A 55,922-nucleotide genomic window follows, 5' to 3' on the forward strand; every position below is an offset into this window, starting at 1 on the left:
TCGAAGCCGAGTCGGTGGAGGATCTCGGCCTGTCGTTCGGCCGGGACGTCGACGCCTGCCAGCTCGCGGCAACGTTCCGGCCGGTAGGCGATCGTCCGGTCGAGCTTCGGCGGCGCGCCGGCATGGATAGGCTCGGACGGCTCGCCGCCGGCCAGCTCGATCGCCATCGCGGTGGCGATGGCCAGACCGGGCTCGACGAAATCCGGATCGACGCCGCGCTCGAACCGGCTGCGGGCATCGGAGACCAAAGCGAGCTTCTGCCCGGTGCGGGCGATATGCTCGGGATCGAAGAAAGCGCACTCGATGACGATGTCGCTCGTGGTCTCGGTGACCCCGCTATGCTCCCCGCCCATGATCCCGCCGATGTCGTGGACGGCCTCCTCGTCGGCGATCACGGTCATCGTCGGATCGAGCCGGTAGGTCCGGCCGTTGAGCGCGAGCATCTCCTCGCCGTCGCGGGCGCGGCGGGCGACGAGCGCGCCTTTCAGCTTGGCAAGATCGTAGACGTGCAGCGGTCGGCCGTAGGTCAGCATGACATAATTCGTCATGTCGACGAGCGCGCTGATCGGCCGCTGGCCGACCGCCTTGAGCCTGCGCTGCAGCCATTCCGGCGACGGCCCGTTGCGGACGCCGCGGACGACTCGGCCGAAGAAGGCCGGGCAGGCCTCTGGATCGTCCGTGCGGATCTCTATCGGGCAGGGGAACGCTCCCTCGATCCGGGGCAGTGCGACCGGCCGCAGCGTTCCCAGTCCGGCTGCGGCGAGGTCACGGGCGATGCCGTGGACCCCCATGGCGTCCTGGCGGTTGGGCGTGACCGCCACGTCGATCACCGGATCGTCGAGACCGGCATGTTCGGCGAAGGCCGCGCCGACCGGCGCGTCGGCGGGAAGTTCGATGATTCCCTCATGGGCCTCGCCGAGCTCGAGCTCGCGGATCGAGCACATCATGCCGCGGCTCTCGACGCCGCGGATCGCCGCTACCTTCAAGGTGAGGTCGCTGCCCGGCACATAGGCGCCGGGCGGGCCGAACACGCCCTTGAGGCCGGCCCGCGCATTGGGCGCGCCGCATACCACCTGGATCGGCTCGCCGGTGCCGGCGTCGACGGTGAGCACCTGCAGCTTGTCGGCCTGCGGATGGGGCTCGGCGGTAAGGACCTGGGCGACGACGAACGGCTTCAATCTGTCGGCGGGGTTCTCGACGCTTTCCACTTCGAGCCCGATCGCGGTGAGCGTCTCGGCCACCTGATCGACATTTGCATCCGTCTCGAGATGCTCCTTCAGCCAGGAAAGGGTGAACTTCATGCTCCGACTCCTCCGGAGAGAGTCGGCACGTCGAGCGCGGCGAAGCCATAATGCCTGAGCCAGCGCATGTCGCCGTCGAAGAAGGCCCGCAGGTCGTCCATGCCATATTTGAGCATGGCCAGCCGGTCGATTCCGCAACCGAACGCGAAGCCCTGATATTCGTCCGGGTCGAGCCCGCAATTGGAGATGACCTTCGGGTGCACCATGCCCGAGCCGAGCAACTCCATCCATTTCTCGGTGCCACCGAGCACCCGCCGGCCATTCTCCATATGGTAGCCCACGTCGACTTCGGCGGAAGGTTCGGTGAACGGGAAGTAGCTCGGACGCATCCTGAGGACGATATCATCGCGCTCGAAGAAGGCGGTGAGAAAGGTTTCGAGCGTCCATTTCAGGTGGCCGAGCGTGATGCCCTTGTCGATCACCAGCCCCTCCACCTGATGGAACATCGGCGTGTGGGTGGCGTCGCTGTCGGACCGGTAGGTCCGGCCCGGCATGATCGCATAGATGGGAAGCTTGTGTTGCTGCATGATCCGGATCTGTACCGGTGAGGTATGAGTGCGCAGCAGCATCCGGTTCCCGCCGGCATCCGTCTGCTCGAAATAGAAGGTGTCGTGCATCGCCCGTGCCGGGTGGCTTTCGGGGATGTTGAGGGCGGTGAAATTGTGCCAGTCGTCCTCGATTTCGGGGCCGGTGGCGACCGCGAAGCCGAGGTCCGAGAAAATCTCGGCGAGTTCGTCCATCACCTGGCTGACCGGGTGGATGCTGCCCTGCGGTCCGAGTTCGACCGGCAGCGTCATGTCGAGCGTCTCGGTGGCCAGGCGCCGGTCGAGCTCGGCCGCTTCGAGCGCTGCCTTGCGCGCGGCGACCGCCTCCGTAACGGCTTCGCGCAACGCATGGATGCGCGGCCCCTCGGACTGTCTTTGCTCCGCAGACATGGCGCCGAGCGTCTTGAGAAGCTGGGTGACGGCACCCTGCTTGCCCAAGGCGGCGACGCGCTCCGCCTCGAGCGCCGCCAGATCGCGCGCACCGTCGATGCGGGCGATCCATTCACGCTTGATCAGTTCCAGGTCGGACATGGGGAGGCGCTCTAACCGATTCGCGGCGGTTTGAAAGCCTCTCGCCGGTGCGCAGCGCGCGTCCCGCCGGTCGCCAATTCGGGTGAGTCGGGCTTTCTGCGGCGGCGCGGCCGGTATAGGTCACGGGCATGACCGTCGCCGAATCGACCTGGCCCGATCTGTCCGCCGAACGCGACGGGCAGACCATCGCGGCACTTCATCTGTTCAGCCAGGTGGTCGGCAAGGTGCCGACCGCGCTGCTGCCTTGGCGCAACCATGGATGGCACCTGACGCTGCATCCGACGTCGCGCGGGCTGACGACCGAGCCGGTTCATGCGCCGGGCGGGACATTCTCGCTCGCCTTCGACCTGGTCGATCACGTGCTCGCGCTCGACGACGCCCACGGCCGGCTTACGCTGCAGCTGCGGTCCATGGCGGTCGCCGATTTCCATGCGGGCGTGATGGCGATGCTCGCCGATGCCGGCCACGAGGTCCGCACCCACGGCGCGCCGAACGAGCTGGATCCGGCGATCCCGTTCGCCGAGGACCATGCGGCGCGTACCTATGATCCGGACAGCGCCTCCCGACTGCTCGGCGCGCTGCTCGCCGCCGATCGCGTTTTCCGGCTGTTCCGCTCCGGCTTCCTCGGCAAGGTGAGCCCCGTCCACTTCTTCTGGGGTAGCTTCGATCTCGCCGTTACCCGCTTCTCCGGCCGACCCGCGCCGATCCATCCCGGCGGAATTCCCAACCTGCCGGACCCTGTCACCCGCGAAGCCTATAGCCACGAAGTATCGAGCGCGGGCTTCTGGCCGGGCGGCGCCGGCGCGCCTGGAGGCCCCTTCTTCTATTCATACGCCTATCCAGCGCCGCCGGGATTCGGCGAGGCGAAGGTGGAGCCGGCGGCGGCGCGGTATGACGCCGCACTTGGCGAGTTCATCCTCGATTATGGCGACGTCCGCCGCGCCGCCGATCCCGACCGGGCTTTGCTCGCTTTCCTTGAGACCAGCTATGGCGCCGCCGCCGATCTCGGCGGCTGGGATCGCGCGTCGCTCGAATGCGCACTCGGCGTGCCGCGCATCCCCCGCCGCGTCTAGCCGCCCAGAAAAGGAAATGGCGAGACCGTCTTGCGGGACTCGTGCACGGTCAGCGTCCGCCCGGCGGGGGCGGCAGCTCGCTGTGGGCAGCGCACGCGCGGGCAGATGGCGCAGGCCGGGCCGATCGGAGTCACCAAGGGGTCAACAAGGTCGAAGCCGTCGGCATAGGCCAGCCGGCCCGCATGGCGTACGTCGCAGCCCAGGCCGATCGCGAGTGCGCTGTCTTCGCGCGGGTCGAGTCTGACCGATCGCTCGACCGTGCGCGCAACGGTAAAGAATCGTTGGCCGTCGGGCGTCTCGACGATCTGGGTCACCACCCGTCCGGGCGTCTGAAAGGTGGCGTGCAGATTCCAGCGAGGACAAGTGCCGCCGAAGCGTGAAAACGGAAAGCTCTCCCCGGCGAAACGCTTCGAGATGTTGCCGGCCGAATCCACCCGGAGCATGAAGAAGGGAACGCCCCGCGCGCCAGTCCGGCCTAGGGTCGTCAGCCGGTGGGCGACCTGCTCGACGCTGGCGCCGAACTCGGCGCAAAGGCGGTCGATCTCGTAACGGTGTCGCTCAGCCGAGGCGAGGAAGGGCGCGTACGGCATCAGGATCGCCGCGGCCGCATAATTGGCGAGGCTCATGTGCAGGAGGTGCCTGGTCGGGGCGTCGGGCGGCGCGGCCGCCTCGATCATCCTCAGCAGGAGCGGTCGGAATTCCATCAAGGCGAGCTGGTAGGCGAGCGCGAACGTGCGGCTCTCCGGGCGAAGCAGCGCCGAAAGCATCAGCCGCTTGCGGTGCAGGTCGTAATGCTGGCTTGCCCCATCGAGCACGTCCGGTGGCACGAGGCGCGCCTCAACGCCGAATCCTTCCTTCAGGCGCCGCCGCAACGGCTCGGCGACGGTGAGCGGATCGCCCAGTGCGCCGGCCAGGGTTTCGGCCGCTTCCTCGAGGTAGGGGAAATGATTGCGCTGTGCCTGGATATGGTCCCGCACCCAGGCTTCCGGAGTCAGCGGCGATCGGGCCGAACCTTCGTCGCCGCTCGCCTCGTCACCTGGCGGGCGCCGCCGCATCTCGGTCAAAGCGGCATAGAGTCGCGCGACCGCATCGGCCACGGCGGGCGCATTGTCGGCAACTTCGAGCAGCTCGTAGCGTGGCACGCCCAAATCGGCGAACATCGGGTCGGCGAAGATTTCGGCAAGCTGCTCGGGACCGGTGCCATCGATGCCTTCGGCGGCGAAGCTTTTGAGGTCGACCTCATAGGCGTCCGCGAGGCGGAGCAGCACCTGCGCCGTCAGCGGTCGCTGGTTTCGCTCGATATGGTTCAGGTAGGAGGGTGAAACGCCAAGCTCGGCAGCCATCGCGCTCTGGTTGAGTCCGAGTTCCCGGCGCAGCCGCCGAAGCCGCGCGCCGAGATAGAGCTTGCGTTCCGCCACGCGTGTAACTCTGTCAAAGATTCACAATAGTCGCAAGACGCATCGTGACAAGGCGACCCTTTTCGCTGCTGCCTTCTGACCCGCTTCGCGGTTCAAGGCCCCGCGAAAGCGAGGTGCAGCATGAACGGATTCGATACCATCGTCCCCGCGCCGACGGGCCGCTTCGACGGCATTGCCCGTCCATACGGCCCGCCCGACGTCGAGCGTCTGCGCGGCTCGATCAGCGTGGAATATAGTCTGGCGCGGCGCGGCGCCGAGCGGCTCTGGACACTGCTTCAGGCCGAGGATCATGTCCATGCGCTTGGCGCCGTCACTGGCAACCAGGCGATGCAGATGGTGCGCGCCGGCCTGGAGGCCATCTATTTGTCGGGCTGGCAGGTCGCTGCCGACGCCAACACCGCCGGAGCCATGTATCCAGACCAGTCGCTCTATCCCGCCAATGCGGGACCGGAGCTGTGCCGCCGGATCAACCGCACGCTGCAGCGCGCGGACCAGATCGAGCATAGCGAAGGCGGTGCGAAGCGCGACTGGCTCGTCCCGATCGTCGCCGATGCGGAAGCCGGATTCGGCGGGCCGCTGAACTGCTTCGAGATCATGAAGGCCTATATCGAGGCCGGGGCGGCCGGAGTTCATTTCGAAGACCAGCTCGCCGCGGAGAAGAAATGCGGCCACTTGGGCGGCAAGGTGCTGATCCCGACCCAGGCCCATATCCGCAACCTCGATGCGGCGCGCCTCGCCGCCGACGTCTGCGGCGTTCCGACCTTGCTCATCGCCCGCACCGACGCCGAGAGCGCCCGGCTGATTACGTCGGACGTGGATGAGCGGGACCATGAATTCCTCACCGGCGAACGCACCTCCGAAGGCTTCTTCCGCCTGAAGGAAGGGACCGGCCTCGATCATTGCATCAAGCGCGGCCTTGCCTTCGCGCCCCACTCCGACTTGCTCTGGTGGGAGACCAGCCATCCCGATCTGGGCGAGGCGCGGGCGTTCGCAGAAGCCATCCAGCGAGAATATCCGGGAAAGCTCCTGGCCTATAATTGCTCGCCGAGCTTCAACTGGGCGGCGAAGCTCGACGCAGCGACGATAGCCCGATTCCAGCGCGAACTGGGTGCGATGGGGTACAAGTTCCAGTTCGTCACTCTGGCAGGCTTCCACAGCCTGAACCTGGGGATGTTCGAGCTGGCGAGCGGCTACCGCGATCACGGCATGGCGGCATATTCCAGGCTGCAGCAGGCCGAATTTTCCGCTGAAGCGAACGGCTATACCGCCACGCGGCATCAGCGCGAGGTCGGCACAGGCTATTTCGACCTGGTGGCACAGGCCGTCGCCGGAGGCGAAGCCTCGACGGTCGCGCTCGCCGAATCCACCGAAACGGCGCAATTCGCCGGCAAGCAGGCGGCGTGAGCAGAAGGAGAAGAGCCATGACGAAGCGCTACTGGGTCGTCGGCGGGGAATATGAGGATCCCGACTTCCGTTCGCTGATCCCCGGCACCGAGACCATGGCCGGACCGTTCGAGGACGAGCGCAAGGCCCGCAACGAATGGATCCGCCTGACCTACGGCCCGCGCGCCGGAGCTGCGACCATTCGCTACAGCATCGCCGCCGAGGCATCGCGATGAACCTCGCGCCCGACGCGCCGCTTGCTCGCCTGTGACGAACGCGCGCCAGGCCGAGACGCGAACGAGAAAAGGCGCCGATCGCTCGGCGCCTTTCTTCGATTCCTCTTTCGAGCGAGCTCAACCCTGCGCCGGCAGCGCTCCGCGGGCCTGGGCGATGATCGCCTTGAAGGCCTCGCCCTCGTGCATCGCGATGTCGGCCAGGACCTTGCGGTCGAGATCGACTCCGGCGAGCTTCAGGCCATGCATGAACTGGCCGTAAGTCAGCCCCTCGGCGCGGACCGCGGCGTTGATGCGCTGGATCCACAAGGCGCGAAAGCTCCGCTTCTTTACCTTGCGGTCGCGGTAGGCGTACTGGCCGGCCTTCTCGACCGCCTGACGGGCGATGCGGATCGTGTTCTTGCGGCGGCCGTAATAGCCCTTCGCCTGATCGAGGATCCTCTTGTGCTTGGCGCGCGTGGTCGTGCCGCGCTTGATGCGTGCCATGGTCTATATCCTCCTATTTCAGGCCGTAAGGCGCCCAGAGCTTCACCCGCGCCGTGTCGGCGTCGGCGAGCACTTCGGTGCCGCGGTTCTGGCGGATATATTTGGCGTTGTGGCTGATCAGCCGGTGGCGCTTGCCGGCGACTCCATGCTTCACCTTGCCGGTGGCGGTGAGCTTGAAGCGCTTCTTGACGCCGCTCTTCGTCTTGAGCTTGGGCATTTCGTCTCCTTTGCGGACATTCTGAACAGCCACGGCAGCCCTTGTGAGCCGGACCGTTCGGATTCTTCCAAAGCCTTGGAAAGCAGGCGCCTATATGGGGAGGAAGGCGAAAAGGCAAGGCGCTCTGGCGGATGTCCCTCCCGACAGATAGGCTCGATCGGTGGAGACTCACCCTCGCTTGTCCGTGCGCGCGCATGACGATGGCGTCGATCGCTGGGAAATCGTCGAGGCACTCCCGGCCCTGGCGCTGCGCAAGCACGTAGCCCGTTATTCGATTTATTGGGAACAGACCGGATCCTTTGCCGCCCGGCGCGAGCTCGCCTCCACTTCGGGCGTGCTCATCTACGCTCTGGGTGAGCCGCTCGAAATCACCGGCGCCAACGGCACCAGGGTGACCGTTGCGGCCGGCGAAGCCTTCGCGGGCGCCATTGCCGACGGCAGTTCAGTCTCGCGCGCGCTCGGGCCACAGGAGGGAATCCACGTCTTCCTGCCGCTCGCCAGCCTCACCGCGATCACCGGCGCCCCGCTGTCCGAGATCGCCAACCAGGTCGCGCCGCTTCGCGATCTGATCGGCCCTGCCGCCGACGATCTGGGCGGCAGGCTGTGCGAGGCCGCCGATGCGGAGGCGCGCTTCGGTCATCTCGATCATTTCCTCGCTCGGCGCCTCGCCGACGACCACGATCATGATCGCGCCGTCGCCTGGGCGATGCATCATCTCGCTGCCGCCGAGGGTCCCGTCACCAGCCGGCTGGCGGACGAGATCGGCTGGAGCCGGAGGCATTTCGTCCGCCGCTTCCGAGCCGCAACCGGCTTCTCGCCGGACCGATTCCGCCGCCTCACGCGGTTCGAACGCTTCGCCGAAGCCATCATGCGCTCGCCCGAGGACAGCCTCGCCGGCCTGGCTGCCAACTGTGGCTATGTCGATCAAGCTCACCTTACCCGCGACGTGCGCGCCTTTTCCGACATGACACCCGGCGAGTTGCGTGCCCGATTGCTCCCCAGCGGGGGCGGCGTTCGTGATGGTTAGGTGGACCTCAAGGTCCCAATCATACAATCCGGAGGAGGCGAGCAGGGCTATTCGGAAGCGTCAGCCAATGGAGGAACAGCCATGTCCGTAAAGCCCGCCATCATACCCGCCCTGCGCTACGCCAACGCGCCCGCAGCGATCGAATTCCTCTGCAACGCCTTCGGTTTCGCGAAGCATGCGGTCTACGCCGACGCCAAGGATCCCGAGATCGTCTCCCATGCGCAGCTCGTGCTCGATGGCAACATGATCATGCTTAGCAGCGTCCGGGACGGCGAATATGACCGCAAGGCCGGCTTGAGGAGCGTCGCCGAAGCCGGCGGCAACACCTTGGGCCTCTATGTCGTCATCGACGATGTCGATGGCCATGCGGCCCGCGCTCGCGCGGGCGGCGCCGACGTCTTCATGGCGCCCGAAGACCAGGATTATGGCGGTCGCTGCTACTCGGTTCGCGATTGCGAAGGCCACGTCTGGAGCTTCGGGAGCTACGATCCCTGGGCAAGGCCAGAGTGAGGGCGGCCCGGGCTCGAAGCGATCCCGCCTACCAGGGAATCGGCGTCCCGTCATGGTCGAAGAAGCCGCCGCTCTGGCGCGGCGACAGGTCGGCAATCAGGCGGCGCATTCCGGCTACGCTGTCGGCCGGCGGGAGCGGGGCGGCGGTCCCGCCCATTCGCGTCTTCACCCATCCGGGATGAAGCACCGCGGCGACGACCTGCCGCCGGGCCGAATCGATTGCCAGCGACTTCCAGGCCGCGTTCAGCGCCGCCTTCGATGATCGGTAGGGGATCGAACCCCCTGATCCGTTGTCGGCGATGCTGCCCATCCTGCTGGTGAGCGCGATCAGCCGCCCGCGTGCCGCTGCGACATTGTCGAGCAGGGCCGTCGCGAGCAGCACGGGCGCGATTGAATTGACCCGGAAAGCTTCGATCCACGCCTCGCCTTCATCCGGACTTTCGATCCGTTCGGGACCCCAGGTCCCGGCATTGGCAATGAGGACGTTCACCGCACGTTCGCCGATCGTCTGGGAGAATGCCGCAATCGCTCCGAAATCCGCGACATCGAGGGTGCGGATCTCGATGGCGCCGGACAGAGCTTCCAGCTCATCGGCGTTGCCCAGGTCGCGAACGGTCGCGACGACGTTCCAGCCGTCGGCAGCATATTGGCGCGCAATTCGAGCCCGATACCGCGATTGGCTCCGGTGACGATTACGGTGGGCATGGCGGCTCCTCGATCGGACGGGTCGGTAACGGAACCGCCCGGCGTTCGGATCCCGCTCGATCTAGTCGAACAGGCTGGAGACCGAAGCTTCCTCGGCGATCCGCTTCATCGCTTCGGCGAGCAGCGGCGCGATGGTGAGGATGCGGATTTTCTCGCCCGCCTCGGCGGCTTCGTAGGCCGCGATCGAATCGGTGATGACCAACTCGGAGAGTACCGATTTCTCGACGCGCGCGACCGCGCCCCCCGAGAGCACTCCGTGGGTGCAATAGGCGACCACGTCTTCGGCGCCGCCTTCGCGCAGCGCGGCGGCGGCGTTGCACAGCGTGCCGGCCGAATCGACGATGTCGTCGATCAGGATGCAGAACCGGCCCGTAACGTCGCCGATGATGTTCATCACCTCCGATTCACCCGGCCGCTCGCGGCGCTTGTCGACAATGGCGAGCGGCGCGTTGTCCAGCCGCTTGGCGAGCGCGCGGGCGCGGACCACTCCGCCGACGTCGGGAGAGACGACGGTGATGGCGCGGCCGGAGAAGCGCGCCTGTATGTCGGCGGACATGACCGGCGCGGCGTAGAGATTGTCCGTCGGAATGTCGAAGAAGCCCTGGATCTGCCCGGCATGGAGATCGACCGAAAGGACGCGGTTGGCCCCGGCGACGGTGATCAGATTGGCGACCAGCTTGGCCGAGATGGGCGTACGGGGCCCGGGTTTTCGATCCTGGCGGGCATAGCCGAAATAAGGGAGTACCGCCGTGATCCGCTTGGCCGATGCGCGCCGCAGCGCGTCGACGCAGATCAGGAGCTCCATCAGATGGTCGTTGGCCGGATAGGAGGTCGACTGGACGATGAACACGTCCTCGCCGCGAACATTCTCGTGGATCTCGACGAAGATCTCCTCGTCGGCGAAGCGCCGCACGCTTGCCTCGGTCACCGGTATCTCGAGATACTCGGCAATCGCCTTGACCAGCGTCTGGTTCGAGTTCCCCGTCATCAACTTCATGCGCACGAATTCCCCGCAGCCTCAGGCTCGCCCCTCTTAGGACGACGACGCGCGAAGGCAAGGGCGTTGCCGGCCGACGCGTGCGGGCATAAGGGTCCAGCGCCATCATGTCCGTCATCACCCGCTTCGCCCCTTCGCCGACCGGCCGCCTCCATGTCGGAAACATCCGCATGGCGTTGCACAACTGGCTGTGGGCCCGCCGGCACGGCGGCCGCTTCGTCCTGCGCATCGACGACACCGACCGCGAGCGGTCGCGCGAGGACTATGTCGGCTCGATCCGCGCGGACCTCGCCTGGCTCGGCATCGAGCCTGACGAGGTCCATCGCCAGTCCGACCGTTTCGGGCGCTACGAGGCCGCGCTGGAGCGACTCGCCGCGCAGGGCCGGGCCTATCCGGCCTACGAAACGGCGCAGGAGCTGGAGCTCAAGCGCAAGGTACTGCTCGGTCGCGGCAGGCCGCCGGTCTACGACCGCGCAGCGCTCGCCTTGACCGCGGAGGAGCGGGCGCGGCTCGAGGCGGAAGGGCGTCGGCCGCACTGGCGCTTCAGGCTGGACCATGGCCGGCCGATCGAGTGGAACGACCTCGTCCGGGGACCGCAGCATTTCGACCCGGCCCTGCTCAGCGACCCCGTGATCCGGCGCGAGGACGGCAGCTGGCTCTACATGCTGCCGAGCGTGGTCGACGACATCGACATGGGGGTTACCCACATCGTCCGGGGGGAGGATCATGTCACCAATGCCGGGCTGCAGCTCCAGATGTTCGAGGCGCTGGACGCGACGGCGCCGGCTTTCGCGCACGAGGCCCTGCTGGTCGGCTCCGAGGGCAAGCTCTCCAAGCGGCTAGGATCGCTCGGTGTCGACGCGATGCGCGAGGCGGGGATCGAGCCGATCGCCTTGCTCGCCAAGCTTGCCCGGATCGGAACAAGCCTGCCCGTCGAGCCGGTCATTGACGTGGCGCCACTGGTCGAGTCGTTCGATATCGTCACCTTCGGCCGAGCCCCGGCGCGCTTCGACATGGAGGAGCTGGCGGCATTGAACGCGCGGATCCTTCATGCGCTGCCCTGGGAGAAGGTGAAGGACCGGCTGCCCGCCGGAATGACCGAGGCAGACTGGGCGGCGATTCGACCGAACCTCAGACAGCTGGACGAAGCCGGTGGCTGGTGGGAGATCCTCCACGGCCATGTCGAGGGCGCGGCGCCGGAGGAGGATCGACTGCTCCTTGCCGCCGCCGCCGAGGCCGCGGCGGCGATCGACTGGACCGAGCCGCCGTGGCCGCAGCTGGTCGCCCGGGTCAAGGAGATGAGCGGGCGTTCGGGCAAGGCGCTGTTCCTGCCGCTTCGGCGGGCGCTTACGGGCCGCGACAGCGGTCCCGAAATGGCGGCTCTTCTGCCCCTGATCGGTCGCGAAGAGACCATCGCCCGCCTGCGCGCCGCTGCAGGCTGATCCTTCCTCCGATCAACGGCCCATCACGGTTACTGTCACAGATAGGGTATAGTATATCATCACGATATGTTGTATCATTGTCGGTGCCGGCAACGGCCGGCGCCCCGCCTGCGGGGGAGGTTGTCGAGGAGAGGAGCCATGACCGGAACAGGGTTTTACGAACCAAAAGGCTTCAGCCCCGCTGGGCTGGGCATCGTGATTGCCCTCCATGCCGCGGCGCTCGCCGCTGCTGTCGCGATGAAGGGGACGCAGTTCGTCCGCGAAACGCCAGGGCGGATGGAGTTGATCGACATCGCGATTCCTCCCGATCCGCCGGAGATGCCTCCGCCGCCCACGCCGCGCGTGGAGCAGCCGCAGGCCCAAATCTCGCGGCTGGACGACACCGTCCCGATCATCAAGCTGCCGCCTCGGGGTCCGGAAACCGTCGGCCCGCCGGCTCCACCGCCACCTCTTCCCGGCCCGATCGGCACCGCGCTCTCCGGCAGCGCCGGCGCCGGGACGCCGGCGCTGCCGCCGATGCGGATCGAGGCCGAGTTCGACCCGCGCTTCGCCGACGCGATGCAGCCGGCTTACCCGACCTCCGAGGAACGCGCCCAGCGCAACGGCTCGGTCCGGCTGCGGGTCACGATCGGCGCCGATGGAAGGGTGAAGACGGTCGAGCGGCTGAACGCGACCAGCGACGCCTTCTGGCGAGCCACCGAGCGTCATGCCTTGTCCCGCTGGCGCTTCAGGCCCGCTACCCTGGACGGGCGCCCGGTCGAAAGCTCCAAGATCCTCAACATCCACTTCCGCATCGAAGCCTGAGCCCGGCGGCGCGGGATGGGCCCTACGGGGGTAGCGGGTCGGGGAGGGGCGCATTATCTTCGGATCATGCCCTTGCCCCGCCCAGCCGCCCCGCGCGCCCTCTGGAACGACATGCGCGCCTTTTGGCGCCAGCGTCCGCGCCATCAGTGGTTGGCGGGAACGCTCGCCGTCCTGATCCCTCTGGGTATCCTGGTCGCCTTCTATTTCGACGCCCAGACCAACGTCAGGCCGGTCCGGACGATTACCTATATCGACAGCTGGCCGTCGGATCGGACCGACGCGCAGATACAGGCCAAGCAGAAGGCCGACTTCGAGGCAATGAAGGCACGCCAGGCCGAGCGCCAGCGCCAGTTCCAGCGCATCGACGACAAGCTGGAGCGGCTGGGGATTTGACCGACGAAGCTTGGATGGCGCAGGTCGTGGCGCTCGGGGAGCGCGCCCGCGGCCGCACCGCACCCAATCCCAATGTGGGCTGCGTCATCGTCGGCCCGGGCGGGCGGCTTGTCGGCTCGGGCTGTACCCAGCCGGGCGGGCGACCCCATGCCGAGGCGGTCGCGCTCGAGGAAGCCGGGGAGGCGGCTCGCGGATCGACCGTCTATGTGACGCTCGAGCCTTGCGCCCATGAAAGCAGGCGCGGACCGGCCTGCGCCGACCTTCTCGTCCGGGCCAAGCCGGCAAGGGTCGTCATCGCGCTCGGCGACCCCGATCCGCGCACCGACGGCCGCGGCGCCGACCGACTTCGCGCCGCGGGGATCGAGGTAGAGGTCGGTCCCGGCGCCGAAAGCGCCGCCCGGTCGGTGGCGGGATTCCTCAGCCGTTTCAGGCGCGGACGGCCCTGGATCACCCTGAAGCTCGCCATGTCGATCGACGGCAAGATCGCGCTCCCATCCGGAGAGAGCCGCTGGATCACCGGGGAGGACGCGCGGGCCGACGTCCATCGCGAGCGCGCCCGCGCCGACATGATTCTGGTCGGCCGCGGCACCTATCTCGCCGACAAGCCCCGCCTCGACGTGAGACTGCCCGGGCTGGAGGATTGCTCTCCGCGCCGCGCCTTGCTCACGCGCGGCGAAGCGGTCGATGGTTGGGTCCGGCTCGGCAGCCCCGAAGAGGTCCACGGCCTTCATGACGTCAACGACCTCCTCGTCGAAGGCGGCTCGGCGACCGCCACCGCCTTCCTCATCGCCGATCTCGTCGACCGAATGCTCATCTACCGCGCGCCGATCCTAATCGGCGAAGGCAAGTCCTCGGTCGGCTATATCGGTCTCGACCGCATCGCCGACGCCCATCGTCGCTGGCAGCTCGTCGAGACTCGCGCGCTTGGCATCGACCGGCTCGAAGTCTACGAGCGCGTGCGGGAAGACGCTCCGAAAAGCGCGCGAGAGTCAGGATAATTTCGCAAGCATGTTCACGGGAATCATCACGGATGTCGGAACGATCGAGGCCATCGAGGCCCGCGGCGACCTGCGCGTTCGCGTCGGCTGCGGCTATGACATGGCCACGGTCGATCTTGGCGCATCGATCGCCTGCTCCGGCGTCTGTCTCACCGTCGTCGACAAGAGCGACGGCTGGTTCGCGGTTGACGTCTCGGCCGAAACCCGGGCCCGCGCTGCACCTTCCATGTGGTCGCAAGGCCGGCGGCTGAATCTCGAGCGTGCGCTCAAGGTGGGCGACGAGCTGGGCGGCCATATCGTGACCGGCCATGTCGATGGCGTCGGCGAAGTGGAGGCCGCTACGCCGGAGGGCGATTCCCTCCGTCTCGCGATCGTCGCCGGAGCTGCCGTCGCGCCCTACGTCGCCGCCAAAGGCTCGATCGCGCTCGACGGTGTTTCGCTCACCGTCAACGAGGTCGAGAGCCTCGCCGGCGGCGCGGTACGCTTCGGGATCAATGTCATTCCCCACACTGCGGCGCAAACCACGTTTGGCGGCGTTCGAGCCGGCGACCGGCTCAACATCGAGATCGATATCCTTGCTCGTTACCTCGGTCGAATGCTCGAGGCTCGCAGCGTGGTGTGATTCTGAGTTGCGAGTTCACATTCTGGTGTGATATGCGGCTTGAATGAGCACCCTCCTGATCGACCGCCTCTGCGAGATGGTCGCCGCCGGCGAAATGAGCCGGGCCGGCCTCGCCCGAGCCGCCGGCCTTCATCCCAACTCGCTGCGCAAGCTCGGTGATTCGGATTGGAACCCGACCGCCGACACCCTGCTGAAACTGGAGAAGTTCCTTTCCGGGGGAAGCCGGGGCGTGATGGCCACGGCCGAGCAGATCATCGACGAAGCGCGCAACGGTCGGATGTTCATCCTCGTCGACGACGAGGATCGCGAAAATGAGGGCGATCTCGTCATTCCTGCCCAGATGGCGACCCCCGATGCGATCAACTTCATGGCGAAGCACGGCCGCGGCCTTATCTGCCTGGCGATGACCCGGGAGCGCGTAGAGCAGCTCGGCCTGCCGCTGATGCCACGCCACAATGACAGCCGCCTCGAAACCGCCTTCACCACATCGATCGAGGCGAAAGAGGGAGTTACGACCGGCATCTCCGCCGCCGACCGGGCGCGCACCATCTCGGTGGCGATCGACGCCTCGAAGGGGCGCGAACATCTCGTCACGCCCGGCCACGTCTTTCCGCTCGTCGCCCGCGACGGCGGGGTGCTCGTCCGTGCCGGCCATACCGAGGCGGCGGTCGACGTCTCGCGACTCGCCGGGCTCAATCCGTCCGGCGTGATCTGCGAGATCATGTCGGAAGACGGGACGATGGCGCGCATGGACGACCTGTTCGCCTTCGCCCAGCTCCACAATCTCAGGATCGGCACGATCCGCGACCTTATCGCCTACCGCCTGAAGAAGGATAGGCAGGTGATCGAGACCGCCGAGGCGCGGATCGAAAGCCGTTGGGGCGGCACATGGACCGCCAAGACCTTCCTCAACAGGGCGACCGGCGTCGAGCAGATTGCCCTGGTCAAGGGCCACGTCGATCCGGATCGGCCCACCTTGGTGCGGATGCACGCGCTCAGCCTGTTTGCCGACGCTTTTGCCGAAGTGGGCGAGCGCGCCGGCCTGCTGGAGGGAGCGATGAAGGCCATTGCGGCCGAGGGCTCGGGTGTCATCGTCGGGATCAACCGGCCTATTCCGGACGGCCTCAGCCGAGCGCTCAAGTCGCGGGCGGGCGAAATCGAGCAGCGAGACACAGACCAGCTGCGCGATTATGGCGTTGGAGCCCAGATCCTCGCCGCACTCGGAGTCCACGACATGATCCTCCTGACCAACAGCCACCATACGCCCGTGGCGCTCGCCGGCTACGGCCTGGCCATCGTCGGCGAGCGCCCCATTCCATCTGCCGACGACCTCAAGGCCGGCCGTTAGAGTGGCCAGGGTCCTGATCGTCGAAGCGCGTTTCTACGCGCATCTCAACGACCTGCTGCTCGACGGCGCACGCGCCGCGATCGAAGCGGCGGGCCACAGCCACGAGACCGTCACCGTCCCGGGCGCGCTCGAAATACCCGGGGCGATCGCCCTGGCGGCGGATAGCGGCCGCTACGACGCGTTCGTCGCTCTCGGCGTGGTGATCCGCGGCGAAACCTTTCATTTCGAGATCGTCGCGGGGGAAAGCGCGCGCGGACTGATGGCCCTCGGTCTCGACGGTCTCGCCATCGGCAACGGCATCCTCACCGTCGAGAACGAAGCTCAGGCGCTTACCCGCGCGCGGCCTGCCGAGAAGGACAAGGGCGGAGAGGCGGCGAAGGCCGCGCTGGCGATGCTGGACCTGAAGGAACGGTTCGGCCGCTAGGGTCGCACAGCGTGAGACGGCCCGTCCCGGCCTGACGAGATTCCGCGCACATCTGGCGCCGGAGCAGAGTTCGCGTTGACGCGGATCACGCTCCGTACCAAGCGCGAGCGGCCATGCCCCTCCCCGCCCCGCCGCCGCGACTCGCCTTTCCTGCCTTGCTCGTCGCCAATCTGTTCCTGGCGCTTGGCCCCTGGCTGGTCCGTCTCGCCGACGTGGGGCCGACCGCGGCCGCCTTCTGGCGGCTTTCGCTGGCCGTGCCGTTCCTCGCCTTCTTCGCTCTCCGGGGGAGGCGCGGGCGCCCGTCGCCGGGCTGGGTGATGATCGGCGCGGTCGCCGTCGGCGGCCTGTTCTTCGCCGCCGACCTCGCCTCCTGGCACGAGAGCATTCTTCGCACCCGCCTCGCCAATGCAACCTTGTTCGGAAACTTCGCCAGCTTCCTGTTCGCCATCTACGGATTCCTGCTGATCCGACAGCTCCCGGGCCGGATCCAGAGCCTGGCCCTTCTGCTCGCCGCCATCGGCGCCGCCCTGCTGCTCGGCGGTAGTCTGCGTTTGTCGCCCGAGCGATTCACGGGCGACCTGCTCGCGATCCTCGCCGCCTTCTTCTACACCCTGTATCTCGTCGCCGTGGACCGGGCGCGGCGGACAATGGCGCACTGGCCGGTACTCGCCGTCGCCAGCGCCGCGGGCGCGGTGCCGTTGCTGCTGCTCGCGCTGGCCCTCGGCGAGACGGTCATGCCGACCGACTGGACTCCGATCATCTTGCTGTCGATCAGCGGCCAGCTGATCGGACAGGGCCTGCTCGTCTATGCGATGGGTCATCTTTCACCGGTCGTCGTCGGCCTTTGCTTCCTCACTCAGCCAGTGGCCACGGCTGCCATCGGCTGGATGGTCTATGACGAGCGGCTGAGTGCCGGCGATGGCCTGGGCGCATTGCTGATCTGCGCCGCCCTGGTGCTGATCCGGCTGCCGAGCCGCAGGGTTGCAACCGAAGCGGCTCCGGCTCATTGAACGGCCGATGGTCGCGCCGCCCGACATGAACCTGGACGAACTTCGCGTCGCCCTCGCGCCGTTGCTGCCCGAGCATGCTGCCTTCGATGGCTGGTCGGACGAAGCTCTGGCGATGGCGGCCGATTCGCTCGGCGTACCGCCGGCGCGCGCGCGCCTCGCCTTCCCGGGTGGGCAGACGGACATGATCGACGCCTGGTTCGATTGGGTCGATCGGGCGATGCTCGCCGCTTTCTCACCCGAGCGTATCGCAGCGATGAAGGTCCGCGAGCGGATTCGTGAGCTGGTCATGTTCCGACTAGAGGCGATGCGCCCGCACCGCGAGGCGTTACGCCGGGCGCTGGCGATCCTCGCGATGCCGCAGAATCTCGCGACCGCGTCGAAACTCGCCTGGCGCGCTGCCGACCGGATGTGGCGGGTCGCGGGCGACACTGCGACCGATTTCAATCATTACAGCAAGCGAGCGATCCTCGTCGGCGTCTACGGCTCGACCAGTCTCGTCTTCCTGGACGACGCGGCCGACGACCTGATCGACACGCGCGCCTTTCTGGACCGGCGAATCGACGACGTGATGCGGTTCGAGAAGTTCAAGGCAAGCTGGCGCGGCACGCCTATGCCGTCGCTGAGCCGATTTCTGGGCCGGCTGCGCTACCCCGCAGTCTGAGTGCTGGCAAACCCTCGCGCTATTGATAATCAGTCGCACCAAAGCTAATCACGGCTGATCGAAAGCGGTGGGGAAGCCCTTTGATCTCGGTTCTTAGAAGGTTCGGCCTTGCTCTGATGCTGATTGTCGCCGCCGCCTTGCCGGCGGCCGCGCAAGCCGATGACGCAGCAGTCCAGACGACTTGGCGACTTCTCGATTATGTCGCCGTGGACTATCGCGAAGCCGTCGCGGACGGGCGCATCGTCAACCAGCTCGAGTATGACGAGATGCGCGAGTTCACCGCTGCCGTTACCCATCGGCTGGCGGTCCTTCCCGAGCATCCGGATCGCGCCGGCCTGGTCGAGGCGGCGCGGGCGATCGAGGCCGCTGTGGTGCGCCGTGCGCCCCCGGCCGAGGTGGAGCGCAGTGCACGCGCTCTGGCGGAGCGCCTGCTCGCCGCATATCCGGTGCCGCTCGGACCTCCCGCTTTGCCGGACCTGGCGCGCGGCGCCGCACTCTACGCCGAGCAATGCGCGGCATGCCACGGGCCCGATGGTGCCGCGAAGGTTCCGGTCGCAGCGGAGCTCGATCCGCCGCCGATCGACTTCACCGATCGCGCCCGGGCACGCGAGCGCAGCGTCTTCGCCCTCTATCAGGTGACGAGCCAGGGTCTCGAGGAAACGGCGATGCAGAGCTTCGCCCATCTCAGCCCGGAGGACCGCTGGGCGGTCGCATTCCACGCCGGCCGCTTCGCGTTTCCGCAGGCGCTCGCAGCGGAAGGGGAGCGGATCTGGCGTAGCGACGCGTCGGTCCGGGCGTCGGTTCCGGACCTCGAGACGCTCGTCGGATTGACCCCGGCAGCGCTTGCCGCGCAAATCGGAGACGAACGGGCTACCGCGGTAACGGCTTTCCTGCGCGCCAATCCCGAGGTGGTGGCGCAGGCAGCCGGCGCCGGCACGCTGGCCACGGCACGCGCTCGGCTGAACGAGAGTCTCGCCGCCTATCGGGGGGGAGACCACGACCAGGCCGCCGAACTCGCGCTCGCCGCCTATCTGGACGGTTTCGAACCCGTCGAGGCCTTGCTCGGCGCGCGCGATTCGAGCCTGGTCGCTGAAGTTGAACGGGAGATGGGAGGGCTTCGCGCCGCGATCGGCCGCGGCGTCCCGGTGGACGAGGTTTCCGAACGAGTCGGGCGGCTGCAAGCCTTGTTCGACCAGGCCGAGACGCAGCTCGCTCCCGAAGCGGGCAGTGGCGCCACCACCTTCGCCGGTGCGTTCGCCATCCTGCTCCGGGAGGGGCTGGAGGCGTTGCTCATCGTCGTCGCGATGATCACCTTTCTGATCCGCGCCGAGCGCCGCGACCTGCTGGTGTGGGTCCATGCAGGCTGGATCGCCGCCTTGGCCGGCGGGGTCGCCACCTGGTGGATCGCCAGCCATTTCATCGCGATCAGCGGTGCCGATCGCGAGCTCACCGAGGGATTTGGCGCGCTGCTCGCGGCGGTGGTCCTCCTGTTCGTCGGCATCTGGATGCACGACAAGGCCCAGGCCGGCGCCTGGCAGGCCTATGTCCAGGCGAAGCTGGACCGGGCGCTCGGCCTCGGCTCGGCCTGGCTCCTCTTCGGGCTCGCCTTCGTCGCCGTCTATCGCGAAGTGTTCGAAACGATCATCTTCTTCGCCGCCTTGGGAGCGCAGGGCCAAGGGACGGCGATGCTCGGCGGCGCCGCGGCCGCGACCGTCTTGCTCGCCCTGATCGCTTGGGCGATGCTGCGACTTGGGCGGAGGCTGCCGATCGCCAAATTCTTCCAGTATAGCGCTGCCCTGATCGCGGTATTGGCCGTTGTGCTCGCCGGCAAGGGCGTCGCCGCCCTCCAGGAAGCGGGCTTGTTCGGCGTCACCCCGCTCGAAGGCTTCCCGCGCAGCGAGATTCTCGGCATCTATCCGACCCTGGAGACGATCGCGGCGCAGTTGGCCATGGCGCTGCTGCTCGCCGCCGGATTCCTTCGGGCACGCCGCCGCGCCGCGGTGGCTTGACCAGGGGCTCGCACCGGAAGGTCGCGTTGCGCCGGGTCGATGGAGAACGTAGAGAGAACGGCCTTGGCGGGCGCGGCGGGCTGGCCTATGCGCGAGTCGCGCAATGAGGAGAAGAAGATGGCGGGCGTGAACAAGGTGATACTGGTCGGCAATCTCGGGGACGATCCCGAGGCGCGCTCGCTCAACAATGGCGGCGAGGTGGTCAACCTGCGCGTCGCTACTTCGGAGACGTGGAAGGACCGCGACGGCAATCGCCAGGAGCGGACCGAATGGCACCGCGTCGTCATCTTCAACGAGAATCTCGGCCGCGTCGCGAAGCAGTATCTGCGCAAGGGTTCCAAGGTCTATCTCGAAGGCCAGCTCCAGACCCGCAAATGGACCGACCAGAGCGGCCAGGATCGCTATTCGACCGAAATCGTCCTGCAGCGCTTCCGCGGCGAGTTGGTGCTGCTCGACCGGCGTGAGGGCGGCGGTGGCGGGGAGGATTTCGGCGGAAGCTATGGCGGCTCGAGCGACTTTGGCGGCGGATCGCGCCCTGCCTCGAAACCTCAGCCGGCTTTTGACAGCGACCTGGACGACGACGTGCCGTTCTGACGGACCCGACCGGCCGTCGGCGGGCGAGGGCCGGCTCCATCCGCCTTCGGATCAGCTAATCCTGCTTTCTCATCTTGTCCCTGAGTGCCGCCAGGGCACCGAAGGGACCGGCTTCCTCCTCGCTCTTCACGCCCGCCGCCTTCAGCGCCTCGGCGGCATTGGGCGCGCGCGGGAACGGGTCGAGGCTCAGTGACAGTGTCTCGGCGACCGCCTCGCCGACATCGACGGCGCCGCCCTCGTAGAAGACGACATCGAGTTCGGCCTCGCTGAGCTCGACCTCCTCGTCCGGCCGTCCGTCGGAGGGCAGCGGACGGAAGGAGATTTCGAACGGCTCGTCGACGCTCGCCCTCACGGGGTCCCCGCTGGCGACGCAGCTCTGCATGACCGAGGCGGTGACCCGGCCGCGGGCGACGACCTCCTCATCCCTCCGCGACAGCGCCGCCGTGGCCGCCAGTCGGCCGATCTCGACCAGGCCGAACCGGCGGGCCAATGCGGCACGCTCCTCCGGGTCGGCCTCGATCTCGACCGTGCGCGGCTCGGCGCCGAGCGCGTCGACGCGGAAAGGCCGGCTGAACTCTGCCCTGGTCATCACGCCGCCACCTCGCCCGCAAGCAGGGTATCGAGCGGCTGCGCGTCGATCGCTCGGCTCAGCCGCTCCAGCCGCCCGGCCACCCAGGCCAGGGCTTCTTCCGACGGAGGCGAATCATGATAGATGTTGCGCCTTGCCGCCGCAGCGAACCCGGCTTCCCCGGCGCGGGCGGCTCGCAGCGCCGTCAGCCGGCCGCCGAGCGCGCCCATCATTCGCCCGACATGCTTGCCGACCACGTAATCGCCGATCCCGATCTGCCTGAGACTGGAATCCATGTCGTCGACGAACAGTTCGGTAAGCAGCACCGACGGCTCACGCCCGGCATCACCCTCCGACTCCAGCCGCAGCAGCACCAAGGCGGTGATCGCGGCGACCATGTCGAATCGGCCGCCGACCGTGTCGGGAACCCCGCCTTCGCGATACCAGCCCGGCTCGCGCGCGGCGGCGACGATCGCGCGGTAGAGCGGATCATAGGCTCGGCGGGGGTCCGTCCGGCCGAAGATGCGCTGCAGGAAAGACAAAGGCTTCCTATCCAAAGGATTGAAAATTGCGGCGCTTGCGCCGGTTAGGCGATGTTCATATTGGAGAGGCTAGTCAAGACCGGGTGCACGGGCGCCGCGACCATCCAGGAGAGTTTAGCCAGATGAGCCTGCCGACCGCATCGCGTGCCGTCACGATCGCCCTGCTCGGCGCGACCGTGCTGGCGGCCGGCTGCGCGCCGATCCGCACCCATCAGGGCTACGTGATGGACGAGACTCTCGTCGCCGCCATCCAGCCTGGGGTCGATAATCGCGATTCGGTGGTCGGCACGTTGGGCCGCCCCACCTTTGTGGGGCAGTTCGATCAGCGCGACTGGTATTATGTGTCGCGCGACACCCGTCAGCTCGCCTTCAACATGCCTCGGCCCACCGATCATGACGTTCTCCACATAAGGTTCGACGAGGCCGGCAATGTCGAGCGGGTCGAGCGGACCGGCATGGACCTGGTGGTCAACATCGATCCGATGAGCGAGGAGACGCCGACTCTCGGCCGCGAACGCAGCCTGTTCCGCGAGCTGTTCGGCAATATCGGCGCCGTCGGCCAGGCCGGCCGGGGCGGCCAGACCGCCGACAACCCGCAATAGGCCCCGGCGCAATCCGGGGGTCTATCGCACGATCCGCCCTGCCGCGAGCACGGCGAGCGTCATCAGGTCGGACGCGCTTGCGGTCATCGAGGCGATCTGGACCTGCTGCTTCATGCCGACCAGGATCGGCCCGATCTGGGCGTCCCCGCCAAGCTCCTTGAGCAGCTTGGCGGCGATGTTCGCGGTTTGCAGGCCCGGCATGACCAGCACGTTTGCCGGCCCGGTCAGCCGGCTGAACGGATAGACGCGCTGGAGCACTGGATTGAGCGCGACATCCGCGGCCATCTCCCCCTCATATTCGAAATCGACATGGTCGCGGCTGTCGAGCAGCCGCACGGCATTGCGGATCCGCTCGAGATAATTGCCCTCGGGGTTGCCGAAGTTGGAGTAGGACAGGAAGGCGACGCGCGGCTCGTGGCCCATCCGGCGGGCGACCGAAGCGGTCTGCTCCGCGATCTGAGCCAGCTGCTCGGCGGTCGGGCGCTCGGTGACCGTCGTGTCCGCAATGAAGACGGTATGGCTCTGGCCGACCAGGACATGTACCCCGAAGGGGGTGATACCGTCCTGGGGATCCAGCACCCGGCGGATCTGCCGCAAATTCTGGGCATAAGTGCGGGTGATTCCGGTGATCATCGCATCCGCCTCGCCAACCGCGAGCAGGCAAGCCGCGAAGATGTTTCGGTCCTGATTCACCATCCGCTCCACCTCCCGGTGAAGGTAGCCGCGGCGCTGGAGCCGGGCGTAGAGATAGTCGGCAAGCTCGGACACGCGAGGATAATTGCGGCTGTTATAAACCTCGAAGGATTCCGGATATTCCACGCCGAGCGCACGCAACCGGTCATGCACGTCGTCGCGGCCGACGAGCACCGGAATTCCGTAGCCGCCGTCGCGGAAGGCGATCGCCGCGCGAAGCACGACATCCTCCTCCCCTTCCGCGAACAGCACCCGCCGCGGATCCGCTCTCGCCGCGTCGTAAGCGAGGCTCAGCACCGAGGTGGTCGGGTTGAGGCGCGCGCGTAGGATCGTGCGATAGCCGTCGAGATCCTCGATGGGCTTTTGCGCGACTCCGCTGTCCATCGCCGCCTTGGCCACCGCCGCGGGCACGACCTCCATCAGCCGCGGGTCGAACGGCGCCGGGATGATATAATCGGCGCCAAAGGTATGGGCCTTGCCGCCATAAGCGGCGGCGACCTCTTCGGGCACCTGCTGGCGGGCCAGGTCTGCCAGCGCCTGCGCGGCAGCGATCTTCATCTCGTCGTTGATCGTCGTGGCCCGCACGTCGAGCGCGCCGCGGAAGATGAAGGGAAAGCCGAGGACGTTGTTGACCTGGTTCGGATAGTCGGAACGGCCCGTCGCAACGATCGCATCGGGCCGTGCCGCCTTGGCCTCGGGCGGCAATATTTCCGGATCGGGATTGGCCATTGCGAAGATGATCGGGCTCTTCGCCATGTCCTTGACCATTTCGGGCTTGAGCGCACCCGCCGCGGAGAGGCCGAGAAAGACGTCCGCGCCCTTCAGGGCTTCGGTCAGCGTCCGGGCTTCGGTATCGGCGGCATGGGCAGACTTCCACTGGTCCATACCCTCCTCGCGCCCCTGGTAGATGACGCCCTTGCGGTCGCACATGATGACATGGTCGTGGCGAACGCCCATCGCCTTGATGAGCTCGGTGCAGGCGATCGCCGCCGCACCGGCGCCATTGACGACCACCCTCACGTCCTTGAGGTCGCGCCGGGTGAGGTAGCAGGCGTTGATCAGCCCGGCCGCAGTGATGATCGCGGTGCCGTGCTGGTCGTCGTGGAAGACCGGGATGTTCATGCGTTCGCGAAGAGTCTGCTCGATGATGAAGCAGGCCGGTGCGGCGATGTCCTCCAGGTTGATGCCGCCGAAGCTGGGCTCGAGCAGCTCGACGGCGTCGATGAAGCGATCGACATCCTCGGTCGCCAGCTCCAGGTCGATGGAATCCACGTCGGCGAAGCGCTTGAACAGCACCGCCTTGCCTTCCATCACGGGCTTGGAGGCCAGAGCGCCGAGATTGCCGAGGCCCAATATGGCCGTACCGTTCGAGATGACGGCGACGAGATTGCCCTTTGCGGTATAATCGTAGGCAAGGCTCGGATTTTCGGCAATCGCCCGGACCGGTACGGCGACGCCGGGCGAGTAAGCCAGGCTGAGGTCGCGTTGCGTCGCCATCGGCTTGGAGGCGACGATTTCGATCTTGCCGGGGCGCCCGGACGCGTGAAATTCCAGCGCCTCGGCTTCCGAAAATTTGACGTTGCTGCCCTCGCTCATCCCGCGCGCTCCTCACCAGTTGAGAAGCTCTTGGCTGCGTTCAGCCGGCTTCGCAAGGGCGTGGCGCGGTTGGGCTCTAGAAGGCGATTCCCGGGCGCAGGACGAACTGGAAGACCAGCAGCAGGATCATGAGCGAGACGAGCGGCCCCACGAGCGAGCCGGCGAGCGACCGCGCGCCTGCCGCGATTCCCGCGGTGCGCCACGCATTGGCCTGGATCCAGCCAATTCCGGCGACGGTCACGATGAGCGGTGGGAGGACGACCTCGATCGCCTCGCGGGGCATCCGGAACGGGACGATGAGGAGGATAGCCGCCAAAGCCGGCAGGGTCGCGATCCGCAACATGAAGCCGCTGCGCGCGCCGGGCGCGGCGATTCGGCCCGCATCGTCGGCCAGGGCGAGAAGCGGCCGCGTCAGCGCCAAGCCTGCCGCGATCATGGCGACGAGGGCGACGAGGGCGGCGGCCGCCTTGGCGGCAGGGCTCATCTGCAGATAATCCATCGCCATGCCGACGTCATTGGCGGGCAGGATGGCGCCGATGACGACTTGCGTCAGCGCCATGAACAGCCCGTGATAGGCCATCCAGACGATGAACAGCCGCGTATTCGACGACTGGCCGGCTCCCGCGCGCGCGAGCACCGCGAACAGAAGGCCGGTGAGCAGGGTCGCCACCGCACCGGTACCCTGGAACAGGGAAGCGAGCGGATGATCGCCCTCCCAGGCGTGATTGTTGTGGTAGAGGACCGGATGGATGCCCGGCGCGAGCGCCTTGGGCACGACCAGGAACAGCTCCTGAATGAAGAAGACGATGTTGAAGGTGAGGGCATAAAGGAGCGACGAGCGCAGGCTCACCTGCCAGTCCCAGGGCCACCTGCGCGGCGGCGCGGCGGCGGCGCCGCGTCCGAACAGCCCGGCCAGGCCGAACGTCAACGGGCCGCCGATCGCGACGGCGACAAACAGGATGGCGATTGCTTCCTCGTGCCCCATCGGCTGTCGCCGTGCTAACGCCCTCGCCCGTCGCGTTCAATCGCCTGGGCGGTTTCGCATCCGCGGCAAAGCCACTATCGATCGGCTAATGGCCACAGCTCGTCCCCGTTCCGAGGCCGGACCGACTCCGATGATGGCGCAATATCTCGCGCTCAAGGCGGAAGCGCCCGATTGCCTGCTCTTCTACCGAATGGGCGACTTCTTCGAACTGTTCTTCGAGGACGCCAAGGCCGCCGCCCAATGCCTCGACATCGCGCTGACCGCCCGCGGCGAGCATGAGGGCGCACCCATCCCGATGTGCGGCGTGCCGATTCACGCGGCCGAATCCTATCTCGCCAGATTGATCAGGGCGGGACACCGGGTCGCCATTGCCGAGCAGACCGAAAGTCCCGCCGAGGCGAAGAAGAGAGGCCACAAGTCGGTGGTCAACCGCGCCATCGTTCGCGTGGTGACAGCGGGAACCCTGACCGAGGAAGCCTTGCTCGACTCGCGGACGGCCAACTGGCTCGCAGCGGTGGCCAAGAGCGGCGAACGCTACGGAATCGCGGCAGCAGACGTCTCGACCGGCCGGTTCGAGCTCACTTCGGTTCCGCCCGCCAGCCTCGATGCCGAACTGGCCCGGCTCTCGGCGGCGGAGATCGTCTCGCCGGAGCCGCTGCCCGGGGCGCAGGAACGGCGAGCCGGCTTCGACAGCCTTGCCGCCGAGCGGCGCCTGAAGGACCGGTTCGGCGTCGCGACCCTAGACGGGTTCGGCCATTTCGACCGCGCGGCCTTGTGCGCAGCCGGGGGGCTGCTCGCTTATCTGGACGAGGTGGCGAGGGAGGCCTTGCCCTTCCTTCGTCCACCGGTGGCGTTGAGCGCCGGCGATCACATGATGATCGACGCGGCGACGCGCGAGAGCCTGGAGCTGACCCAATCGGTCTCCGGCACGCGCGCCGGAAGTCTGCTGGCCTGCATCGACCGCACCGTCACCGGCGCCGGTGCGCGGCTGCTCTCGGCGGACCTCGGCGCGCCTTTGCTCGACCGGCTCTTGATCGAGCAAAGACTCGATCTGGTCGCGCATTTCGAGCGCGACAGCGGGGAACGGGAGGCAATCCGCCGGCAGCTCCGGGCGCTTCCGGACATCGGCCGTGCCCTCGGCCGCCTCGCTGCAGGACGCGGCGGACCGCGCGACCTTGGCCAGCTGCGGGACGGCCTTGCCGAGGCGCGGCGCCTGCACGACCGTCTGGCGAGGATCGACAATCCCCCCCCTTTGCTCGCCGCCTTGCTGCCGGCGCTGACCGGCCATGGGGAGCTGGTCGATCTTCTCGGCCGCGCCCTGGTGCCGTCGCCGCCGATCGACACCGCCCAAGGCGGCTATATTGCCGAAGGCTTCGACCCTGCCCTGGACGGGCTGCGCACGACCAGCGGCGAGGGCCGTCGCGCTATCGCGGCGCTCGAAGCGCGCTACCGCGAGCAGACGGGGATCTCGGCCCTCAAAATCCGCCACAACGCCGTGCTCGGCTATCATATCGAGGTGCCGGCGCGTCACGCCGACCGCTTGATGGCGGCGGATTCGGGATTTACCCACCGTCAGACCCTGGCCGGGGTCGTCCGCTTCAATGCACCGGACCTGCACGAGCAGGCACTGCGGGTTACCCAGGCCGGCGCTCATGCACTCGCCGCGGAAGCCGCCCACTTCGACGAGCTCACCGGAGCAGCTCTGGCGCGGGCGGAGGCGATCGCCGCGTCCGCCGACGCCCTCGCCCGGCTCGATGCCGCTTCGGCACTCGCCGAGCGGGCGGTGGAGGGGGGCTGGTGCCGTCCGCGTTTCGTCGATGACGGCCGGTTCGAGGTGGAGGCGGGGCGGCATCCGGTGGTCGAGGAGGCGCTGAAGGCGTCCGGGGGCCGTTTTGTCGCCAATGACTGCCACTTGACCGAGGATAGTCGTCTCTGGCTGGTCACCGGCCCCAATATGGGCGGCAAGTCCACCTTCCTCCGCCAGAATGCGCTGATCGCGATCCTTGCCCAGTCCGGAGCATTCGTCCCGGCCGCCGCCGCAACGCTCGGACTGGTGGACCGGTTGTTCAGCCGCGTCGGTGCTTCGGACAATCTCGCGCGCGGCCGTTCGACCTTCATGGTCGAGATGGTGGAAACCGCCGCCATCCTGGCCCAGGCTACCGACCGCAGCCTGGTCATCCTCGACGAGGTCGGGCGGGGCACGTCGACCTATGACGGCCTGGCAATCGCCTGGGCCGTCGTCGAGGCAATCCACGACAAGAGCCGCTGCCGCTGCCTCTTCGCCACGCATTATCACGAGCTCACGCGGCTCGCCGAGCGGTTGGACGCTTTGTCGCTCCATCACGTGCGCGCCCGCGAATGGAAAGGCGACCTGGTCCTGCTTCACGAGGTGACCGGCGGCCCCGCCGACCGAAGCTATGGGATCGCGGTCGCCAAGCTGGCGGGCATGCCGCCCGACGTGCTGGCGCGCGCCCGCTCGGTCCTCGCCCGGCTCGAGGCGGGGCGGTCGGCGACCGGCGGAATTGCGGCGGGCCTCGACGACCTGCCTTTGTTCGCCGTGGCGCTGCAGGAGGATGATGAGGTTCGGCCCGACCCAGTCCATGCGGCGCTCGGCGAGATCGAGCCGGATACGCTCAGCCCACGCGAGGCGCTCGAACTGGTCTATCGGCTCAAGCGGCTGCAGGCGGAGGATGAACGATGACGGCACGGACGATCGTCATTCCCAACCGCCGTGACATCGTCGACCGGCGCGCGCTCGCGGAGCGAATGGCAGGATCGGACCGGCAACAGGTTGCGGCGATGCTGAAGGAGGCGCTCGCTCGAGGCCGGGCGGAGATTGCTCGCCGGCTCGAGGAGAAGCCTTACGCCGGCAGCGAGACCGCCGCGGCTTACGCCTTCCTGACGGACCAGCTCCTCCGACTGGTGTTCGACTATGTCACCGGCCAGCTTCATCCGATCGCCAATCCGACCACGTCCGAGCGATTGCTGCTGATGGGGGTCGGCGGATATGGCCGCGGCGAGATGGCGCTTCACTCCGATGTCGACATCGCCTTCGTGACGCCGTGGAAGCCGACCGCCTGGACCGAGAATGTCGTCGAATCGATCCTTTACCTGCTCTGGGACCTCGGCCTGAAGGTCGGCCAGTCCACGCGCAGCACCGAGGAACTGGTCCGCGCCGCCGCCGGCGACCACACGGTGCGGACCGCCATATTGGAATCGCGCTACGTCTGGGGCGACGAGGCGCTGTTCGACGAGGCGCAGGCGCTGTTCTGGAAGAAGGTCGCTTCGGGAAATATCCGCACCTTTGCCAAGGAGAAACTGGACGAACGGGACGAGCGGCACCGGCGGATGGGCGACAGCCGCTACGTCGTCGAGCCCAACGTCAAGGAGGGCAAGGGCGGTCTTCGGGACCTCCATGCCTTGTTCTGGATAGGCAAGTTCGCCTATCGCCTCCGCTCGGCCGCCGAGCTGGTCGAGGTGGGCCTGCTCTCCCAGTCGGAACTGCGGCAGTTCCAGCGGGCCGAGCGCTTCCTGTGGGCAGTGCGCTGTCACCTCCACGTCCTTGCCGGACGTCCCGAGGAGCGGCTGACCTTCGACTACCAGCGCGAGATAGCGGCGCGGATGCGCTACGCGGATCGGCCGGGCAAGTCCTCGGTCGAGCGGTTCATGCGGCACTATTTCCTTCATGCGAAGACGGTCGGCGACCTGACCGGGGCGTTCCTGGCGCATCTCGACGAGAAGTTCGCGCGCCGGGGGCAACGCCTCCATCTCCCCTCCCTCCGCCGCCGACCGAGCAAGCTGGAGGGCTTCATGCTCGACAGGGGTCGGCTGGCTATCCCCGACGACTCCTTCCTCGCCGACGATCCGGTCAGGCTCATTCAGATGTTCGCTTTGGCCGATCGCTATGAGCTGGAGATTCACCCGCTGGCGATGCGCGCGGCGGCGCGTCTCGCGAAGCTGATCGACGCCCGGGTGCGGGCCGATCCCCGTGCCAATCCCCTGTTCCTGGACGTGCTGTCGTCGCCGCGCGACCCCGAGACGGTGCTGCGCTGGATGAATGAAGCCGGGGTGTTCGGCCGCTTCATTCCGGATTTTGGCCGCGTCGTCGCGCGGATGCAGTTCGACATGTACCATCATTACACCGTCGACGAGCACTCGATCCGGGCGATCGGCTTGCTCGCGCGGATCGAGAAAGGCGAGCTGAAGGACGACCATCCGCTCGCCACCGGCCTCTTCAAGCGGATCGCGTCCCGCCGGGTTCTCTACGTCGCCGTTCTTCTCCACGATATCGCCAAGGGTCGTGGCGGTGATCATAGCCTGCTCGGCGCAGAGATTGCGCGAACGCTCTGTCCCCGCCTGGGCCTGACGGAGGCCGAGACCGAGACCGTCGCCTGGCTGGTCGCGCACCACCTCCTCATGTCGGCAACGGCCTTCAAGCGCGACCTTGCCGATCCAAAGACCATCCAGGATTTCGCGGCGCAGGTGAAGAGTTTGGAGCGGCTGCGCCTGCTGTTCATCCTGACTGGTGTCGACATACGCGCGGTCGGCCCGGGGACCTGGAACAGCTGGAAAGCGCAGCTGCTGCGAACCTTGTTCGAGGCCGCCGAAGAGACGCTGAGGCTCGGGCACAAGCAGACGGGGCGCAAGGAACGGATCGCGGCAATCCATGAGACGCTGAGTGCGCGCCTGGGCTGGGGGCCGCGACGCTATGCCCGCTTCGCGGAACGGCTGGCGGACAGCTACTGGCTGGCCGAGCCGCTCGACGTGATCGAGGGTAATGCCCGTCTGGTCGACGCCGCCGACAGCAATCCGGACGAAGCGCGACCGATGGAAACGCGCGTCCTGGCCAATCGCGGCGCGACCCTGGCGACCGTCTACGCGAGAGACCAGCCCGGCCTGTTCTACCGCATCGCCGGCGCCATCAGTCTGGTCGGCGGCAACATCATAGACGCCCGGGTCCACACGACCGCAGACGGCATGGCGCTGGATAATTTCCTGGTCCAGGACATGTCCGGGGCGGCCTTTGACGACAGCCACCAGCTCAGGCGGCTGGAGGAGGCGGTGCTGAAGGCGATCGAGGGTCAGGAGCCGATGCGCGAACGGCTCGCCGCCCGCGGCCTCCCGCTGCGCCGTGCCGAGGCCTTTCCGATCCAGCCGGCTGTCTTCGTCGATAACGGGGCTTCCAACCGTTACACGGTTCTTGAGGTCAATGCTCGCGACCGCGCGGCCTTGCTGTGCGAGCTGGCCCAGGCGATCACCGAATCGAAGGCGGTCATCCACAGCGCCCATATCGCCACTTATGGCGAGCGCGCGGTCGACGTCTTCTACCTGACCGAATTCGGAGGCGGGAAGATCGAGGCGCCGGCGCGGCTGAAGACGCTGCAGGCGCGCCTTCTCAAGGCGGCCGGATATGCGCCGTCACGGCGCAAGGCCGCCTGAGGAGCCGGAAAGGAAAGGCCCCCGCGATCGCGGGGGCCTCTCTCCCCTCTCGCTCAGGTCGGAAAGCCTAGAACCGGAATCGTCCGGTGATTCCGTAGGTGCGCGGCTCGGCCAGGAAGCTCGTGAAGATCTGGGTCCCGGTGGCGAAGTTCGGCGCACCGAACGCGGCAACTTGCGCCCGGCTGTTCGCGCCCTGGAACGGCGTGTTGAACGCCACCTGCTGATAGTTGGTGTCGAACAGGTTCTGCGCCCACAATTCGATCGCCCAGCGCTGGCCGTCGCCGCGGATGCCGACACGCGCATTGACCACGACGAACGCGTCCTGCTCCTTTTCGGGGAACAGGTCGGACCCCGTGTTGAAGTCCGACGTCATGCGGCCATCGACGTAGAGCAGCCCGGAAAGGCCGCTCGACCCGATCGGGGGCGTCCAGGCCATCGACGCCGTCGCGACATGTTCCGGCGCATTGGACATGTTCTGGCCGGGTAGCAGGAAGAGGAACGGGTCGAGCGGCTCTCCCTCGGAGCTTCCGATCAGATTGTCCTCATATTCGGTCTTGGCATAGGTGTAGCCGGCCGTGAAGGTGAGGTCCGGCATCGGATTGAGGACCGCCTCCAGCTCGAGCCCGGTCGAGGTCACGCCCGATTGCACGTCGTCCGGATCGCAGGCGCCGGTCGCGCCGGAAGGATCCCGGTCGGCGCCACCCAGGTCGGTCCCGCAGCTGTTGATGTTCTGCACGATGAAGACCGTGCCGTTGAACGTGTTCAGCTGGAAGTCGCGGAATCGCTGGTGGAATATCGCGGCATTGAAGGTGAAGTTGCGCCGGGTCAGCTTCATGCCCACCTCGAAGGCGTTCACGACCTCCGGAGCGAAGCGCAGGTTCGCCGCGTCGGCATTGCTGCGCGGGAACAGAGCGGTCCCGAGGTCGGAGCGGTCGAGATTGTATCCGCCCGCTTTGTAGCCGCGCGAATAGCTCGCGTAGAATAGCTCGCGCGGGCTCGGTTGGTAGGACAGGATGCCGGTCCCGGTGAATTCGCCCTCGCTGAACTCGTCCTCGAGATCGAGGGCGTTCAGCGACGAGCTCGAATTGCCCGTGCAGCTCAGGGTGATGATTCCGCCCGCGGTCGCTGCGAGGGCCGGATTGGCGAGCAGCGGGCCCAGCAGCGCCTGCTGCTGGGGGCAGATGGTGTTGTTGTTGTTGAAGCTGGCGTCGAACTCCTTGTGCTCGCGCGTGTACCGCAAGCCGACCGTCACCGCCCATTGGTCGGTGATGTTGAAGATGTTGTGCGTGAATAGCGCCCAGTTGCGGCTGTCCTGATTGTAGATCGAGCCATTGTCACCCAGGTCGCGCAGGTTCGTGAGGTTGTCGAGCGCGGTGAGCAGGATCGGCGTTGCCGGCCCGAAGGCCGGGGGAATTCCCGGGACGAGTCCGGAAACGAGGGCCCTTCCCGTCGGCGAAAGGCAGGCGGGCTGGGCCGGATCGAGGAAGGGGAACAGGCCCGACGGTTCGACACCGGTGCCGGCGAGGGCGCGGCAGGCGGCGAACGGGCCATATTGGGTGCCGAATTTCAGGTTATCGACGATGCGCAGGTCTTCCTTGGCGAAATAGCCGCCGACCAGCCAGTCGAGCTTGCCGTCGAACGCCGAGCCCTGGAGGCGCAGCTCCTGCGTGAAGGTGCGGAAGCGGCGCTCGGCATTGCCGTCGTCGTCGCGATAGAGAATGTCGACATTGCCGTAATCGAGATCGCCCGCGCCCTCGGAGCTGTAGCCGCGATAGGCGGTGATCGAGGTCAGGGTGGCGCCGCCGAAGTCATAGTCGATCTGGCCGGACACGCCCCAATCGGTGGTGTCGTTGCGGAAGGTGCGCCCGGGAGAGACCGCGAGCTGGCGATTATACGGATCGCCTTCCGATGGCAGGATCCCGCCCATCCGACGCAGGATCGTGACGATCCGGTTCTCCCGCGTCGCATATTCATAGTCGCCCGGTGACCCCGGAGTCGGATCGAAGCTCTCGCGGGTCTCGACATAGACGGCGCCGCAGCAGCTCTCGTCGCGGGTGGTATAGTCGCCGATCAGGCGGACCGACAGCGAGTCGTTGGGCTCGTAGAGCAGCTGCCCGCGAACGAACAGGCGGTCGCGGTCGTTGACGTCCGATTCGGTTCCGCCGGATGGATTTACGACCTCGTAGAAGCCGTCGCGGCGATTGTAGACCGCGTCGATGCGGAAGGCGAGGTCCTCGCTGATCGGCCCCGTCACCCCGCCCGCGGCACGGATATTGTCGTAATTGCCGTAGGTCAGCTCGGCAAAGCCGCCAAACTGGAATTCCGGCCTCCGCGTGATGATGTGGATGAGTCCCGCCGATGCATTCCGGCCGAACAAAGTGCCCTGCGGCCCGCGGAGCACTTCGACCCGCTCCACCTCGCCGAGCTCGTTGAGGCCGATGCCGCTGCGCGAGCGGTAGACGCCGTCGATGAAGACGGCGACGGAGCTTTCGAGGCCCGGATTGTCGCCGACAGTGCCAATTCCCCGGATACGGGCGGACCCGTTCGCCTCCGTCCCGGTCGAAGAGACCAGGAGGGAAGGCGCGAGCTGGTTCAACTGACGGATGTCGTTGGCGCCGCTATTTTGCAGCTGCTCGCCGCCGACAGCCTGGACCGCGAGCGGCACGTCCTGGAGAAGCTGGCGGCGGCCCTGGGCGGTGATGACGATGCTCTGCTCGCCTGCAGCGGCCTGGTCGTCGACCGCGGCATTCTCGGCCCCGCTGGTGCTGGTGGCGGCCGGCTCCTCGTCCTGCGCATGAGCCGGCGAGGCAATCGCCGCGAGTCCCGCGGACAGCAGCCAGAAAGTCTTGGACATCAGCTTCCCCTCCCAAGGAATGGCTATTTTCCCCGAGAGGTACCGCGATGCGACAGTTGCGCCAACGAAAAATCCGCAGTTTCCCGTAGGTTTGGCGCCGTTCATTGCAAATCCGCAACAGATGCGTTGCATCTTGAAACGGGGCTGAAAAGGTGCCGCTACGGAAAGCTGGCCTCGCCGCCGCTCGACCAGAATTCGTCGATCAGCCGCAAAAGGCCGAAACGACGCGCTGGCGCGGTCCGGAGCCGCTGCAAGGGCTAGTTCGCTGCGCCCGCGGGGATGCGCCGGCGGTGCGCATGACGCATCCGCCGGCCGAATCATCGCTTCTCCGGTCTGGATCGGAAGCTTTCGGGCAGGACTCGTTCAGAGGGAATCGGTGCGGGTTCCAGAAGGTCGGAAGCGCGACATTTCCGAGTCGGCGGGCTCCGCCGTCCGACTCGAAAGCCTCTAGCGGGGCGCGAGCACCATCAGCATCTGGCGCCCTTCCATGCGCGGATGCTGCTCGACCTTGGCGATCTCGGCCACGTCGGCCTGGACCCGCTGCAGCAGCTGCATGCCGAGCTCGCCATGGGCCAGCTCGCGTCCGCGGAAGCGCAGGGTGACCTTCACCTTGTCGCCTTCCTCGATGAACTCGTGGATCTTGCGCATCTTCACGCCATAATCGTGGTCGTCGATGTTCGGACGCATCTTGATCTCCTTGATCTCCTGCGTCTTTTGCGACTTCCGGGCGAGATTGGCCTTCTTCTGCGCCTCATATTTGTACTTGCCGACGTCAAGGAACTTGCAGACCGGCGGATCGGCATTGGGCGACACCTCGACGAGGTCGAGGCCGGCCTCCTGGGCCTGTTCGATAGCTTCGGCGGTGAGGAGGACTCCGAGATTGTCGCCATTCTCGTCGATCACGCGCACGCGCGGCACGGAGATGAGCTCGTTATAGCGAGGGCCGCTGAGCGGCGGGGCGGCGGAGCGCCTGGCAAGGGGAGGACGTATGTTGCTGTCTCCTGATGTGTAAAGGTCACTCACCTAGTGAATCGCACGGCCGATTGAAAGATGCGCGCGCTTGTGCCGTGCACGAATTTCGCCCGCGCGTTTCCGATGCGCCGCAGATTCGACCTTCGGCGGCCTCGGGTCTCGCTCAGCGTTCGTCCGGTGCCAGCGCCTCGGTCTTCAGCCGCGCGATTGCCGCCTCCAGCGGAAGGACCTCCTGGCGTGCGTCGGCGCCGAGCGGCCGCAAGGCGACGGTGCGCTCGTCGGCCTCGCGTCGTCCGATGACGAGGAGATACGGCACCTTGCGCAGTGAATGTTCCCGCACCTTGTAGTTGATCTTCTCGTTGCGCAGGTCTGCTTCGACGCGCAGGCCGGCAGCCGCCAGCGCATCCGTCACCTCACGGGCATATTCGTCGGCATCGGAGACGATCGTCGCCACCACCGCCTGCACCGGCGCCAGCCAGAGCGGGAACTTGCCGGCATGATGCTCGATCAGGATGCCGATCATTCGCTCCATCGATCCGAGAATCGCCCGGTGCAGCATCACGGGCACATGCTTCTCGCCGTCCTCGCCGATATAGAAGGCGCCCAGCCTTGCCGGCATGACGTAGTCGAGCTGGATCGTTCCCACCTGCCAGGTCCTGCCGATCGCGTCGGTCAGGTGGAATTCGAGCTTGGGCGAATAGAAGGCGCCCTCGCCCGGAAGCTCCTCCCAGCCATATTCCGGCCCGGCCCGGCCGGCGAGCCGGACCGCTTCGCGCAGGTCCTGCTCGGCCTTGTCCCACATTTCGTCGGTGCCGAAGCGCAGCTCGGGCCGAAGCGCCAGCTTGATGGCATAATCGGGGAATCCAAGATCGCGATAGACGGTGTCGAGCAGGTCGCAGAACAGTCGCACTTCCTCGACGATCTGATCCTCGCGGCAGAAGATGTGGGCGTCGTCCTGGGTGAACTGTCGCACGCGCAGGATTCCGTGCAGCGCGCCGTGCGGCTCGTTGCGGTGGCAGCATCCATATTCCGCCAGGCGGATCGGCAGGTCGCGATAGGATTTGATTCCCTGTCGGAAGATCAGGACATGCGCCGGGCAGTTCATCGGCTTCAGCGCCATCAGCGCGCCTTCGCCCTTCAGGATAGGCTCGTCCTCCTCGGTACCCGGAATCTCGTCCGGCACGACGAACATGTTCTCGCGATACTTACCCCAGTGGCCGGACTGCTCCCACTGGCGCGCGTCCATCAACTGAGGAGTCTTCACCTCGCGATAGCCCGCCGCGTCGAGCCGGCGCCGCAGATAAGCTTCGAGCTGGCGCCAGACGATATAGCCGTTGGGGTGCCAGAAAACCGAACCATGCGCCTCGGCCTGGAGGTGGAACAGGTCCATCTCCGCGCCGATCTTACGATGGTCGCGCTTCGCGGCTTCTTCCAGCCTGACGAGATACGCGTCGAGCTGCTTGCGATTGAGCCAGCCCGTCCCGTAGATGCGCGACAGCATCGGCTTCGAAGGATCGGCTCGCCAATAGGCGCCGGAGACGCGGGTCAGCTTGAAGGCGTTCGGATCGAGCTTACCGGTGGAGGCGAGGTGCGGGCCGCGACACATGTCCAGCCAATCCTCCCCGGAGCGGTAGACAGTCAGCTCCTCATGCTCGGGAAGCTCCTGCGCCCACTCAGCCTTGAAGCTTTCGCCATGCGCCTTGAACCACTCTATCAGCTGTTCGCGCGTCCACACCTCACGCACCAGCGGCTTGTCGGCACGGATGACGCGGCGCATCTCCTCTTCGATCGCCGGCAGGTCCTCCTCGGTGAACGGCCCGCGATCCGGCGTCGGGGCGAAATCGTAGTAGAATCCGTCGTCCGTCGCCGGCCCGAAGGTGATCTGGGTTCCGGGAAAAAGATTCTGGACGGCCTCGGCCAGGACGTGGGCATAATCGTGGCGCACCAGCTCGAGCGCGGCCGCTTCGTCCTTGGCGGTGACGATCGCCAGCTCGGCGTCGGCGTCGATCGGCCGGCCGATATCGCGCACCTCGCCGTTCACGCGCGCCGCCAGCGCCGCCTTCGCCAACCCTGGCCCGATCGCCGCGGCGATATCGGCCGGCGTCGTGCCGGGCTCGACTTCCCGCACCGATCCGTCGGGAAGCGAGATTTTGATGAGCTCGGTCATGCGGCTGCTGGGCTCCGGGATTCTGGTTGAGGGGCGCGCATTAGATAGGGCCGGGGACCTGTCAAGCAAACCGCTGGCTTCCGAGCGGCCGCCATGTTCGCGCACCGCTCCCTTCACCATGTGATCGAGGACCCGTTTGTGGCCGTCTCGCAGGCCGAGAGGTTCCGTCCCGCCGGCAAACGGTCTAGGCGCCGCCCATGGACAGGATCGATTATCTCGACGTCGGCGACGGCGTCCTCCTCGCCTATCGCCATCGCCCGGGCCGCGGGCCGACCCTGCTGTTCCTACCGGGCTACATGTCCGACATGGAAGGCGGCAAGGCCACCGCGCTCGACGCTTGGGCGGCCACGCAGGGGCGGGCGATGCTGCGCTTCGATTATGCGGGGTGCGGTGCGAGCGGGGGCGAGTTCGAGGCGCAGACCTTGCACGACTGGCGCCGCGACGTCCTCGCGATGATCGACCGAGTCGTCGAGGGACCGGTCGTGCTCGCCGGCTCCTCTATGGGCGGCTGGCTGATGCTGCTCGCGGCGCTGGCCCGGCCCGAGCGGGTTGCCGGCCTCGTCGGAATCGCCCCGGCGCCGGATTTCACCAGCTGGGGCTTTACCGAGGAGCAGAAGCTCACCATCCTGCGCGAAGGCAGGCTGGTCGAGCCGAACCCCCATGGCGAGCAGCCGATCGTCACCACCCGCGCCTTCTGGGAGAGCGGGGAGGCGCTTCGCTTGCTGCACGGGCCGGTCGCGCTCGACTGCCCGGTTCGGCTGCTTCATGGCCAGCGCGACGAGGACGTGCCCTGGACCTGGTCGCTCGAGATCATGAACCGCCTGCGTTCAGGCGACGTGCAGACGATGCTGGTCAAGGAGGGCGATCATCGCCTTTCGCGCGATTCCGACCTTGCTTTGCTGATAGCGACGGTCGCAGCCTTGATGGAGCCGATGTGATCGCGATCCTGCTGGCGCTCGCCGCGCTTGCCCAGAATGAAGTCCCGGCCGGCCAGCCCGCACCACCGGCTCCGGCGGCAGATGCCGTCGAAGCTGCCCGGCAAGCGCGCTTCGCCTCGTGCAGCGCCATGGTCCGCGTCGATTCGGCTCGCGCCGTCGACATTGCCAATGCCTGGCGGCTCGAAGGCGGTGGCCTCCTGGCCCGCCAGTGCCTCGGTCTGGCTTATGTCGCTCAGCAGCGCTGGGCCGAGGCGGCAAGGGTGTATGAGGAGGCGAGCCGCGACGCCGATCTCGCCCGCGACTCCCGCCGCGCCGACCTTTGGGTGCAGGCGGGCAACGCCTGGCTTGCCGGCGGCGAGCCGACCCGCGCGATCATGGCGCTGGATGCGGCCCTCGCCACGACCGATCTCAGCGACGAGCTGCGCGGCGAGGTCCATATCGACCGAGCCCGGGCCATGGTCGCGCTCGACAATGCGGCGGGTGCGCGCCAGGATCTCGATCGGGCTCTCGCGCTCGTGCCCGCCGATCCGTTCGGCTGGTACCTCTCGGCCGCACTCGCGCGACGCCAGGGCGACCTGGACCGAGCCCGCACCGACATCGCGAAGGCGATGGACATTGCCCCCGACGATCCGGACATAGCCTTGCTGGGCGGCACGATCGCTGGCCTGGCCGGCGACATGGCCGAGGCGGAAAGGCTCTATCGCCGCGTCGCAGAGGGCGCGCCGGACAGCGCAGCCGGGCGGGCAGCGCGGGAGAGCCTGGAGACCCTGCGTGAGGTGGAGGGTCCAGCGAGTTCGGCTGCGCCTACCCAGACCACCCCCGTGGCCCGGACGGAGCCGCCGCGTCCGCCTCAATCGAGATAGAACTCGATCGTCGTCACCACTCGCACTTTCTGAAAGGGCGAGTCGCGGCCGCCATAGCCATCCTCGACCGAATCGCCATCGCGCGGCCCGATCGAGAAATAACCCTGCGTCGCCGATCTTATCCCGCCGACGCCGGTGCCCGAATCGCTGGCGAAGCGCTCGGCGCCGCGGCGGGCATCCTGGGTCGCCTCCGCGATCATCTCCGGCTTGATCGCGTTCAGCCGGGTGAAGACATATTGCATCGCCGATCCCTCCTGGATCGCGACTCCGCGGCGGATCAGGTCGAATTGGCGGGCATAAGTCTGGCGCGCGCGCATGACGTCCGTCGTTCGTAGCTGGATGCGGCGGTTGATGGTGACGTTGTTCTCGCCGCGATTGCTGTCGAAATACTGGGTCACCGATCCGCCGGCATCGGTCACCGCGTCGGCAGGGAAGCCGGCGGCACGGAAGAATTGGACGACGGTGGCCGCGTCTCGGTCGATCTCGGTCTGGACCGCTGCCAGTTCGGTGCCCTGGGCGGTGAAGTTGACCGTCCAATTGGCGAGGTTGGCGGTCACGTCGCGCTCGGCGAGGCCGCGCACGGTCACCGCCCGGTCGGCCATCCTGGCCCGGCGCAGCCCGTCCCCGAGCAGATAGCCGCCGATGACAATTCCGACCGCCAGCACAAGCGCGGCGATCAGGGTGACGTTGCGGTCCGGCCTGGAAACGTCAGCCATGTGACCTGCCCCTTCTTCAACGCGGGAGATCCGCACGTTCTGGGAAATCGCATTGTGTCGATGAACCGTGCATTTATGAGGATCAACGGTTCTGGTCGGCGATCTCCTCCAGCACCTCGGAGCGCTGCGCCGCCAGCCGAGCGCAACGGGCGTTCCGGGAGACGCCGGGAAACCTGATTACGGCGAGCGCCAGAAATTCCTCCGATAGACCAACCAAGTTTGCTGTGCCTGCTCACCCGCATCGTCGCCCCGACTGGGGCTCTCCTGGAACAAAACAGGATAATCTCGGACACGCGCGGCGGACCGCGGGCTGGCCCCGACCGGCGGAAAGGCCTATTCGGGCGGCAAGCATTCCCCTTGGCAGGTGCCCCGATGAAATATCTCCACACGATGATCCGCGTCTCCGATCCCGAAGAGACGATCCGCTTCTTCGAGCTTCTCGGCCTGAATGAGGTGCGGCGGATGGACAGCGAGCAGGGCCGCTTCACCCTCATCTTCCTCGCCGCGCCCGGCAACGAGGACGCCCAGGTCGAGCTCACTCACAATTGGGATGAGAAAGGCTATGGAGAGGGCCGCAATTTCGGCCACATCGCTTATGAGGTGGACGACGTCTACGCCACATGCCGGCGGCTGATGGAGGCCGGCGTCACGATCAACCGGCCGCCGCGCGAGGGCCGCATGGCGTTCGTCCGCACGCCCGACGGAATCTCGATCGAGCTGCTCCAAAAGGGCGGCAACCTGCCCGTCGAAGAGCCCTGGGCGTCGATGCCGAACGTCGGCCACTGGTGAGCGGGTCCGGCGCCTGGCCCGACGCGCGCTTCGCGGCGCTGCTCGGCAGTCGCCACCCTATCATCGCCGCACCGATGGCCGGCGCAGGCGGCGTAGCGTTGGCGGCCGCCGCGATCGAGGGCGGCGGCGTCGGGTCGCTGCCCTGCGCCATGTTGACGCCGGATACGGTGCGGGAGCAGGTCGGAGAGGTGCGGAACCGCTGCGCCGGTCCGCTCAATCTCAACTTCTTCTGCCATCGCCTGCCCGAGGCGGCCGACCTCGGCGCGTGGCGTGAGCTTCTCCGCCCCTTCTATGCGGAATATGGCCTTGCCCCTTCCGAGGCCGAGGCGCCGGTGCGCCGGCCGTTCGACGAAGCCATGTGCGCGGTCGTCGAAAAAGTGCGTCCCGAACTGGTCAGCTTTCACTTCGGCCTGCCCGACGCCGCGCTGCTGCAACGCGCGAAGGCGAGCGGCGCACGAATTCTCGCTACCGCGACGACGATATCCGAGGCGCGGGTGCTGGCAGGGCGGGGTGTCGACGCGATCGTTGCCCAGGGCTGGGAAGCGGGCGGGCATGCCGGCCGCTTTCTCGGCGCCCCCGCCGACGAGCAGATGGGCCTGTTCGCACTCCTGCCGCAGATCGTCGACGCGACCGGGCTTCCGGTGGTCGCCGCCGGCGGGATCGCCGATGCCCGCGGAGTCGCCGCCGCCTTGATGCTGGGCGCGGCAGCGGTCCAGATCGGCACCGCATATCTGCGCTCACCCGAGAGCCTGATCGGCTCCGCGCATCGCGGCGCGCTCGAAACCGAGCTTGCGGAGCGGACGGCCTTCACCAACCTGTTCAGCGGCGGGCTCGCGCGCGGGCTGCCGACGCGGCTTACCGAGGCGCTCGGGCCGGTGCGGCGGGAGGCGCCGCCTTTTCCGCTCGCCAGCGCTGCGCTGGCGCCGCTCGCCCGGGCCGCGGCGGAGCGCGGCGAGACCGGATTCACGCCGATGTGGTCGGGACAGTCGGCGCGGCCGGCCCCGGAGCTCCCGGCGCGTGAGCTCACGGCTCGGCTGGCCCGGGAAGCGCTGGCGCTGCTGCGCGGCAGGGAGTAACGGCCGAACATGCTCGAGATCGCGCGAATCCCCGCCCTCAGCGACAATTATGTGTGGCTCGCGCACGAGCCGACCTCCGGCGAGACCGTCGTAATTGATCCGGCGGTCGCCGAGCCGGTGCTCGAAGAGGCGGCACGACGCGGCTGGCGCGTCACCCAGATCTGGAACACCCATTGGCACCCCGATCACACCGGCGGCAACGAGGCGATCAAGGCGGCGACCGGCGCGAGAGTGACCGGACCGGCGGCCGAGGCGGAGCGGATCCCCACCCTCGATCGGCAGGTGAAGGAAGGGGACAGGGTGGCAATTGGCGGTCTCGAGGCGCAGGTCCTGGAAGTGCCCGCGCATACTGCCGGCCACATCGCCTATCATCTCGCAGAGGAAGGCCTGATCTTCGTCGGCGACACCTTGTTCGCGATGGGCTGCGGCCGTCTCTTCGAGGGGAGCGCCGGGCAGATGCACGCCAACCTCCAGCGCCTCGCCGCGCTTCCCGAAGACACCGAGGTGTATTGCGCGCACGAATATACCCTCTCCAACGGCCGCTTTGCCCTCACCGTCGAGCCGGAGAACCAAGCGCTCGCCCAGCGGATGGAGAAGGTCGAGTCGGCACGAGCAGCCGGTGAGGCGACCGTGCCGACGACGATCGGCCTGGAACGCGCCACCAATCCGTTCGTGCGAGCCGCGACGGTCGAGGAGTTCGCGCGACGGCGTGAGGCCAAGGACGGCTTCCGCGGCTGAAGAGGGGGAGCCAAGTCGGCCGCGGAACGTTGATTTCGGAGGAGGCCAGCATGAAGACATTCGTCGCGGTCGCTGCAGCCGGTCTGCTGGCCGGCTGCATGAACCAGGAACCGGTCGAGCTCTCCGCCGACGCGCAGGCCGAGCTTGCGAGCGAGCTCGAAGGCCGAACCGCGGGCGCGCCGGTGCCCTGCGTCAATCAGCGCGACATTCGCGGCAACCGATCCGTTGGGGAAGGCGTGCTTCTGTTCGACGGCCCGAGCGACATCGTCTACGTCAACCGGCCCGCAGGGGGCTGCCCGAGCCTGGACTATGGTCGTGCCCTGAGAACCCGGACGACGAGCACTCGGCTCTGCCGCGGCGATATTGCCGTCGTGTTCGATCCCACAACCGGGATGGAATATGGCGGCTGCGGCCTGGGAGACTTCGTGCCCTATCGCCGGGCGGGATAGCGGCTCCGAAGTCCGAAATCGCGCGGAGAGGGAAAGTCGTAGAACGCCGACTTCGCACGTCATAGCCGCTTTCGGGGGTGAAGCGCGGGCGGCACGGCCGGGCGCAGGCCCGGATGCCTCCGGCAGCGCCTCGCCGAACAAACCTCGCGGCCGCTGCGAGCTAGGCCGTCGGGACAGGTGCTGGGCGCAGCATTGACGGCTGCCGCGCCTTGCGAGCTCTATTTACGGTACAACGCGTCCAATCGCTCGCCATAGACGGCCTTGATGACGTGGCGACGGATCTTGATCGACGGCGTCAGCTGCTCGTTCTCGACCGTGAACGGCTCGTCGGCGACGATGAAGCGGCGGACCTTCTCGATCACCGACAGCTCGGCATTCACCCGGTCCACGGCCGCGGCGAGGGCGCGGACGAAATCCGGATCGGTCTTCATCCGCTCGAAGTCGCAGCTGCGGCGGTTCGATGCGCACCAGTCCGCCGACCATTCGGGATCGGGCACGATCAGCCCTACCAGATACGGACGCTTGTCCCCGACCACCATCGCCTGGAGGATTTCGGACTGCAGCGTCAGCATGCCCTCGACCTTCTGCGGCGCGACATTGTCGCCTTTGTCGAGGACGATGATGTCCTTCTTTCGGTCGGTGATGACGATCCGACCCTTCTCGTCGAGATGGCCGACATCCCCAGTGTGCAGCCAGCCGTCCACCAGCGTCCGCTCGGTCTGCGCCGTATTGCGCCAGTAGCCGTGCATGACCAGCTCGCCCCGGACGAGGATCTCGCCGTCGTCGGCAATCCTCACCTCGGTGTTCCCGAGCGGCGGACCGACCGTGTCCATCTTCAGGCCGACGCGCGGGCGGTTGCAGCTGATCACCGGCGCCGCCTCGGTCTGGCCGTAGCCTTGCAGCAAGGTGATGCCGAGCGAATGGAAAAAGATGCCGACCTCCGGGTTCAGCGGCGCGCCGCCCGACACCATCGCCTTGATTCGCCCGCCGAACCGTGCCGCCACCTTCGGCCGGAAGGTCTTGGCCAGGAACAGATCCATCGGCCGGTCCAGCAGGGGAATGGATCCCGCATAGTCCTTGGCGCCGATGGCGAGCGCTCGCCGCAGCAGGTAGCTGGCGAACGCGCCCTGCTTCTCCACGCTCTTGAGGATACGCTGGCGCAGCACCTCGAACAGGCGCGGGACCACGACCATGATCGTCGGTCGCACTTCCTCGATGTTCGATGCCAGCTTCTCCAGGCCTTCCGAATAATAGATCTGCGCGCCGAGCCCGATCGGGAAAAGCTGCCCGCCGGTATGCTCATAAGCATGGCTCGCCGGAAGGAAGGAAAGGAAGGTTTCGTCGCCCCAGCCGAAATCCTCCGCGATCAACGCGGTGCAACCCTCGATATTGTGGAGGATCGCGCCGTGATGCTGCATCACGCCGCGCGGCGCGCCGCCCGTACCCGACGTGTAGATGATGCAGGCGAGGTCCTCGCGCCGGAAGTCGGCGGCGGACGCGCAGCCCTCGACGTCCGCAGCTTCCGCCTCGATCAGCGCCGACCAGTCGTGCATCCCGACGTTGCCGGCCTGGCCCTGCCCGGAAGGAGGCGCCTCCATCATCACGACATGCTCGCAAATCGAGCTGCGAACGGTGGCGGGGAGCAGCGGCTTCGCCAGCTTCTGGGTCGACACGATCACCGCGCGCGCGCCGCTGTCGTCCAATATGTGCTGGTGGTCGCGCTCCATGTTGGTCGTGTAGGTCGGCACGGTGACGCAGCCGGCGGCCATGATCGCCAGATCGGAGATCAGCCATTCCGGCCGATTCTCCGAAACCAGCATCACCCGGTCACCCTTGTCCAGGCCGAGCCGCTTCAGCGCTGCAGCGAGCCTCGCTACCTTGTCGGCGGCTTCGTTCCAGCTGATCGGGCGCCAGGCGCCCTGTCGCTTCGCCCACAGGAATGGGGCGTCGCCTTGCTCGCGGGCACGGGCGAAGAACATCGTCACCAGGTTGGGAAAGTGTTCGAGCTGGCGCATCACCCCTCCCCGGAAGCGCTCCGGCGTCCTCTTTTCGCGCCTTTCCTAGAGCCTGATCCTCCGGGGTGGAAGCACTTCGCTATTCCGGCTCCGGGTCCGATCGTGCCCGAATCGGACAATCGTCATTCGACGATCCCTACGCCCTCGCTACGTGGGTCGGCGGCGCCCACCCAGCGGCCGCCCACCCGTTCCACTGCATTCGCCTTGTAACCCGGCTCGACCAGGGCGACGTCGTGGCCCATCGCGCGGAGCGGCTCCGCCAGGGATTCGAACGCAGTGGCGCGCTCGATCAGGACGCGGTCTCCCAGGCCCATCACCTGAGGCATCGCGATCGCCTCCTGCGCCGACATGTCCCAGTCGAGGACGCCGATCAGCGCCTTGGCCACCTGGGCCACGATCGTCGTCCCGCCCGCCGCGCCGATCGCGATCCGGACCTCGCCGTCCGGTCCGTAGACGATGGTCGGCGACATCGAGCTCATCGGCCTCTTGCCGCCCTCCACCCGGTTCGCCACCGGTGCTCCGTCCTCCTCGGGCGCGAAGCTGAAGTCGGTCAGCTCGTTGTTCAGGAAATGGCCGTTGACGGTGAGGCCGGAGCCCCAGGCGCCTTCGATCGTCGAAGTGTAGGAGGCGACGTTCCCGGCGCCGTCGACCGCGACGAAATGAGAGGTGGAGGGCACTTCGGCGGCAACCCCCGGCGTGCGTGCCCGCGCCCCCGGCGGCCGCCCCGGCGCGGCATGCGCCATGGCCCGGTCGGGCGAGATCAGGGCCGAGCGCGAAGCGAGATAGTCCTCGTCCATCAGGCCTCGGAACGGCACTTCGACGAAGTCGGGATCGCCGACATAGGCGTCGCGGTCCGCATAAGCGAGCCGCATCGATTCGGCGATCAGATGCCAGGCACGCGGATTCTCGCGCCCGAGCGCGCGCAGGTCGAACCGCTCCAGCTGCTTCAGGATCGCGAAGACGGTCGTCCCGCCCGACGAAGGCGGGCTCATCCCGCAGATCCGGTATTGGCGGTAGCGGCCGCACAGCACCGGCCGCTCGTGCGCCCGGTAAGTGGCAAGGTCGTCCCGGGTCATCGGCGAAGGGTTGCGCTCGGCCGTCCGCACCGTCCGCACCAGCGCCTCGGCGGCGGCGCCCGTGTAGAAATGCTCCGGACCGCGCGCCGCCACCTGCTCGAGCAGGGCGGCGAGCTCCGGATTGCGCACCAGGGTTCCGACCGGCTTGGGTTGCCCGTCCGGCTGATAGAATTGGGTCCTGCCCCAGGCGGTCAGCCGCGCCCGCGCATCTGGATTGGAAAGCCCCCGATGCAGACGCGGCGTGATTTGGAAACCGTCGCGGGCGAGCCGGATCGCGGGCGCGAACAGCCGCGCCCAGGGTAGCCGCCCGTGCCGCTCGTGCGCCATCTCGATCAGCCGAAGATTGCCCGGCACACCGACACTGAGTCCACCCGGGATCGCGTCCCGGCGGCCGCGCGGCCGCCCTTCCGCGTCCAGGAAATAGGCGGGTGTCGCCGCCGCGGGCGCGGTTTCGCGCCCGTCGAAGCCGGTCAGCTCCCCGCTATGCTCGTCATGATGGACGAGGAAGCCGCCTCCGCCGATCCCCGACGATTGCGGCTCGACCACGGTGAGGGCGAGCATCACCGCCGCGGCGGCGTCGGCGGCGTTGCCGCCGGCGCGCAAGATCTCCATCCCGGCTTCGGCGGCCCGCGGGTCCGCGGCGGAGATGGCGCCGCGTGCGGCCGAGGCGCCTGCCGGATCGGCGGTGGCGGGCTGGGTGGCGCAGGCGCCGAGCAGCAGGGCGAAGACGAGGAGAAGGCGCTGGAGCATGGGGGTCGCTTAGAGCATCGCGCGGTAAAGTGGGAACCATGAAATGGCCTTGACTGCCCAACGTAGCCCCGGCCACGCCTGGAGCCGAGACGCTCAATTCCATTCGCGACTGGCGATGTGATTACAAAGAATGGCGCGTTGGCCCCGCCAGGCCCTCAGGCGTGGGTGGCCCGCCGCCATGGACCGCCGAACGCAAGCCGCCCCTTCTTCTTCCACGCTTTCTCGTGGAAGAAGAAGGCCACGGCGTTGAGACACGGCTCGATGAGGGCGATTCCGCCGGCGATCGCCACCGATCCGGTCAGGACATAAGCGACGCTGAACCCGATCGTCAGATGGATGGCGAGATATGTGAACGTCTTGGCGAGGTCGGCGGACATGTCTTTTCTCCGCCTGCAGAAATGTGGAGGTGCCGGCGCGGGTTCCAGCGGATTTTCCCGTTCACACTGATCGATCGGGTCCGACTTCGGCACCTACGGCATCGCTGAGTCGGGCGAAGCCGTTCAGCGTCATGAGCCGCCTCAGCTCGCCGAGAATTCGGGCCGCCAGCCCCGGGCCCTCATAGACCAAGGCGGTATAGAGCTGGACCAGACTGGCGCCGGCGCGAATCCGGTCGAAGGCATCGACGCCGTTCTCGATTCCCCCGACGGCCACCAACGGCAAGGCTCCGCCGGTTGCCCGGCGAAAGCCGCGCAGGCGCTCCAGCGCGAGAGCCTTCAGCGGCGCGCCCGAGAGGCCGCCGGCCTCGTTGCGGTGGCGAGACCGGAGCACCGGCCGGCTCACCGTGGTATTGCCGACGATCAAGGCATCGACCCTCGCGTCGATCGCGGCTCTGGCGATACCCTCTATCTCCGCCGGCTCCAGGTCCGGCGCCACCTTGAGGAAGACGGGCGGTCCGGCGCCGCGCGCTTCCATGACGGCGACAAGCAGCGCCTCGAGCGCCGCCCGATCCTGCAGCGCCCGCAGGCCCGGCGTGTTGGGCGACGAGATGTTGATCGTCAGATAGTCGCCGACACCCAGGGCCGCCAGAACGCCGGCGCCATAGTCGGCGATCCGGTCTGGGCTGTCCTTGTTCGCGCCGACATTGATCCCGACTATGCCGCGGTGACGCGCGTGCGCGGGCGGCTCAAGCCGCGCCAGCGCCGCAGGCTGTCCGTCGTTGTTGAAGCCCATCCGGTTGATCACGGCGCGATCCTCGGCCAGCCGGAACAGCCGCGGCACGGGATTGCCTTGCTGGGGCCTCGGCGTCAGCGTGCCGACCTCGACGAAACCGAATCCGAATCCCAGCATCTGCCGGAATACCTCGGCATTCTTGTCGAAGCCGGCCGCCAGTCCGACCGGATTGGGAAAGACCAGGCCGGCGACCTCGATCGAGAGCATCGGATCGGGCTTGGGCGGCAGGCCCGGCGGAAGCAGCTTGAGCGCGCGGATCGTCAACCGATGCGCCCGCTCCGCATCCAGCGCGAAGGCGAACGGCCGCACGAGGGGATAAAGCGCCATGGCCCGCGGCTATGGCAAAGCCGGGGCGGGCGGTCAAAGCACCGGCTTGCGTCTTGCTCGTCGCTCCGGCGAGGGCCGGGAATCAAGCGCACGCCTCACCCGAAAGATGCGCTCGCACGGCGCATTGGTCATGTGGCGGACCCCGCCTTCCCGCATGGACCGGACACGACGCGGGATCCACTCGGATGCCACCCGTGCTGGCATGATGGTCTTGGTGCAGACGCTTCGTCATCTTGCGCGTTGCCGCAGCGAGAGCTCGCGCAAACTCTTCGCTTCCCTTTCACCACCTTCCCCAAGCCGCTTGATTCTCCGCCCTTTCGCGCCCAAATGCCCAATCGGAACGAAACAGTCCGATTGGAATCATGCGTCTCACCAGCCTTGCCGATTATGCCGTGGTGATGATGGCCGCGGCCGCCCGCCATCCGGCCGGGGCACGGCTGTCGGCGACCTTGCTCGCCGAGGAGACGGGTGTGCCTCTGCCGACCGCCCAGAAGCTGACCGGACGGCTCGCCGCGGCCGGGCTGCTCGAGACCGCCCGGGGCACCGGCGGCGGATTCCGGCTCGCACGCGGCGCGGACGCGATCAGCCTTGCCGATGTTGTCGAGGCCGTAGAGGGACCGATTGTGATGACCAGCTGCGTCGATACCGAGCGTCACGAATGCGCGCTGGAGGGCGGCTGCCAGGTCCGGCCGCATATGGGGGTGGTCAACAGCACCGTTCGCGGCGCGCTCGCAGGTCTCAGCCTGTCCAGTCTTGCAGAGGTGAAGTCATGAATCGGCCCGAGGACATCGACGTCCGCAACCGCGAGGCGCAAGAGGCGGTCGACCGCGCCTCGACCTACGAATGGGGCTTCACCTCCGACATCGAGCAGGAGTTCGCGCCCAAGGGTCTGAACGAGGAGACGGTCCGCTTCATCTCGGCCAAGAAAGGCGAGCCCGAATGGATGCTCGACTGGCGCCTCAAGGCCTATCGAGCCTGGCTGGGGATGCAGGAGGTGACCTGGGCGAAGCTCGACATCCCCACGATCGATTTTCAGGACGCTTATTATTATGCCGAGCCGAAGGCGAAACCGACGCTCGCCTCCCTGGACGAGCTCGACCCCGAGATCCGCCGCACCTACGAGAAGCTCGGCATTCCGATCGAGGAGCAGAAGGTGCTCGCTGGCGTCGAGGGCGCGCGAAAGGTCGCGGTCGACGCGGTGTTCGACAGCGTCTCCGTCGCCACGACCTTCCGCGAGGAGCTGAAGAAGGCGGGCGTCATCTTCCTCTCCATCTCCGAGGCGATCCGCGAGCATCCCGATCTCGTTCGCAAATATCTGGGCTCGGTCGTGCCGCAGCGCGACAATTATTTCGCCTGCCTCAACAGCGCGGTCTTCTCCGACGGGACCTTCGTCTACATCCCAGAGGGCGTGCGCTGCCCGATGGAGCTCAGCACCTATTTCCGGATCAACGCTGCCAATACCGGCCAGTTCGAGCGTACCCTGATCGTCGCCGACAAGGGCAGCTACGTCTCCTATCTGGAAGGCTGCACCGCGCCGATGCGCGACGAAAACCAGCTTCACGCCGCCGTCGTCGAGCTCTACGCCCACGACGATGCCGAGATAAAATATTCAACCGTCCAGAACTGGTATCCCGGCGATGCCGAGGGGAAGGGCGGCATCTACAATTTCGTCACCAAGCGCGGGATGTGCGCGGGGGCGCGCTCGAAGATCAGCTGGACCCAGGTCGAGACCGGCTCGGCGATCACCTGGAAATATCCTTCCTGCATCCTCAAGGGCGAAAGCAGCGTCGGCGAATTCTATTCGGTCGCGCTGACCAACAATCGCCAGCAGGCCGATACCGGCACCAAGATGATCCATATCGGCGCCAACAGCCGCTCGACCATCGTGTCGAAGGGGATCAGTGCCGGCCGCTCCAACAACACCTATCGCGGCCTCGTCCGGGTCAATGGCGGCGCGGAGAATGTCCGCAACTTCACCCAGTGCGACAGCCTGCTGCTCGGCGACCAGTGCGGCGCCCACACCGTTCCCTATATCGAGGTCCGCAACCCCACCGCGCAGATCGAGCATGAGGCGACGACCTCCAAGATCAGCGACGACCAGCTCTTCTACGCGATGAGCCGCGGCCTCCCCCAGGAGGAGGCGGTCGCCCTGATCGTCAACGGCTTTGCCCGCGAGGTGCTTCAGCAGCTGCCGATGGAATTCGCCGTCGAGGCGCAGAAGCTGCTGGGGATCAGCCTGGAGGGGAGCGTGGGATGAGCATCCTTTTTGAACTATCGCTCGCTTTTGCCACCGTCCAAACAGGCGGAGCAGGTAGCGCGCCTTTATTTGGACGTTTCGCTGAAATTGGGGTGCCGTACGTTCAATGTGTCCAAAGTCGAGGCCATCGAGAAAATGTGATCGTCCCGGCCCAAGGGTCCGATATGAGTTGGGCGAGCGCGCGAGCTGCTTTTCGGCAACAACATGGAGCCGACGACACGGATTGCCGATTCTACACGACCCACGACCGGCTCACCCGCTTGGTCAGTCAGAGATACCCTGCCTTTGACGAAAGACTTGTAGGTTTCATCGTCCATAGTGCGCTTGCCGATCTTCAGCGGACAGGATCTCGTCTGGAAAACCTTGAGCGGCTGACAGCAAACGGTTTGCCGCTCGCACCGCCCGCACCGCCTCCCTCGCCAGTGGTCCGAGACAATGCTCAAAATCGATAACCTCCACGCCACCGTCGACGACAAGCCGATCCTCAAGGGGATCAGCCTTGCCATCAATGCGGGCGAGATCCACGCCGTCATGGGCCCGAACGGCTCGGGCAAGTCGACTCTGTCCTACGTCCTCGCCGGCCGACCCGGCTATGCGGTGACCGAAGGCTCGGTGACGCTCGACGGCGAAGATCTGCTCGAGCTCGACCCGCACGAGCGCGCGGCCAAAGGCATGTTCCTCGGCTTCCAATATCCGGTCGAGATTCCCGGCGTGTCCAACGTCCAGTTCCTGCGCACCGCGCTCAACGCCCAGCGCAGGGCGCGCGGCGAAGCCGAGCTTTCCGCCGGCGAGTTCCTTCGTGTCGCGCGCGAGCAGGCCGATGCGCTCGACCTGTCGATGGACATGATGAAGCGCGGCGTGAACGTCGGCTTCTCGGGCGGCGAGAAGAAGCGCAACGAGATGGTCCAGATGGGGATCATCGATCCGCGGCTGGCGATTCTCGACGAGACCGATTCCGGGCTCGACATCGACGCCCTTCGCGTCGTCGGCCAGGGCATCAACCGGATCATGCGCAAGCCGGACAAGGCGGTCCTGCTCATCACCCATTACGAGCGCCTCCTCGAGATCGTCGAGCCGGACTTCGTCCACGTTCTCGCCGGCGGCCGGATCGTCCGCTCGGGCGGTCCGGAGTTGGCGCACGAGCTCGAGCGCGAAGGCTATGGCGCGATGGCGGAGGCGGCGGCGTGAGCCTGCTGACTCTTCCCTCCAACCGGGAGGAAGGCTGGCGCTGGAGCGATCTCTCCGCGCTGCCCCAGCTTTCCGAGCGTGAACCTACCGGGCGGGTCCCCACCGATCTTCCCTGGATCGCCTGTGAGCGCGAGGGCCCGCGCCTGCTCTTCGTCGACGGCCGGCTCGACGAGACACGCAGCCGCCTCGGACCCGTCGAGATCGGCCCGGTCGACGTCACGGCGTCGGATCATCCGCTGGCGCGCCTTGCGGGCCGTTCCGGCTGGCGCCTGCGCCTCGGGCTCGACCATGCCCCGCATGGGCTCGTCCAGATCGTCCATGTCTCGACCGGAGCCGCCGACCATCTGGCGGCGCAGATCGAACTCGATGTCGATGCTCAGGCCTCCATCTGCGAGACCTTCATCGGCGAAGGCTGGGCCAATCGGCTCACCGGTATTCGGCTGTTCAAGGGCAGCCGCCTGATGCTCAGCCGCCGCCTGCTTGGCGCTTCCGGTTTCATCAGTCAGGTTGACCACGCCCAGGTCGGCCAAGGGGCGAGCCTCGTGGTCGCGAGCCTCGCCGCCGGCGGTACGGACACGCGCCTCGACGGCCATTACGCCCTGGATGGCGAAGCAGCCTATGCCGAGGCCTCCTCCGCTCTGCTCGCCCGCGGCCGGCAGCGCCATGACGCCAATGTCGTGGTCCGGCATGCCATGCCGAGCGGCGTGAGCCGCCAGGTCTGGCGATCGGTCGCCGACGATCGTGCGGCCTGCTCGGTCGCGGCGCGGGTCGAGGTCGCGCGCCATGCCCAGAAGACCGACGGCGAGCAGTCGCTCAAGGGCCTGCTTCTCGCCCGTTCGGCGACGATCAACGCCAAACCCGAGCTCGAAATCTTCGCCGACGACGTCAAATGCGCCCATGGCGCCACGGTCGGCGAGCTCGACCGCAATGCCCTTTTCTATCTCGGGAGCCGCGGCGTCTCCCCCGATGAGGCCCGTGCCCTGCTCACCCGCGCCTTCGTCGCCGACGCGCTCGACCGGATCGGCGAAGAGGAGGTGAAGGCGGCCTTCTACGCGGATGTCGAGACATGGTTCGCAGGCCGGTGATGGACGCGGCCGTCTCCACACGCCCGCTCGACTGGCTCGCCGATTTTCCGGCGATTCCCGACGGCTGGGCCTATCTGGACAGCGCTGCGACCGCGCAGAAGCCTCAGCCGGTGATCGATGCGATCCATCGCGCTTACTCCGAAACCTATGCGACCGTTCATCGCGGCGTTTACCAGCGCTCGGCCGACATGACCCTGGCCTTCGAGGCCAGCCGCCGCCGCGCCGCCCGGTTCATCAACGCCGCCTCGCCCGAGGAGGTCGTTTTCGTCCGCGGCGCCACGGAGGGCATCAACCTGGTCGCGCAAAGCTGGGGCGGCGCCAACCTGAAACCGGGCGACCGGATCATGCTTTCGGTGCTGGAGCATCATTCCAACATCGTGCCCTGGCAGCTGACCGCCGAGCGCACCGGCGCGGCAATCGACGTCGCTCCCCTCACCGCCGACGGCCGGATCGATCTCGATGCGCTCGAAGCGATGCTGACGGAGCGGCACAAGCTCGTCGCCCTCGCCCATGTCTCCAACGTCCTGGGCTCGGTGCTCGATGCGAAGCGCGCGGCCCGCCTTGCCCATGAGGTCGGCGCAAAGCTTCTGCTCGATGGCTGCCAGGCGGTGCCGCGCATGCCGGTCGACGTCGCGGAGATCGGCTGCGACTTCTACGTCTTCTCCGGCCACAAGCTCTACGGCCCCACCGGCATCGGCGTGCTGTGGGCCCGCGGCGAGATTCTGGCGGGCATGCCGCCCTGGCAGGGTGGCGGCGCAATGATCGACAAGGTGACGTTCGAGCGCACCACCTATGCACCGCCGCCGGCACGATTCGAGGCCGGGACCCCACACGTCGTTGGCGTCATCGGGCTCCACGCGGCGATCGACTATGTCGATTCCATCGGCCTCGACTCGATAGCCGCCCATGAGAGGGCACTGGTCGATGAGGCGCGGGGCGCTCTCTCCAGCCTCAACAGCGTCAGGCTCTTCGGGCCCGACGACAGCGCCGGGATCGTCAGCTTCGCGGTCCAAGGGGTGCATCCGCACGATGTAGGCACCATATTGGACGAGAGCCGGGTGGCGATCCGCGCCGGCCATCATTGCGCCCAGCCGCTCATGGCTCATCTCGGGGTGGACGCGACGGCGCGGGCGAGCTTCGGGGTCTATAATGGCCGGCAGGATGTCGAAGCGCTGGTGCGCGGCATCGAAAGGGTGACGAGAATTTTCGGATGAACGAGCAGCGCAGGATCGAGACCGAGGAAGTCGAGGAAGTGGCCAAGCCGCCGAAGGCACGCGTCGACGACGCACCGGCCGGAGCCGGCGAAAGCGCCACCGATACGTTCGCGCGCAAGCGCGATTATCTGGAAGGCTTTCTTTCGCAGGCTCCGCGGCCGGCCGAACCGGAGGTCGAGACGCCGGGCGGCGATCTCTACGAGCGGGTGATCGAGGCGCTGAAGGAAATCTACGATCCCGAGATACCGGTGAACATCTACGATCTCGGACTCATCTACGGCGTGGAGATCACGCCCGATCATCACGCCCGTGTCACCATGACGCTGACCACGCCGCATTGTCCGGTCGCCGAATCGATGCCGGGCGAGGTCGAGCTTCGCGTCGGCGCGGTTCCCGGAATCGGCGACGCCGAGGTCGAACTCGTCTGGGATCCGCCCTGGGACCCTCAAAAGATGAGCGACGAGGCGAAGCTGGAGCTTGGGATGCTGTAACAATTTCCCTCCCCTTCAGGGGGAGGGGATCGAAAGGCGGGAAGGTGCGCGAGCCAGGCACGGCCCCGCCCCGACCCCTCCTCCGAAGGGAGGGGCGAAGGAGCGAAGATGAACGCAACGACCACCACCATCCGACGCCCCCGCCCGGCCGCGGTGCAGCTCACGCCGGCCGCCGAGACACGCATTGCGGACCTGATGGCCCGCGCGCCTGAGGGCGCGGTCGGCGTGCGGCTCTCGACACCCCGCCGGGGCTGCTCGGGTCTCGCTTATTCGGTCGATTACGTTTCGGCGGAAGACCCGCTCGACGAGAAGATCGAGACGTCCGGCGGCATCTTCTATATCGACGGCGCTTCGGTCCTATATCTGATCGGTTCGACCATGGACTGGCGCGAGGACGATTTCGCCGCCGGCTTCGTCTTCGAAAATCCCAATGCCAAGGGCGCCTGCGGCTGCGGCGAGAGCTTCACCGTCTGAAGGTCCTTTCGACGCGCTGATCGTCCGGCCCGCCACATCCGCCGATCGCCCGGCCTGGGCGAAGATGCGCCATCTCCTCTGGCCTGACGAAGAGCCGGAAGAACTCGAATCAGATCTCGACGCCTATGATTCGTCGGACGAGCTCGCGGGCTTCGTCGCGGAGGCGGAAGACGGACGTCTGATCGGTTTCGCGGAGGTGGCGATGCGAAGCTATGTCGAGGGCCCCTGCGCGCCGGGCCCTTATCTGGAAGGCATATGGGTCGACACCAAATATCGCCGCCGCGGGATCGGCCGCGCATTGCTCGGCGCGGCGGAACAATGGGGTCGAGAACGAGGATTCGATCATCTCGGGTCCGACGCGCTCATCGACAATGAAGTCAGCCACGCCTGGCACCGCGCCGCCGGCTTCGCCGAGATCGAGCGCGTCGTGATTTTCGGCAAGAGCATGAAGTAGCGTTCGCTGCCACCGGAACATGTCCGCGACCAGTCCGGGTCGGGCGCCTATCCACAGGATCACGAGCGCGAGGTCAGAGGCCTCGCCGTCTTTCGATTTGCCCGAAGGATCATGTCCGCTAGAGGCGAGCGATGCACCCCGCCCTGGCCCATATCGAAAGCTGGATCTTCGATCTCGACAACAGCCTATACCCGGCGTCGACCAACCTGTTCGAGCTCATCGACATTCGCATGGGCCAGTATATCCAGCGGCTTCTCGGATGCGAAGCCGCGGAGTCCCGTTGCGTGCAGAAGCGCCATTTTCTCGAGCACGGGACGACGCTTGCCGGGCTGATGCGCGACCATGGCGTCGACCCGCACGAATTTCTCGCCTTCGTGCACGACATCGACCTCGCCCGCATCGCCGCGGACCCCGCCTTGGTGGCCGCGCTCGATCGCCTGCCCGGACGCAAGTTCGTCTTCACCAATGGCGACGAGGCCTATGCACGGCGCGTGCTGGACCGGCTGGGATTGGCGAACGCCTTCGACGGCCTGCACGACATCCACGCCATGGCCTATCTGCCCAAGCCGCATCCCGACGCTTATGCTGCATTGTGCGGGCGGCATCGGATCGATCCCGGACGCGCCTTGTTCGCCGACGATATGGCCCGCAACCTCGTCCCGGCCAAGGCGCTCGGCATGACGACCATATGGGTGAACAACGG

General features: G+C 67.1%; 53 protein-coding genes (2 of these 53 cut by a window edge). 34 read left to right on the forward strand and 19 right to left on the reverse strand.

The features are described 5' to 3' along the window. A protein-coding gene (gene pheT, locus EKM57_RS16025; protein ID WP_129793532.1) for a phenylalanine--tRNA ligase subunit beta crosses the window boundary here: on the reverse strand, window positions 1-1,301 show its 5' portion. 1,075 nt of this gene lie to the left of the window's left edge; 1,301 of the gene's 2,376 nt are visible here — the first part of the coding sequence; it begins with the start codon at window positions 1,299-1,301; its stop codon lies beyond the left edge, outside the window. Then, window positions 1,298-2,377, reverse strand: a complete 1,080-nt coding sequence (gene pheS, locus EKM57_RS16030) for a phenylalanine--tRNA ligase subunit alpha (RefSeq protein ID WP_129793533.1) — start codon at window positions 2,375-2,377, stop codon at window positions 1,298-1,300. Before pheS ends, pheT begins: the two co-directional genes overlap by 4 nt. 128 nt (window positions 2,378-2,505) lie before the next feature. On the opposite strand from pheS, the gene EKM57_RS16035 reads away from it, so the two are divergent. After that, on the forward strand, window positions 2,506-3,450 hold the full coding sequence (locus EKM57_RS16035) for a DUF5996 family protein (RefSeq protein WP_129793534.1): 945 nt from the start codon (window positions 2,506-2,508) through the stop codon (window positions 3,448-3,450). Here the strand turns inward: EKM57_RS16035 and EKM57_RS16040 are convergent. Beyond that, complete coding sequence (locus tag EKM57_RS16040) at window positions 3,447-4,868, reverse strand: short-chain fatty acyl-CoA regulator family protein (RefSeq protein WP_243451087.1); 1,422 nt, start codon at window positions 4,866-4,868, stop codon at window positions 3,447-3,449. The two genes, EKM57_RS16035 and EKM57_RS16040, sit on opposite strands and share 4 nt — an antisense overlap. A 120-nt stretch (window positions 4,869-4,988) precedes the next feature. On the opposite strand from EKM57_RS16040, the gene aceA reads away from it, so the two are divergent. Both aceA and EKM57_RS16050 read left to right on the forward strand, forming a co-directional pair. Beyond that, window positions 4,989-6,272 carry an isocitrate lyase gene (aceA, locus tag EKM57_RS16045; RefSeq protein ID WP_129793535.1) on the forward strand — a complete coding sequence of 428 codons (1,284 nt, stop codon included), beginning with the start codon at window positions 4,989-4,991 and terminating at the stop codon, window positions 6,270-6,272. A 17-nt stretch (window positions 6,273-6,289) separates the two neighbouring features. Further along, on the forward strand, window positions 6,290-6,487 hold the full coding sequence (locus EKM57_RS16050; protein WP_129793536.1) for a hypothetical protein: 198 nt from the start codon (window positions 6,290-6,292) through the stop codon (window positions 6,485-6,487). A gap of 117 nt (window positions 6,488-6,604) precedes the next feature. Here the strand turns inward: EKM57_RS16050 and rplT are convergent, their stop codons facing one another. Then, on the reverse strand, window positions 6,605-6,970 hold the full coding sequence (rplT, locus tag EKM57_RS16055) for a 50S ribosomal protein L20 (protein WP_129793537.1): 366 nt from the start codon (window positions 6,968-6,970) through the stop codon (window positions 6,605-6,607). A gap of 13 nt (window positions 6,971-6,983) precedes the next feature. Further along, window positions 6,984-7,187 (reverse strand): 50S ribosomal protein L35, encoded by a 204-nt coding sequence (gene rpmI, locus EKM57_RS16060; RefSeq protein WP_029941637.1) that lies wholly within the window; start codon window positions 7,185-7,187, stop codon window positions 6,984-6,986. A gap of 160 nt (window positions 7,188-7,347) precedes the next feature. On the opposite strand from rpmI, the gene EKM57_RS16065 reads away from it, so the two are divergent. Both EKM57_RS16065 and EKM57_RS16070 read left to right on the forward strand, forming a co-directional pair. Next, window positions 7,348-8,214: a helix-turn-helix domain-containing protein gene (locus tag EKM57_RS16065; RefSeq protein WP_129793538.1), complete on the forward strand. Its 867-nt coding sequence runs from the start codon at window positions 7,348-7,350 to the stop codon at window positions 8,212-8,214. Between the two features lie 81 nt (window positions 8,215-8,295). Continuing rightward, complete coding sequence (locus EKM57_RS16070; protein WP_129793539.1) at window positions 8,296-8,724, forward strand: VOC family protein; 429 nt, start codon at window positions 8,296-8,298, stop codon at window positions 8,722-8,724. A gap of 28 nt (window positions 8,725-8,752) precedes the next feature. Here the strand turns inward: EKM57_RS16070 and EKM57_RS16075 are convergent, their stop codons facing one another. Both EKM57_RS16075 and EKM57_RS16080 read right to left on the reverse strand, forming a co-directional pair. Beyond that, window positions 8,753-9,490, reverse strand: a complete 738-nt coding sequence (locus tag EKM57_RS16075) for an SDR family oxidoreductase (protein WP_206185477.1) — start codon at window positions 9,488-9,490, stop codon at window positions 8,753-8,755. Beyond that, complete coding sequence (locus tag EKM57_RS16080; RefSeq protein ID WP_129793540.1) at window positions 9,491-10,426, reverse strand: ribose-phosphate pyrophosphokinase; 936 nt, start codon at window positions 10,424-10,426, stop codon at window positions 9,491-9,493. It lies immediately after the preceding gene. Between the two features lie 107 nt (window positions 10,427-10,533). On the opposite strand from EKM57_RS16080, the gene gltX reads away from it, so the two are divergent. The 11 genes from gltX (at window position 10,534) to ssb (ending at window position 20,731) form a co-directional block, all read left to right on the forward strand. Then, on the forward strand, window positions 10,534-11,868 hold the full coding sequence (gene gltX / locus EKM57_RS16085; protein WP_129793541.1) for a glutamate--tRNA ligase: 1,335 nt from the start codon (window positions 10,534-10,536) through the stop codon (window positions 11,866-11,868). A 138-nt stretch (window positions 11,869-12,006) separates the two neighbouring features. Next, the gene (locus EKM57_RS16090; RefSeq protein ID WP_165357498.1) at window positions 12,007-12,672 is read left to right on the forward strand and encodes an energy transducer TonB; all 666 of its coding nucleotides are present in this window, start codon (window positions 12,007-12,009) and stop codon (window positions 12,670-12,672) included. 72 nt (window positions 12,673-12,744) lie between these two features. Continuing rightward, window positions 12,745-13,065 carry a hypothetical protein gene (locus EKM57_RS16095; protein ID WP_165357499.1) on the forward strand — a complete coding sequence of 107 codons (321 nt, stop codon included), beginning with the start codon at window positions 12,745-12,747 and terminating at the stop codon, window positions 13,063-13,065. A 14-nt stretch (window positions 13,066-13,079) separates the two neighbouring features. Continuing rightward, window positions 13,080-14,063 (forward strand): bifunctional diaminohydroxyphosphoribosylaminopyrimidine deaminase/5-amino-6-(5-phosphoribosylamino)uracil reductase RibD, encoded by a 984-nt coding sequence (gene ribD, locus EKM57_RS16100; RefSeq protein WP_129793700.1) that lies wholly within the window; start codon window positions 13,080-13,082, stop codon window positions 14,061-14,063. A 10-nt stretch (window positions 14,064-14,073) separates the two neighbouring features. Next, window positions 14,074-14,685: a riboflavin synthase gene (locus tag EKM57_RS16105; protein WP_129793544.1), complete on the forward strand. Its 612-nt coding sequence runs from the start codon at window positions 14,074-14,076 to the stop codon at window positions 14,683-14,685. 43 nt (window positions 14,686-14,728) lie between these two features. Next, the gene (gene ribB, locus EKM57_RS16110; protein WP_129793545.1) at window positions 14,729-16,033 is read left to right on the forward strand and encodes a 3,4-dihydroxy-2-butanone-4-phosphate synthase; all 1,305 of its coding nucleotides are present in this window, start codon (window positions 14,729-14,731) and stop codon (window positions 16,031-16,033) included. A 1-nt stretch (window position 16,034) separates the two neighbouring features. Continuing rightward, the gene (ribH, locus tag EKM57_RS16115; protein WP_129793546.1) at window positions 16,035-16,457 is read left to right on the forward strand and encodes a 6,7-dimethyl-8-ribityllumazine synthase; all 423 of its coding nucleotides are present in this window, start codon (window positions 16,035-16,037) and stop codon (window positions 16,455-16,457) included. A gap of 113 nt (window positions 16,458-16,570) precedes the next feature. Beyond that, window positions 16,571-17,467, forward strand: coding sequence for a DMT family transporter (locus EKM57_RS16120; protein WP_129793547.1), 897 nt, complete (start codon window positions 16,571-16,573; stop codon window positions 17,465-17,467). A gap of 25 nt (window positions 17,468-17,492) precedes the next feature. Beyond that, complete coding sequence (locus EKM57_RS16125; protein ID WP_129793701.1) at window positions 17,493-18,128, forward strand: COQ9 family protein; 636 nt, start codon at window positions 17,493-17,495, stop codon at window positions 18,126-18,128. A gap of 116 nt (window positions 18,129-18,244) precedes the next feature. Beyond that, window positions 18,245-20,137 (forward strand): cytochrome c/FTR1 family iron permease, encoded by a 1,893-nt coding sequence (locus EKM57_RS16130; protein WP_129793548.1) that lies wholly within the window; start codon window positions 18,245-18,247, stop codon window positions 20,135-20,137. A gap of 117 nt (window positions 20,138-20,254) precedes the next feature. Then, complete coding sequence (gene ssb, locus EKM57_RS16135; protein WP_129793549.1) at window positions 20,255-20,731, forward strand: single-stranded DNA-binding protein; 477 nt, start codon at window positions 20,255-20,257, stop codon at window positions 20,729-20,731. A 55-nt stretch (window positions 20,732-20,786) separates the two neighbouring features. Here ssb and EKM57_RS16140 read toward each other — a convergent pair whose 3' ends face one another. Together EKM57_RS16140 and EKM57_RS16145 are read right to left on the reverse strand one after the other, a co-directional pair. After that, complete coding sequence (locus EKM57_RS16140) at window positions 20,787-21,320, reverse strand: DUF177 domain-containing protein (RefSeq protein ID WP_129793550.1); 534 nt, start codon at window positions 21,318-21,320, stop codon at window positions 20,787-20,789. Further along, the gene (locus EKM57_RS16145; protein WP_129793551.1) at window positions 21,320-21,841 is read right to left on the reverse strand and encodes a ubiquinol-cytochrome C chaperone family protein; all 522 of its coding nucleotides are present in this window, start codon (window positions 21,839-21,841) and stop codon (window positions 21,320-21,322) included. The genes EKM57_RS16140 and EKM57_RS16145 overlap by 1 nt, the downstream gene beginning before the upstream one ends. 122 nt (window positions 21,842-21,963) lie before the next feature. Between EKM57_RS16145 and EKM57_RS16150 the strand changes: the two genes are divergently transcribed. Then, the gene (locus EKM57_RS16150) at window positions 21,964-22,443 is read left to right on the forward strand and encodes an outer membrane protein assembly factor BamE (protein ID WP_129793552.1); all 480 of its coding nucleotides are present in this window, start codon (window positions 21,964-21,966) and stop codon (window positions 22,441-22,443) included. Window positions 22,444-22,464: 21 nt separating this feature from the next. Here the strand turns inward: EKM57_RS16150 and EKM57_RS16155 are convergent, their stop codons facing one another. Both EKM57_RS16155 and EKM57_RS16160 read right to left on the reverse strand, forming a co-directional pair. After that, window positions 22,465-24,732 carry an NADP-dependent malic enzyme gene (locus EKM57_RS16155; protein WP_129793553.1) on the reverse strand — a complete coding sequence of 756 codons (2,268 nt, stop codon included), beginning with the start codon at window positions 24,730-24,732 and terminating at the stop codon, window positions 22,465-22,467. Between the two features lie 76 nt (window positions 24,733-24,808). Continuing rightward, window positions 24,809-25,717: a hypothetical protein gene (locus EKM57_RS16160; RefSeq protein WP_129793554.1), complete on the reverse strand. Its 909-nt coding sequence runs from the start codon at window positions 25,715-25,717 to the stop codon at window positions 24,809-24,811. 88 nt (window positions 25,718-25,805) lie between these two features. On the opposite strand from EKM57_RS16160, the gene mutS reads away from it, so the two are divergent. Both mutS and EKM57_RS16170 read left to right on the forward strand, forming a co-directional pair. After that, window positions 25,806-28,418, forward strand: a complete 2,613-nt coding sequence (gene mutS, locus EKM57_RS16165; RefSeq protein WP_243451089.1) for a DNA mismatch repair protein MutS — start codon at window positions 25,806-25,808, stop codon at window positions 28,416-28,418. Then, complete coding sequence (locus tag EKM57_RS16170) at window positions 28,415-31,156, forward strand: [protein-PII] uridylyltransferase (protein WP_129793555.1); 2,742 nt, start codon at window positions 28,415-28,417, stop codon at window positions 31,154-31,156. The genes mutS and EKM57_RS16170 overlap by 4 nt, the downstream gene beginning before the upstream one ends. 67 nt (window positions 31,157-31,223) lie before the next feature. On the opposite strand, the gene EKM57_RS16175 is transcribed toward EKM57_RS16170, so the two are convergent. The 3 genes from EKM57_RS16175 to thrS all read right to left on the reverse strand — a co-directional run bounded on the left by EKM57_RS16175 (window position 31,224) and on the right by thrS (window position 37,149). Continuing rightward, complete coding sequence (locus tag EKM57_RS16175; RefSeq protein ID WP_129793556.1) at window positions 31,224-34,010, reverse strand: TonB-dependent receptor; 2,787 nt, start codon at window positions 34,008-34,010, stop codon at window positions 31,224-31,226. Window positions 34,011-34,457: 447 nt separating this feature from the next. Then, entirely contained in the window at window positions 34,458-35,000 is a 543-nt protein-coding gene (gene infC, locus EKM57_RS16180; RefSeq protein WP_129793703.1) for a translation initiation factor IF-3, read from the reverse strand. A 145-nt stretch (window positions 35,001-35,145) separates the two neighbouring features. Next, window positions 35,146-37,149, reverse strand: a complete 2,004-nt coding sequence (gene thrS / locus EKM57_RS16185; RefSeq protein WP_129793557.1) for a threonine--tRNA ligase — start codon at window positions 37,147-37,149, stop codon at window positions 35,146-35,148. A gap of 197 nt (window positions 37,150-37,346) precedes the next feature. Here thrS and EKM57_RS16190 point away from each other — a divergent pair, with 197 nt between their 5' ends. Then, window positions 37,347-38,087, forward strand: a complete 741-nt coding sequence (locus EKM57_RS16190) for a carboxylesterase (protein WP_129793558.1) — start codon at window positions 37,347-37,349, stop codon at window positions 38,085-38,087. After that, window positions 38,084-38,950 (forward strand): lipopolysaccharide assembly protein LapB, encoded by an 867-nt coding sequence (locus EKM57_RS16195; RefSeq protein ID WP_206185470.1) that lies wholly within the window; start codon window positions 38,084-38,086, stop codon window positions 38,948-38,950. Before EKM57_RS16190 ends, EKM57_RS16195 begins: the two co-directional genes overlap by 4 nt. Here EKM57_RS16195 and EKM57_RS16200 read toward each other — a convergent pair. Continuing rightward, window positions 38,938-39,666, reverse strand: a complete 729-nt coding sequence (locus EKM57_RS16200) for an SIMPL domain-containing protein (RefSeq protein ID WP_129793559.1) — start codon at window positions 39,664-39,666, stop codon at window positions 38,938-38,940. The two genes, EKM57_RS16195 and EKM57_RS16200, sit on opposite strands and share 13 nt — an antisense overlap. Before the next feature lie 372 nt (window positions 39,667-40,038). On the opposite strand from EKM57_RS16200, the gene EKM57_RS16205 reads away from it, so the two are divergent. Genes EKM57_RS16205 through EKM57_RS16220 form a run of 4 tightly spaced genes read left to right on the forward strand, consistent with a single transcriptional unit; the run spans window position 40,039 to window position 42,718 of the window. After that, on the forward strand, window positions 40,039-40,455 hold the full coding sequence (locus EKM57_RS16205; protein ID WP_129793560.1) for a VOC family protein: 417 nt from the start codon (window positions 40,039-40,041) through the stop codon (window positions 40,453-40,455). Beyond that, window positions 40,452-41,531: a nitronate monooxygenase family protein gene (locus tag EKM57_RS16210; protein ID WP_243451090.1), complete on the forward strand. Its 1,080-nt coding sequence runs from the start codon at window positions 40,452-40,454 to the stop codon at window positions 41,529-41,531. Before EKM57_RS16205 ends, EKM57_RS16210 begins: the two co-directional genes overlap by 4 nt. 9 nt (window positions 41,532-41,540) lie before the next feature. Then, window positions 41,541-42,269 (forward strand): hydroxyacylglutathione hydrolase, encoded by a 729-nt coding sequence (gene gloB / locus EKM57_RS16215; RefSeq protein ID WP_129793561.1) that lies wholly within the window; start codon window positions 41,541-41,543, stop codon window positions 42,267-42,269. A 50-nt stretch (window positions 42,270-42,319) separates the two neighbouring features. Then, on the forward strand, window positions 42,320-42,718 hold the full coding sequence (locus tag EKM57_RS16220) for a hypothetical protein (protein ID WP_129793562.1): 399 nt from the start codon (window positions 42,320-42,322) through the stop codon (window positions 42,716-42,718). Between the two features lie 218 nt (window positions 42,719-42,936). Here the strand turns inward: EKM57_RS16220 and EKM57_RS16225 are convergent, their stop codons facing one another. From EKM57_RS16225 to EKM57_RS16240, 4 genes are all read right to left on the reverse strand, one after another. Continuing rightward, window positions 42,937-44,733: a long-chain fatty acid--CoA ligase gene (locus tag EKM57_RS16225; protein ID WP_129793563.1), complete on the reverse strand. Its 1,797-nt coding sequence runs from the start codon at window positions 44,731-44,733 to the stop codon at window positions 42,937-42,939. Between the two features lie 122 nt (window positions 44,734-44,855). Next, window positions 44,856-46,559 (reverse strand): gamma-glutamyltransferase, encoded by a 1,704-nt coding sequence (gene ggt / locus EKM57_RS16230; RefSeq protein WP_129793564.1) that lies wholly within the window; start codon window positions 46,557-46,559, stop codon window positions 44,856-44,858. A gap of 155 nt (window positions 46,560-46,714) precedes the next feature. Beyond that, on the reverse strand, window positions 46,715-46,936 hold the full coding sequence (locus EKM57_RS16235; RefSeq protein ID WP_129793565.1) for a DUF2061 domain-containing protein: 222 nt from the start codon (window positions 46,934-46,936) through the stop codon (window positions 46,715-46,717). A gap of 61 nt (window positions 46,937-46,997) precedes the next feature. After that, window positions 46,998-48,056: a quinone-dependent dihydroorotate dehydrogenase gene (locus tag EKM57_RS16240; RefSeq protein ID WP_129793566.1), complete on the reverse strand. Its 1,059-nt coding sequence runs from the start codon at window positions 48,054-48,056 to the stop codon at window positions 46,998-47,000. Window positions 48,057-48,418: 362 nt separating this feature from the next. Here EKM57_RS16240 and EKM57_RS16245 point away from each other — a divergent pair, with 362 nt between their 5' ends. The 9 genes from EKM57_RS16245 to EKM57_RS16285 form a co-directional block, all read left to right on the forward strand. Then, window positions 48,419-48,829, forward strand: coding sequence for an Rrf2 family transcriptional regulator (locus EKM57_RS16245; RefSeq protein ID WP_129793567.1), 411 nt, complete (start codon window positions 48,419-48,421; stop codon window positions 48,827-48,829). Beyond that, window positions 48,826-50,313 carry a Fe-S cluster assembly protein SufB gene (gene sufB, locus EKM57_RS16250; RefSeq protein WP_129793568.1) on the forward strand — a complete coding sequence of 496 codons (1,488 nt, stop codon included), beginning with the start codon at window positions 48,826-48,828 and terminating at the stop codon, window positions 50,311-50,313. Before EKM57_RS16245 ends, sufB begins: the two co-directional genes overlap by 4 nt. A gap of 435 nt (window positions 50,314-50,748) precedes the next feature. Next, on the forward strand, window positions 50,749-51,501 hold the full coding sequence (sufC, locus tag EKM57_RS16255; RefSeq protein ID WP_129793569.1) for a Fe-S cluster assembly ATPase SufC: 753 nt from the start codon (window positions 50,749-50,751) through the stop codon (window positions 51,499-51,501). Next, a complete protein-coding gene (locus EKM57_RS16260; protein ID WP_129793570.1) occupies window positions 51,498-52,586 on the forward strand; it encodes a SufD family Fe-S cluster assembly protein in 1,089 nt (362 codons plus the stop codon). Before sufC ends, EKM57_RS16260 begins: the two co-directional genes overlap by 4 nt. Then, on the forward strand, window positions 52,568-53,800 hold the full coding sequence (locus EKM57_RS16265; protein WP_243451091.1) for a cysteine desulfurase: 1,233 nt from the start codon (window positions 52,568-52,570) through the stop codon (window positions 53,798-53,800). The genes EKM57_RS16260 and EKM57_RS16265 overlap by 19 nt, the downstream gene beginning before the upstream one ends. Then, the gene (locus EKM57_RS16270; RefSeq protein WP_129793571.1) at window positions 53,797-54,291 is read left to right on the forward strand and encodes an SUF system Fe-S cluster assembly protein; all 495 of its coding nucleotides are present in this window, start codon (window positions 53,797-53,799) and stop codon (window positions 54,289-54,291) included. The genes EKM57_RS16265 and EKM57_RS16270 overlap by 4 nt, the downstream gene beginning before the upstream one ends. 108 nt (window positions 54,292-54,399) lie before the next feature. Beyond that, a complete protein-coding gene (locus EKM57_RS16275; protein WP_129793572.1) occupies window positions 54,400-54,765 on the forward strand; it encodes an iron-sulfur cluster assembly accessory protein in 366 nt (121 codons plus the stop codon). Continuing rightward, the gene (locus EKM57_RS16280; protein ID WP_129793573.1) at window positions 54,722-55,219 is read left to right on the forward strand and encodes a GNAT family N-acetyltransferase; all 498 of its coding nucleotides are present in this window, start codon (window positions 54,722-54,724) and stop codon (window positions 55,217-55,219) included. Before EKM57_RS16275 ends, EKM57_RS16280 begins: the two co-directional genes overlap by 44 nt. A gap of 131 nt (window positions 55,220-55,350) precedes the next feature. Continuing rightward, on the forward strand, window positions 55,351-55,922 hold the 5' portion of the coding sequence (locus EKM57_RS16285) for a pyrimidine 5'-nucleotidase (protein ID WP_129793574.1). Its footprint extends 118 nt past the window's final position; 572 of the gene's 690 nt are visible here — the first part of the coding sequence; the start codon lies at window positions 55,351-55,353; its stop codon lies off the right edge, out of view.

Origin of the sequence: Sphingosinicella sp. CPCC 101087, assembly GCF_004151485.1 — a bacterium.
GTDB lineage: Bacteria > Pseudomonadota > Alphaproteobacteria > Sphingomonadales > Sphingomonadaceae > Allosphingosinicella.

What these genes read in the sequence shown, in the direction of transcription:
- pheS (WP_129793533.1), bottom strand. Translation starts at nt 2,377, where the DNA reads ATGTCCGACCTGGAACTGATCAAGCGTGAATGGATCGCCCGCATCGAC.
- EKM57_RS16035 (WP_129793534.1), top strand. Translation starts at nt 2,506, where the DNA reads ATGACCGTCGCCGAATCGACCTGGCCCGATCTGTCCGCCGAACGCGAC.
- aceA (WP_129793535.1), top strand. Translation starts at nt 4,989, where the DNA reads ATGAACGGATTCGATACCATCGTCCCCGCGCCGACGGGCCGCTTCGAC.
- EKM57_RS16050 (WP_129793536.1), top strand. Translation starts at nt 6,290, where the DNA reads ATGACGAAGCGCTACTGGGTCGTCGGCGGGGAATATGAGGATCCCGAC.
- rplT (WP_129793537.1), bottom strand. Translation starts at nt 6,970, where the DNA reads ATGGCACGCATCAAGCGCGGCACGACCACGCGCGCCAAGCACAAGAGG.
- rpmI (WP_029941637.1), bottom strand. Translation starts at nt 7,187, where the DNA reads ATGCCCAAGCTCAAGACGAAGAGCGGCGTCAAGAAGCGCTTCAAGCTC.
- EKM57_RS16070 (WP_129793539.1), top strand. Translation starts at nt 8,296, where the DNA reads ATGTCCGTAAAGCCCGCCATCATACCCGCCCTGCGCTACGCCAACGCG.
- EKM57_RS16080 (WP_129793540.1), bottom strand. Translation starts at nt 10,426, where the DNA reads ATGAAGTTGATGACGGGGAACTCGAACCAGACGCTGGTCAAGGCGATT.
- gltX (WP_129793541.1), top strand. Translation starts at nt 10,534, where the DNA reads ATGTCCGTCATCACCCGCTTCGCCCCTTCGCCGACCGGCCGCCTCCAT.
- EKM57_RS16090 (WP_165357498.1), top strand. Translation starts at nt 12,007, where the DNA reads ATGACCGGAACAGGGTTTTACGAACCAAAAGGCTTCAGCCCCGCTGGG.
- ribD (WP_129793700.1), top strand. Translation starts at nt 13,080, where the DNA reads ATGGCGCAGGTCGTGGCGCTCGGGGAGCGCGCCCGCGGCCGCACCGCA.
- EKM57_RS16105 (WP_129793544.1), top strand. Translation starts at nt 14,074, where the DNA reads ATGTTCACGGGAATCATCACGGATGTCGGAACGATCGAGGCCATCGAG.
- ribB (WP_129793545.1), top strand. Translation starts at nt 14,729, where the DNA reads ATGAGCACCCTCCTGATCGACCGCCTCTGCGAGATGGTCGCCGCCGGC.
- EKM57_RS16120 (WP_129793547.1), top strand. Translation starts at nt 16,571, where the DNA reads ATGCCCCTCCCCGCCCCGCCGCCGCGACTCGCCTTTCCTGCCTTGCTC.
- EKM57_RS16125 (WP_129793701.1), top strand. Translation starts at nt 17,493, where the DNA reads ATGAACCTGGACGAACTTCGCGTCGCCCTCGCGCCGTTGCTGCCCGAG.
- EKM57_RS16130 (WP_129793548.1), top strand. Translation starts at nt 18,245, where the DNA reads ATGCTGATTGTCGCCGCCGCCTTGCCGGCGGCCGCGCAAGCCGATGAC.
- ssb (WP_129793549.1), top strand. Translation starts at nt 20,255, where the DNA reads ATGGCGGGCGTGAACAAGGTGATACTGGTCGGCAATCTCGGGGACGAT.
- EKM57_RS16140 (WP_129793550.1), bottom strand. Translation starts at nt 21,320, where the DNA reads ATGACCAGGGCAGAGTTCAGCCGGCCTTTCCGCGTCGACGCGCTCGGC.
- EKM57_RS16150 (WP_129793552.1), top strand. Translation starts at nt 21,964, where the DNA reads ATGAGCCTGCCGACCGCATCGCGTGCCGTCACGATCGCCCTGCTCGGC.
- EKM57_RS16155 (WP_129793553.1), bottom strand. Translation starts at nt 24,732, where the DNA reads ATGAGCGAGGGCAGCAACGTCAAATTTTCGGAAGCCGAGGCGCTGGAA.
- EKM57_RS16160 (WP_129793554.1), bottom strand. Translation starts at nt 25,717, where the DNA reads ATGGGGCACGAGGAAGCAATCGCCATCCTGTTTGTCGCCGTCGCGATC.
- mutS (WP_243451089.1), top strand. Translation starts at nt 25,806, where the DNA reads ATGGCCACAGCTCGTCCCCGTTCCGAGGCCGGACCGACTCCGATGATG.
- EKM57_RS16170 (WP_129793555.1), top strand. Translation starts at nt 28,415, where the DNA reads ATGACGGCACGGACGATCGTCATTCCCAACCGCCGTGACATCGTCGAC.
- EKM57_RS16175 (WP_129793556.1), bottom strand. Translation starts at nt 34,010, where the DNA reads ATGTCCAAGACTTTCTGGCTGCTGTCCGCGGGACTCGCGGCGATTGCC.
- thrS (WP_129793557.1), bottom strand. Translation starts at nt 37,149, where the DNA reads ATGACCGAGCTCATCAAAATCTCGCTTCCCGACGGATCGGTGCGGGAA.
- EKM57_RS16190 (WP_129793558.1), top strand. Translation starts at nt 37,347, where the DNA reads ATGGACAGGATCGATTATCTCGACGTCGGCGACGGCGTCCTCCTCGCC.
- EKM57_RS16200 (WP_129793559.1), bottom strand. Translation starts at nt 39,666, where the DNA reads ATGGCTGACGTTTCCAGGCCGGACCGCAACGTCACCCTGATCGCCGCG.
- EKM57_RS16205 (WP_129793560.1), top strand. Translation starts at nt 40,039, where the DNA reads ATGAAATATCTCCACACGATGATCCGCGTCTCCGATCCCGAAGAGACG.
- gloB (WP_129793561.1), top strand. Translation starts at nt 41,541, where the DNA reads ATGCTCGAGATCGCGCGAATCCCCGCCCTCAGCGACAATTATGTGTGG.
- EKM57_RS16220 (WP_129793562.1), top strand. Translation starts at nt 42,320, where the DNA reads ATGAAGACATTCGTCGCGGTCGCTGCAGCCGGTCTGCTGGCCGGCTGC.
- EKM57_RS16225 (WP_129793563.1), bottom strand. Translation starts at nt 44,733, where the DNA reads ATGCGCCAGCTCGAACACTTTCCCAACCTGGTGACGATGTTCTTCGCC.
- ggt (WP_129793564.1), bottom strand. Translation starts at nt 46,559, where the DNA reads ATGCTCCAGCGCCTTCTCCTCGTCTTCGCCCTGCTGCTCGGCGCCTGC.
- EKM57_RS16235 (WP_129793565.1), bottom strand. Translation starts at nt 46,936, where the DNA reads ATGTCCGCCGACCTCGCCAAGACGTTCACATATCTCGCCATCCATCTG.
- EKM57_RS16240 (WP_129793566.1), bottom strand. Translation starts at nt 48,056, where the DNA reads ATGGCGCTTTATCCCCTCGTGCGGCCGTTCGCCTTCGCGCTGGATGCG.
- EKM57_RS16245 (WP_129793567.1), top strand. Translation starts at nt 48,419, where the DNA reads ATGCGTCTCACCAGCCTTGCCGATTATGCCGTGGTGATGATGGCCGCG.
- sufB (WP_129793568.1), top strand. Translation starts at nt 48,826, where the DNA reads ATGAATCGGCCCGAGGACATCGACGTCCGCAACCGCGAGGCGCAAGAG.
- sufC (WP_129793569.1), top strand. Translation starts at nt 50,749, where the DNA reads ATGCTCAAAATCGATAACCTCCACGCCACCGTCGACGACAAGCCGATC.
- EKM57_RS16265 (WP_243451091.1), top strand. Translation starts at nt 52,568, where the DNA reads ATGGTTCGCAGGCCGGTGATGGACGCGGCCGTCTCCACACGCCCGCTC.
- EKM57_RS16270 (WP_129793571.1), top strand. Translation starts at nt 53,797, where the DNA reads ATGAACGAGCAGCGCAGGATCGAGACCGAGGAAGTCGAGGAAGTGGCC.
- EKM57_RS16275 (WP_129793572.1), top strand. Translation starts at nt 54,400, where the DNA reads ATGAACGCAACGACCACCACCATCCGACGCCCCCGCCCGGCCGCGGTG.
- EKM57_RS16280 (WP_129793573.1), top strand. Translation starts at nt 54,722, where the DNA reads ATGCCAAGGGCGCCTGCGGCTGCGGCGAGAGCTTCACCGTCTGAAGGT.